Annotated in this window: 58 protein-coding genes and 1 riboswitch (2 of these 59 cut by a window edge); of the genes, 20 read left to right on the top strand and 38 right to left on the bottom strand. The window is 68.0% G+C overall.

Annotation, left to right across the window (positions count from 1 at the left end; genetic code table 11):
* The 4 genes in view from ABD301_RS24630 to ABD301_RS24615 are tightly spaced (at most 47 nt apart) and all read right to left on the bottom strand, a layout consistent with a single transcriptional unit that may run on beyond the window.
* A protein-coding gene (locus ABD301_RS24630) for an alpha/beta fold hydrolase (protein ID WP_344312845.1) crosses the window boundary here: on the bottom strand, positions 1–278 show its 5' portion. 571 nt of this gene lie to the left of the window's left edge; only the first 278 of its 849 coding nucleotides appear in the window; it begins with the start codon at positions 276–278; the stop codon falls past the left edge of the window.
* A gap of 47 nt (positions 279–325) precedes the next feature.
* Positions 326–886 (bottom strand): TetR/AcrR family transcriptional regulator, encoded by a 561-nt coding sequence (locus ABD301_RS24625; RefSeq protein ID WP_344312844.1) that lies wholly within the window; start codon positions 884–886, stop codon positions 326–328.
* Between the two features lie 37 nt (positions 887–923).
* Positions 924–2,045, bottom strand: coding sequence for an FAD-dependent oxidoreductase (locus ABD301_RS24620; RefSeq protein ID WP_344312843.1), 1,122 nt, complete (start codon positions 2,043–2,045; stop codon positions 924–926).
* A gap of 1 nt (position 2,046) precedes the next feature.
* Positions 2,047–2,709, bottom strand: coding sequence for a TetR/AcrR family transcriptional regulator (locus ABD301_RS24615; protein ID WP_344312842.1), 663 nt, complete (start codon positions 2,707–2,709; stop codon positions 2,047–2,049).
* Between the two features lie 91 nt (positions 2,710–2,800).
* Between ABD301_RS24615 and ABD301_RS24610 the strand changes: the two genes are divergently transcribed.
* Genes ABD301_RS24610 through ABD301_RS24600 form a run of 3 tightly spaced genes read left to right on the top strand, consistent with a single transcriptional unit; the run spans position 2,801 to position 6,137 of the window.
* Positions 2,801–3,244, top strand: a complete 444-nt coding sequence (locus tag ABD301_RS24610; RefSeq protein WP_344312841.1) for a helix-turn-helix transcriptional regulator — start codon at positions 2,801–2,803, stop codon at positions 3,242–3,244.
* Between the two features lie 10 nt (positions 3,245–3,254).
* Complete coding sequence (locus tag ABD301_RS24605) at positions 3,255–3,668, top strand: VOC family protein (RefSeq protein WP_163573694.1); 414 nt, start codon at positions 3,255–3,257, stop codon at positions 3,666–3,668.
* Between the two features lie 51 nt (positions 3,669–3,719).
* Complete coding sequence (locus tag ABD301_RS24600) at positions 3,720–6,137, top strand: ATP-binding cassette domain-containing protein (protein WP_344312840.1); 2,418 nt, start codon at positions 3,720–3,722, stop codon at positions 6,135–6,137.
* Between the two features lie 25 nt (positions 6,138–6,162).
* Here the strand turns inward: ABD301_RS24600 and rox are convergent, their stop codons facing one another.
* From rox to ABD301_RS24585, 3 genes are all read right to left on the bottom strand, one after another.
* On the bottom strand, positions 6,163–7,593 hold the full coding sequence (rox, locus tag ABD301_RS24595) for a rifampin monooxygenase (RefSeq protein WP_163573695.1): 1,431 nt from the start codon (positions 7,591–7,593) through the stop codon (positions 6,163–6,165).
* Positions 7,594–7,806: 213 nt separating this feature from the next.
* Positions 7,807–8,970, bottom strand: a complete 1,164-nt coding sequence (locus ABD301_RS24590) for a hypothetical protein (protein WP_163573696.1) — start codon at positions 8,968–8,970, stop codon at positions 7,807–7,809.
* Positions 8,967–9,623, bottom strand: a complete 657-nt coding sequence (locus tag ABD301_RS24585) for a maleylpyruvate isomerase N-terminal domain-containing protein (protein ID WP_344312839.1) — start codon at positions 9,621–9,623, stop codon at positions 8,967–8,969. Before ABD301_RS24585 ends, ABD301_RS24590 begins: the two co-directional genes overlap by 4 nt.
* A 69-nt stretch (positions 9,624–9,692) precedes the next feature.
* On the opposite strand from ABD301_RS24585, the gene ABD301_RS24580 reads away from it, so the two are divergent.
* A complete protein-coding gene (locus ABD301_RS24580; protein ID WP_344312837.1) occupies positions 9,693–10,082 on the top strand; it encodes a hypothetical protein in 390 nt (129 codons plus the stop codon).
* Between the two features lie 259 nt (positions 10,083–10,341).
* On the opposite strand, the gene ABD301_RS24575 is transcribed toward ABD301_RS24580, so the two are convergent.
* The 3 genes from ABD301_RS24575 to ABD301_RS24565 all read right to left on the bottom strand — a co-directional run bounded on the left by ABD301_RS24575 (position 10,342) and on the right by ABD301_RS24565 (position 12,074).
* On the bottom strand, positions 10,342–10,749 hold the full coding sequence (locus ABD301_RS24575) for a carboxymuconolactone decarboxylase family protein (protein ID WP_425551985.1): 408 nt from the start codon (positions 10,747–10,749) through the stop codon (positions 10,342–10,344).
* Positions 10,750–10,877: 128 nt separating this feature from the next.
* Positions 10,878–11,354, bottom strand: a complete 477-nt coding sequence (locus ABD301_RS24570; protein ID WP_344312835.1) for an RrF2 family transcriptional regulator — start codon at positions 11,352–11,354, stop codon at positions 10,878–10,880.
* A 78-nt stretch (positions 11,355–11,432) separates the two neighbouring features.
* Entirely contained in the window at positions 11,433–12,074 is a 642-nt protein-coding gene (locus ABD301_RS24565; RefSeq protein ID WP_163573699.1) for a CatB-related O-acetyltransferase, read from the bottom strand.
* Between the two features lie 184 nt (positions 12,075–12,258).
* Between ABD301_RS24565 and ABD301_RS24560 the strand changes: the two genes are divergently transcribed.
* Positions 12,259–12,924, top strand: coding sequence for an AAA family ATPase (locus ABD301_RS24560; RefSeq protein WP_344312834.1), 666 nt, complete (start codon positions 12,259–12,261; stop codon positions 12,922–12,924).
* Positions 12,925–12,927: 3 nt separating this feature from the next.
* On the opposite strand, the gene ABD301_RS24555 is transcribed toward ABD301_RS24560, so the two are convergent.
* Entirely contained in the window at positions 12,928–13,728 is an 801-nt protein-coding gene (locus ABD301_RS24555; RefSeq protein WP_163573702.1) for a nucleotidyltransferase domain-containing protein, read from the bottom strand.
* A 235-nt stretch (positions 13,729–13,963) separates the two neighbouring features.
* On the opposite strand from ABD301_RS24555, the gene ABD301_RS24550 reads away from it, so the two are divergent.
* The gene (locus ABD301_RS24550; protein ID WP_344312832.1) at positions 13,964–15,043 is read left to right on the top strand and encodes an FUSC family protein; all 1,080 of its coding nucleotides are present in this window, start codon (positions 13,964–13,966) and stop codon (positions 15,041–15,043) included.
* Positions 15,027–16,319, top strand: coding sequence for an alpha-amylase family glycosyl hydrolase (locus ABD301_RS24545; protein ID WP_163573705.1), 1,293 nt, complete (start codon positions 15,027–15,029; stop codon positions 16,317–16,319). Before ABD301_RS24550 ends, ABD301_RS24545 begins: the two co-directional genes overlap by 17 nt.
* Positions 16,320–16,329: 10 nt before the next feature.
* Here the strand turns inward: ABD301_RS24545 and ABD301_RS24540 are convergent, their stop codons facing one another.
* Positions 16,330–17,772: an MFS transporter gene (locus tag ABD301_RS24540; RefSeq protein WP_344312829.1), complete on the bottom strand. Its 1,443-nt coding sequence runs from the start codon at positions 17,770–17,772 to the stop codon at positions 16,330–16,332.
* Positions 17,773–17,853: 81 nt separating this feature from the next.
* Between ABD301_RS24540 and ABD301_RS24535 the strand changes: the two genes are divergently transcribed.
* The 3 genes from ABD301_RS24535 to ABD301_RS24525 all read left to right on the top strand — a co-directional run bounded on the left by ABD301_RS24535 (position 17,854) and on the right by ABD301_RS24525 (position 19,199).
* Positions 17,854–18,264: a winged helix-turn-helix transcriptional regulator gene (locus ABD301_RS24535; RefSeq protein WP_163573706.1), complete on the top strand. Its 411-nt coding sequence runs from the start codon at positions 17,854–17,856 to the stop codon at positions 18,262–18,264.
* Between the two features lie 79 nt (positions 18,265–18,343).
* On the top strand, positions 18,344–18,712 hold the full coding sequence (locus tag ABD301_RS24530; protein ID WP_163573707.1) for a VOC family protein: 369 nt from the start codon (positions 18,344–18,346) through the stop codon (positions 18,710–18,712).
* Positions 18,713–18,734: 22 nt separating this feature from the next.
* A complete protein-coding gene (locus ABD301_RS24525; protein WP_279583304.1) occupies positions 18,735–19,199 on the top strand; it encodes an NUDIX hydrolase in 465 nt (154 codons plus the stop codon).
* A 19-nt stretch (positions 19,200–19,218) separates the two neighbouring features.
* On the opposite strand, the gene ABD301_RS24520 is transcribed toward ABD301_RS24525, so the two are convergent.
* A complete protein-coding gene (locus tag ABD301_RS24520) occupies positions 19,219–19,785 on the bottom strand; it encodes a TetR/AcrR family transcriptional regulator (protein WP_344312827.1) in 567 nt (188 codons plus the stop codon).
* A gap of 85 nt (positions 19,786–19,870) precedes the next feature.
* On the opposite strand from ABD301_RS24520, the gene ABD301_RS24515 reads away from it, so the two are divergent.
* Positions 19,871–20,311 carry a nuclear transport factor 2 family protein gene (locus tag ABD301_RS24515; protein ID WP_163573708.1) on the top strand — a complete coding sequence of 147 codons (441 nt, stop codon included), beginning with the start codon at positions 19,871–19,873 and terminating at the stop codon, positions 20,309–20,311.
* 2 nt (positions 20,312–20,313) lie between these two features.
* Here ABD301_RS24515 and ABD301_RS24510 read toward each other — a convergent pair whose 3' ends face one another.
* Positions 20,314–21,816, bottom strand: coding sequence for an FAD-dependent monooxygenase (locus ABD301_RS24510; protein WP_344312826.1), 1,503 nt, complete (start codon positions 21,814–21,816; stop codon positions 20,314–20,316).
* A 92-nt stretch (positions 21,817–21,908) separates the two neighbouring features.
* Between ABD301_RS24510 and ABD301_RS24505 the strand changes: the two genes are divergently transcribed.
* Positions 21,909–22,646: a TetR/AcrR family transcriptional regulator gene (locus ABD301_RS24505; RefSeq protein ID WP_163573711.1), complete on the top strand. Its 738-nt coding sequence runs from the start codon at positions 21,909–21,911 to the stop codon at positions 22,644–22,646.
* A gap of 4 nt (positions 22,647–22,650) precedes the next feature.
* On the opposite strand, the gene ABD301_RS24500 is transcribed toward ABD301_RS24505, so the two are convergent.
* From ABD301_RS24500 to ABD301_RS24480, 5 genes are all read right to left on the bottom strand, one after another.
* Entirely contained in the window at positions 22,651–23,868 is a 1,218-nt protein-coding gene (locus tag ABD301_RS24500) for an APC family permease (RefSeq protein WP_344312824.1), read from the bottom strand.
* 4 nt (positions 23,869–23,872) lie between these two features.
* Entirely contained in the window at positions 23,873–25,369 is a 1,497-nt protein-coding gene (locus ABD301_RS24495) for a carboxylesterase/lipase family protein (protein WP_344312823.1), read from the bottom strand.
* A gap of 86 nt (positions 25,370–25,455) precedes the next feature.
* Positions 25,456–26,109 carry an alpha/beta hydrolase family protein gene (locus ABD301_RS24490; protein WP_344312821.1) on the bottom strand — a complete coding sequence of 218 codons (654 nt, stop codon included), beginning with the start codon at positions 26,107–26,109 and terminating at the stop codon, positions 25,456–25,458.
* 65 nt (positions 26,110–26,174) lie between these two features.
* Positions 26,175–27,536 (bottom strand): APC family permease, encoded by a 1,362-nt coding sequence (locus ABD301_RS24485; RefSeq protein WP_344312819.1) that lies wholly within the window; start codon positions 27,534–27,536, stop codon positions 26,175–26,177.
* 85 nt (positions 27,537–27,621) lie between these two features.
* On the bottom strand, positions 27,622–29,145 hold the full coding sequence (locus ABD301_RS24480) for a flavin-containing monooxygenase (protein ID WP_279582769.1): 1,524 nt from the start codon (positions 29,143–29,145) through the stop codon (positions 27,622–27,624).
* A 77-nt stretch (positions 29,146–29,222) separates the two neighbouring features.
* On the opposite strand from ABD301_RS24480, the gene ABD301_RS24475 reads away from it, so the two are divergent.
* The 4 genes from ABD301_RS24475 (at position 29,223) to ABD301_RS24460 (ending at position 34,822) form a co-directional block, all read left to right on the top strand.
* Positions 29,223–29,861, top strand: coding sequence for a TetR/AcrR family transcriptional regulator (locus ABD301_RS24475; protein WP_279582768.1), 639 nt, complete (start codon positions 29,223–29,225; stop codon positions 29,859–29,861).
* A 30-nt stretch (positions 29,862–29,891) separates the two neighbouring features.
* Positions 29,892–30,830, top strand: coding sequence for an SDR family oxidoreductase (locus tag ABD301_RS24470; protein ID WP_163572897.1), 939 nt, complete (start codon positions 29,892–29,894; stop codon positions 30,828–30,830).
* A 133-nt stretch (positions 30,831–30,963) separates the two neighbouring features.
* Positions 30,964–32,946: a GTP-binding protein gene (locus tag ABD301_RS24465; RefSeq protein ID WP_344312818.1), complete on the top strand. Its 1,983-nt coding sequence runs from the start codon at positions 30,964–30,966 to the stop codon at positions 32,944–32,946.
* 136 nt (positions 32,947–33,082) lie between these two features.
* Positions 33,083–34,822, top strand: coding sequence for an aminotransferase class V-fold PLP-dependent enzyme (locus ABD301_RS24460; protein ID WP_344312817.1), 1,740 nt, complete (start codon positions 33,083–33,085; stop codon positions 34,820–34,822).
* On the opposite strand, the gene ABD301_RS24455 is transcribed toward ABD301_RS24460, so the two are convergent.
* A complete protein-coding gene (locus ABD301_RS24455) occupies positions 34,811–35,293 on the bottom strand; it encodes a MarR family winged helix-turn-helix transcriptional regulator (RefSeq protein ID WP_344312814.1) in 483 nt (160 codons plus the stop codon). The two genes, ABD301_RS24460 and ABD301_RS24455, sit on opposite strands and share 12 nt — an antisense overlap.
* Before the next feature lie 64 nt (positions 35,294–35,357).
* Here ABD301_RS24455 and ABD301_RS24450 point away from each other — a divergent pair, with 64 nt between their 5' ends.
* Entirely contained in the window at positions 35,358–36,509 is a 1,152-nt protein-coding gene (locus ABD301_RS24450; RefSeq protein ID WP_344312812.1) for a cytochrome P450, read from the top strand.
* Between the two features lie 58 nt (positions 36,510–36,567).
* Here ABD301_RS24450 and ABD301_RS24445 read toward each other — a convergent pair whose 3' ends face one another.
* From ABD301_RS24445 to ABD301_RS24415, 7 genes are all read right to left on the bottom strand, one after another.
* Entirely contained in the window at positions 36,568–37,407 is an 840-nt protein-coding gene (locus tag ABD301_RS24445; protein WP_163572893.1) for a PrsW family intramembrane metalloprotease, read from the bottom strand.
* Positions 37,408–37,540: 133 nt separating this feature from the next.
* On the bottom strand, positions 37,541–37,939 hold the full coding sequence (locus tag ABD301_RS24440; protein WP_313885912.1) for a sensor histidine kinase: 399 nt from the start codon (positions 37,937–37,939) through the stop codon (positions 37,541–37,543).
* 41 nt (positions 37,940–37,980) lie between these two features.
* On the bottom strand, positions 37,981–39,480 hold the full coding sequence (locus ABD301_RS24435; RefSeq protein WP_344312811.1) for a histidine kinase: 1,500 nt from the start codon (positions 39,478–39,480) through the stop codon (positions 37,981–37,983).
* Positions 39,461–40,117 carry a response regulator gene (locus ABD301_RS24430; protein WP_425551975.1) on the bottom strand — a complete coding sequence of 219 codons (657 nt, stop codon included), beginning with the start codon at positions 40,115–40,117 and terminating at the stop codon, positions 39,461–39,463. Before ABD301_RS24430 ends, ABD301_RS24435 begins: the two co-directional genes overlap by 20 nt.
* A gap of 104 nt (positions 40,118–40,221) precedes the next feature.
* Positions 40,222–40,800: a TerD family protein gene (locus ABD301_RS24425; RefSeq protein WP_344312810.1), complete on the bottom strand. Its 579-nt coding sequence runs from the start codon at positions 40,798–40,800 to the stop codon at positions 40,222–40,224.
* A gap of 347 nt (positions 40,801–41,147) precedes the next feature.
* Positions 41,148–41,633 carry a peptide deformylase gene (gene def / locus ABD301_RS24420; protein ID WP_344312809.1) on the bottom strand — a complete coding sequence of 162 codons (486 nt, stop codon included), beginning with the start codon at positions 41,631–41,633 and terminating at the stop codon, positions 41,148–41,150.
* A gap of 24 nt (positions 41,634–41,657) precedes the next feature.
* Entirely contained in the window at positions 41,658–42,215 is a 558-nt protein-coding gene (locus ABD301_RS24415) for a flavin reductase (protein WP_344312808.1), read from the bottom strand.
* A gap of 183 nt (positions 42,216–42,398) precedes the next feature.
* Between ABD301_RS24415 and ABD301_RS24410 the strand changes: the two genes are divergently transcribed.
* Positions 42,399–44,195: a substrate-binding and VWA domain-containing protein gene (locus tag ABD301_RS24410; RefSeq protein WP_344312806.1), complete on the top strand. Its 1,797-nt coding sequence runs from the start codon at positions 42,399–42,401 to the stop codon at positions 44,193–44,195.
* A 74-nt stretch (positions 44,196–44,269) separates the two neighbouring features.
* On the opposite strand, the gene ABD301_RS24405 is transcribed toward ABD301_RS24410, so the two are convergent.
* Complete coding sequence (locus ABD301_RS24405) at positions 44,270–45,457, bottom strand: FAD-dependent monooxygenase (RefSeq protein WP_344312805.1); 1,188 nt, start codon at positions 45,455–45,457, stop codon at positions 44,270–44,272.
* Positions 45,458–45,576: 119 nt separating this feature from the next.
* Here ABD301_RS24405 and ABD301_RS24400 point away from each other — a divergent pair, with 119 nt between their 5' ends.
* Complete coding sequence (locus tag ABD301_RS24400) at positions 45,577–46,170, top strand: TetR/AcrR family transcriptional regulator (RefSeq protein WP_163572885.1); 594 nt, start codon at positions 45,577–45,579, stop codon at positions 46,168–46,170.
* Between the two features lie 227 nt (positions 46,171–46,397).
* On the top strand, positions 46,398–46,595 hold the full coding sequence (locus tag ABD301_RS24395; protein WP_344312804.1) for a DUF5999 family protein: 198 nt from the start codon (positions 46,398–46,400) through the stop codon (positions 46,593–46,595).
* Between the two features lie 87 nt (positions 46,596–46,682).
* On the opposite strand, the gene gcvP is transcribed toward ABD301_RS24395, so the two are convergent.
* The 10 genes from gcvP to ABD301_RS24345 all read right to left on the bottom strand — a co-directional run.
* Positions 46,683–49,550, bottom strand: coding sequence for an aminomethyl-transferring glycine dehydrogenase (gene gcvP, locus ABD301_RS24390; protein ID WP_344312802.1), 2,868 nt, complete (start codon positions 49,548–49,550; stop codon positions 46,683–46,685).
* A 152-nt stretch (positions 49,551–49,702) separates the two neighbouring features.
* A riboswitch (glycine riboswitch) is annotated at positions 49,703–49,798 on the bottom strand.
* 100 nt (positions 49,799–49,898) lie between these two features.
* A complete protein-coding gene (locus ABD301_RS24385; RefSeq protein ID WP_425551974.1) occupies positions 49,899–50,468 on the bottom strand; it encodes a MerR family transcriptional regulator in 570 nt (189 codons plus the stop codon).
* Positions 50,469–50,746: 278 nt separating this feature from the next.
* Positions 50,747–51,214, bottom strand: coding sequence for a bifunctional nuclease family protein (locus ABD301_RS24380; protein ID WP_163572882.1), 468 nt, complete (start codon positions 51,212–51,214; stop codon positions 50,747–50,749).
* Positions 51,211–51,426 carry a hypothetical protein gene (locus tag ABD301_RS24375; RefSeq protein ID WP_344312801.1) on the bottom strand — a complete coding sequence of 72 codons (216 nt, stop codon included), beginning with the start codon at positions 51,424–51,426 and terminating at the stop codon, positions 51,211–51,213. Before ABD301_RS24375 ends, ABD301_RS24380 begins: the two co-directional genes overlap by 4 nt.
* Before the next feature lie 4 nt (positions 51,427–51,430).
* Positions 51,431–52,243 (bottom strand): transcriptional regulator FtsR, encoded by an 813-nt coding sequence (ftsR, locus tag ABD301_RS24370; RefSeq protein ID WP_344312800.1) that lies wholly within the window; start codon positions 52,241–52,243, stop codon positions 51,431–51,433.
* Entirely contained in the window at positions 52,243–52,776 is a 534-nt protein-coding gene (gene odhI, locus ABD301_RS24365) for an oxoglutarate dehydrogenase inhibitor Odhl (protein WP_344312799.1), read from the bottom strand. Before odhI ends, ftsR begins: the two co-directional genes overlap by 1 nt.
* Positions 52,777–53,003: 227 nt before the next feature.
* A complete protein-coding gene (gcvH, locus tag ABD301_RS24360) occupies positions 53,004–53,396 on the bottom strand; it encodes a glycine cleavage system protein GcvH (RefSeq protein WP_163572881.1) in 393 nt (130 codons plus the stop codon).
* Positions 53,397–53,489: 93 nt separating this feature from the next.
* Positions 53,490–54,662 (bottom strand): DUF881 domain-containing protein, encoded by a 1,173-nt coding sequence (locus ABD301_RS24355; RefSeq protein WP_344312797.1) that lies wholly within the window; start codon positions 54,660–54,662, stop codon positions 53,490–53,492.
* A gap of 13 nt (positions 54,663–54,675) precedes the next feature.
* On the bottom strand, positions 54,676–55,008 hold the full coding sequence (locus ABD301_RS24350) for a small basic family protein (RefSeq protein ID WP_163572879.1): 333 nt from the start codon (positions 55,006–55,008) through the stop codon (positions 54,676–54,678).
* Positions 55,005–55,396: the end of a DUF881 domain-containing protein gene (locus ABD301_RS24345; RefSeq protein WP_344312796.1), read on the bottom strand. Its footprint extends 619 nt past the window's final position; the window shows 392 of its 1,011 coding nt (coding positions 620–1,011); its start codon lies beyond the right edge, outside the window; it ends in the stop codon at positions 55,005–55,007. The genes ABD301_RS24350 and ABD301_RS24345 overlap by 4 nt, the downstream gene beginning before the upstream one ends.

Raw genomic sequence — 55,396 nt, 5'->3', positions numbered from 1 at the left:
GTTCCCAAGGCATCCAGGATCCCCATCGGATCGGCGACGAGGTCACTGGACTGGTACGTCGGTGCCCCCGCTGGGTCGTGCGCGGACCGGCCGGTGTCCCGGTGGTCGTAGCGCACCACGTACCGGCCGCCCTCGGCCAGCCGGTGGCAGAAGTCCGTCAGCCACCAGTCCATCGAAGCGGTCGCGCCCATGATCAGCAGGATCGGCGGCGCGGCCGGCTCACCGAATGTCTCGACACAGAGGTCGACACCGCGGACTGGGAGGATCTGCTCCGGCATGCTGCTCCTTAGGTCGTTCTCCTACAGACCAGACGAGCATTGGAAAGTCATCGGTTGGCGGCACCGTCTCGTACCAACCGGAGCAGCCGTACGGCCCGCTCATCATCCGCGCCAGTCAACGCGATGCCGTTGGCCAGCCACAACACGTCCCGAACCGGCAGGTCGGCTCGTACGTCCCCGGCCTCCTGCGCCCGTACGAGCAGGGACCCGGCGGTCGAGAGCATGGCGTCGTGCCACTGCCCGAAGCGCTCCGAGTGCAGGCCCGCTGGGCCCGCCATGAGCGACCGCGCGAGGTCCTGCTTGGTGACGACATGTGCGATGAAAGACCGCAACCACTGGAAAAGTGCGTCGCCGGGGGAGTCCGCCACCAGCAACGCCTCGCCGCGCGCGCACAACGCCGTGACCTCGTCGGCGTAGACCGCGACCAGCAGGTCTCGCCGGGTGGGGAAGTGCCTGTACATCGTCGCGTTGCCGATGCCGGCTCGTCGCGCGACCTCGTCCAGCGGCGCGTCCGCGCCATGCTCGCCGAAGACCTCTTTGGCGGTGGCAAGCAGTAGGTCGTAGTTGCGTTGCGCATCGGCTCTGCGACGAGGGCTGGCGGTTGACATGACACTCCGAGGGTAACTGGGGTTTCCCCCAGTTACCCTACCGGGAATGGTCGGCGAACAGATCGAGCAGCTTGCCAGGCGAGCCCGGGCCAAAGCAGAGCTCCAGGTTGTTCGCGGATTCCGCGGCGGACGCCGCGCTGCGCGGGAACAGCGCTTCTTCGTACGTGGACAGCGCCTTCTCGATGTCGTCTGGGTGCGCGACGATCGCCGCCGCCAGCTCGGCGCTGTCGAACATCGCAAGATTGGCGCCCTCGCCGGCAAAAGGCGACATCAGGTGGGCGGCATCGCCCAGCAGCGTCACCCCCGGCACGCGATCCCAACGATGGCCAACCGGCAACGCGTAGATCGCCCGGGGGACTAGCGCGTCGTCTGAGTCGGCGACGAGTGCGCGCAGCTGCTCGTCCCAATCGTGAAAGGAAGCCAACACAAATGCCTTGGCCACGTCTTGATCCGTGATGCCGGCGGCCCAGTTTTCGGCCGTACGCAAGGCGCAGTAGATGTCGAGGCAGCCGTTGCTGTCGCGGTGCGCCAGAAAACCCTGGTCTTGAGCGAGTGCGAACAGCATTCCGCCGCCGACCACCGCGGCACTGCCGGGATGGCGGTCATCAGCATCGTTCAGGTGCGTTTCGACGAAAGAAATGCCGGTGTAAGTGGGCCAGGCTGCGGAAACCAGCGGGCGCACCTTGGACCAGGCGCCGTCGGCGCCGATCAGCAAGTCCGTGATGAGGGAGGATCCGTCGGCGAAAGTCACCTCGTGACGGCCGTCGGCGAGCGTACGAGCGCCGGCGACCTTGATGCCCCACCGGATCATCCCGGCGGGCAGCGAACCGATGAGAAGCTCGCGCAGCGCGCGGCGGTTGACCTCGGGCCGACCCCGGTCGCCGTCCTCTTTTTCGTCCAGCAGAACAGTTCCGTGCTTGTCGAGGACGCGCGTGGCTTCGCCGCCTTCGTGTACGAGGGCGCGGAACTCGTGGTAAAGGTCTGCCGCGCGCAACGCGATCTGACCGGTGTCGTCGTGGATGTCCAGCATGCCGCCCTGTGCCCGCGCCTGAGGCGACGGCTCCAGTTCGTACACAGTCGCTTGGATCCCGTGCAGGTGCAGGATCCGGGCCAGCGTCAGGCCGCCGAGGCCGGCGCCAATGATGGTTATCGAGGTCATGTCAGTGCTCCCTTAACGTGTGCAGTGTGCCGTCGATGACGGCCTGAAGGCCCCACGACAGTCGGGCCTGCGGCGGGCCGGACAGCAGATCCGCGCCGATCGCGGCGAGATGGGGATGAGTCGCGGGGGAGATGTCTCGTACGGCTGAGTCCAATGCACGCCAGTCTTCGTCCGGCGCCTCGATCGCGTGCTCAGCGGCCGTCGCCGTCCCGAGCTGGAGCAGCAGGTCAAGACCCCAGGCGGCCTGCCCGACAGGCACGCCACCCTGGTGCAACAGCGCGAGCAACGCCTCGCACAGGTCGAGGTAGTTCGGGCCGGATGGTCGGGCCACCAGCGCCGACTGGGCCAGACCCGGATGCTCAAGGAGCAGCGCGGTGTACGAGCGCAGGATCGTCTCCAGCCGCGTCCGCCAGTCGCCGGCCGCCTTGACCGGACTCAGATCGAGGCCACCGAGCAAGTCGTCGAGGATCGCGGCGTGCAGCTCGGCGGTGTTGCGTACGTACACGTAAAGAGACGCCGCACCGGTGTCGAGTTCCTGAGCCAGTCGCCGCATGGTGACCCGGTTCAGACCCTCAGCGCCCATCAGCATGACGGCCGTACCAACGATCGACTCACGCGTCAGCGCTGGCTTGGCCGGACGATCTCTGCGGCTCCTCGGTGGCATAGGCACACTCTGACGAACATGTTCGTAACGAACAAGTTCGTCAGCGTGTGACCTGTCATACGAACCGTGCAGATGTGGCACCATCTTGCACGTGACCAGCACCGGCGCCTCGGCGCAACACCTGCGCGACCTCGCGCGCCTTCGCCGGGTCCGAGATCGGATTGACCGGGAGTACGCACAGCCGCTGGATGTGGAGGCGCTCGCCCGGGACGCGCACATGTCGGCCGGGCACCTCAGCCGCGAGTTCCGGCAGGCGTACGGCGAGTCGCCGTACGCGTATCTGATGACGCGGCGCATCGAGCGGGCGATGGCGCTGCTGCGCCGCGGCGACCTGAGCGTCACCGATGTCTGCTTCGCGGTCGGCTGCTCGTCGCTGGGCACCTTCAGCACCCGGTTCACCGAGTTGGTCGGAGTGCCGCCGAGTGTGTATCGGCGGGACGCGGCGAGCGCGACCAGCGGGATGCCGGCGTGTGTGGCAAAACAAGTCACCAGACCGATCAGGAATCGAGAAGCGCGGTCCGCGAGCCGCAAATAGCCTGGTCGCCATGGACATCACCATTCACTCCAGCTTCCTCCCACAGGACGATCCCGACGCCGCCATCGCCTTCTACCGCGATGTGCTCGACTTCGAGATCCGCAACGACGTCGGTTTCAACGGCATGCACTGGATCACCGTCGGTCCAGCCGGCCAGCCCGGCACGAACGTCGTTCTCTACCCGCCGGCGGCGAGTCCCGGACTCACCGAGGACGAGCGGCGCACCATCACCGAGATGATGGCCAAGGGCACGTACGGCACGCTGCTGTTGGCCACCAAAGACCTCGACGGCGCTTTCGAGAAGCTCCAGGCCAGCGACGCCGACGTTGTCCAGGAGCCGACCCAGCAGCCGTACGGCGTGCGGGACTGCGCCGTCCGCGACCCCGCTGGCAACATGATCCGTATCCAGGAAACGCCCTCGTAGTGAACTGGAACCGCTAGAACCTTCGCTGGACCAAGCCACAGATGGAGAACGATGACCAGGGCAAAGACGCCGTCGCCGGGGCAGCACGCCGCTGACAGCCACGATCTGATCCGCGTCACCGGGGCGCGGGTGAACAACCTCAAGGACGTCAGCGTCGACCTCCCCAAGCGCCGGCTGACGGTGTTCACCGGCGTCTCCGGCTCGGGCAAGAGTTCGCTGGTCTTCGGTACGATCGCGGCCGAATCGCAGCGGCTGATCAACGAGACGTACAGCGCGTTCGTACAGGGATTCATGCCGACGCTGGGCCGGCCGGACGTGGACGTGCTCGACGGCCTGACCACCGCGATCATCGTCGACCAGCAGCGAATGGGCGCCGACCCGCGGTCCACCGTCGGCACCGCCACCGACGCGAACGCGATGCTGAGGATCCTGTTTAGCCGCCTCGGCAAGCCGTACATCGGCTCGCCACAGGCGTTCTCCTTCAACGTGGCCTCGATCAGCGGAGCCGGCGCGGTCACCATCCAACGCGCCGGCGCGACGGTGAAGGAACGGCGCGCCTTCAGCATCACCGGCGGCATGTGCCCGCGCTGTGAGGGCCGGGGCTCGGTCAACGACATCGACCTCACCCAGGTGTACGACGACAGCAAGTCACTCAACGAGGGCGCGCTGACGATCCCCGGCTACAGCATGGACGGCTGGTACGGGCGCATCTTCGGCGGCTGTGGCTTCTTCGACCCGGACAAGCCGATCCGCAGGTTCACCAAGCGAGAGTTGAACGACCTGCTCTACAAGGAGCCGACCAAGATCAAGGTCGAGGGCATCAACCTGACGTACGAAGGGCTGATCCCGAAGATCCAGAAGTCGATGCTGTCCAAGGAGGTCAGCTCGCTGCAGCCGCATATCCGCGCCTTTGTGGAGCGGGCGGTCACCTTCGCCACCTGCCCCGAATGCGGCGGCACCAGGCTGAGTGAGGGAGCCCGCTCGTCGAAGATCAAGGGCATCAGCATCGCCGACGCCTGCGCGATGCAGATCAGCGACCTCGCCGAGTGGGTACGCGGCCTCAAACAACCATCCGTGGCGCCCCTGTTGGTGGCGTTGGGGGAGACGCTCGACTCGTTCGTCGAGATCGGGCTGGGCTACCTCAGCCTCGATCGGCCGGCCGGCACGCTGTCGGGCGGCGAGTCGCAGCGTACGAAGATGATCCGTCACCTCGGGTCGTCGCTCACCGATGTCACCTACGTCTTCGACGAGCCGACGATCGGGCTGCACCCGCACGACATCGTACGAATGAACAACCTGCTGCTGCAGCTGCGCGACAAGGGCAACACGGTGCTGGTTGTCGAGCACAAGCCGGAGACGATCGCGATCGCCGATCACGCCGTCGACCTGGGCCCACGTGCGGGCACCGACGGTGGGCAGGTGGTCTTCGAGGGCACCGTCGAGGAGTTGCGTGCCAGCAAGACCCTCACTGGTCAGCATCTGGACGATCGCGCCTCGCTGAAGCCGTCGGTGCGTACGCCTTCGGGCGCGATGGAGGTGCGTGGCGCCAACACCCACAACCTGCGCAACGTCAACGTCGACATCCCGATGGGCGTACTGACCGTACTCACCGGCGTGGCGGGCTCGGGCAAGAGCTCGCTGATCACCGGCTCAGTGGCGGGGCGCGAGGGCGTGGTGTCGGTCGACCAGGGACCGATCCGTGGCTCGCGGCGGAGTAACCCGGCGACGTACACCGGGCTGCTGGACCCCATCCGCAAGGCGTTCGCGAAGGCGAACGGCGTCAAACCGGCGCTGTTCAGCGCCAACTCCGAGGGCGCCTGCCCGAACTGCAACGGCGCCGGCGTCGTCTACACCGACCTGGCGATGATGGCCGGGGTGGCGACCCTCTGCGAGGTGTGTGAAGGCAAGCGGTTCCAGGCCGAGGTGCTGGACTACAAACTCGGCGACAAGGACATCAGCCAGGTGCTGACCATGCCGGTGACCAAGGCCGAGGAGTTCTTCGGCGCCGGCGAGGCCCGGATCCCAGCGGCCCACAAGATCCTCGGACACCTCGCCGACGTGGGCCTGGGATACCTCAGCCTCGGCCAGCCGCTCACCACCCTGTCCGGTGGCGAGCGGCAGCGGCTCAAGCTGGCCACCCATATGTCCGAAGCCGGTGGCGTCTACGTCCTCGACGAACCAACGGCCGGCCTGCACCTGGCGGACGTCGAGCAGCTGCTCGCCCTGCTGGACCGGCTCGTCGACTCCGGTAAATCGGTCATCGTCATCGAGCACCACCAGGCCGTGATGGCGCACGCCGACTGGATCATCGACCTCGGTCCCGGCGCGGGCCACGATGGCGGCCAGATCGTCTTCGAGGGCACCCCCGCCGACCTCGTCGCGGCTCGTACGACCCTCACCGGCCAACACCTCGCCGCGTACGTGGGCGCCCCGGTGAAGAAGGCGCCGGCTCGCCGCACCGCACGCTAGAAGAATTCCGGTTATCCCAGCGAACTCAGGTCGCGGGGTTGCCGAACCAGCGGGAGAGGTGGTCGTCCAGGTCCTGCTGCTCGTCTCCGATCCAGGCAACGTGGCCGTCGGGGCGCAGCAGGATGCACGGAACGTCCAGTGCCGCTGTGGGATCCGCGAGGTAGTCGACCCGGTCTGACCAGCCGCCGACGGTCAGGCGTTCAGTGCGGTCCAGCAGCAGGCCACGGCCGCGATGCAGCAGGTCGTAGAGGTGGCCCTGTTTCACGTCGATGTCGCGCAGGCGGCGGCCGAGCAGATCGGGGCCTTCGCCGAAGTCGTAGCGGATGCCGATCGCGGTGATCTTCTCGATCAGACAGCGGTTCACCTCGTCGAAGTCCATCAGTTCGGTGAGCAGCCTGCGTACGGCCTGCGGGCCCGGTTCGGTGGACAGCAGTTCCATCTGGGCGCGGGTGTTGTCCAGCACCTCCTCGGCGACCGGATGACGTTCGGCCTGGTAGGTGTCCAGCAGGGTTTCCGGCGCCCAACCGCGGATCTGTCCGGCGAGTTTCCAGCCGAGGTTAAAGGCGTCCTGAACGCCCAGGTTGAGTCCCTGGCCGCCGGTGGGGGGATGGATGTGGGCGGCATCGCCGGCCAGCAGCACCCGGCCGAGGAGATAACGTTCGGCCAGCCGGGTGGCATCCCCGAAGCGGGACAACCAGCGCGGGGAGTGCACGCCGAAGTCGGTTCCGGCGATAGTGCGCAACTGCTGTTGGAAATCCGCGAGGGTGGGCGGTTCCGCGCGATCGCTGACTCCCGAGGCGGGGAGGACAACACTATAGATTCCGCCGCCGAAGGGCCTGAGCCAGAAGGGCTTGTGGGTCTCCTGGATCTCGGTCACCTTGGCGGTGATTTCCTCCTGCGGCACACCCACTTTCATCTCGCCCACCAGCGCGTCGGTCCGCGAGGGCTCGCCGGGGAACCCGACGCCGAGCAGTTTGCGCACCGTACTGCGCCCACCATCACAGCCGACGAGATAGCGCGTACGCAGCTGGTCGCCGTCGGCCAGCGTGACGGTGACACCCCCGTCGTCCTGCTCGAAATCGGCCATCGCGCAACCACGCCGGACCTGCGCACCCAGCTCGATCGCATGTTCTTCGAGCACGCGTTCAATGGCCGGCTGCGGGATGCCCAGCAGATAGGCGTGCGCGGAATCCAGGCCCTTGGGCGCGGGTTTGTCGATGGCGGCGAAAAATCCGCCGGCCGGACGCCGTCTTCCTCGTTCGAGAAGGCGATCCAGCAGTCCGCGCATCGCCATCAGCTCGAGACTGCGAATATGCAGACCGACGATGCGGACGTACGACTTGGGCTCGGTTTCCTTCTCCAGCACGAGTACGCGCACATCGTGCAGCCGCAGTTCGGCCGCCAGCGTCGCGCCAGTCGGCCCGCAGCCCACAATGATCACATCGAAAGAGTCCACAGGTGTTGCCTTTCAGGAATGCCTAGTTGTCGAGGCGCTCCCGGCGACACCTACGTCAATCGCCCGACCGTGCTGGGAAGAGAGAGCACCCATATCGATACAGCGTTCATGGGACTCACCTCCTGGTGCGGTGTCACGGTCCAGTGCAAGCTACAAGCCCGAGGATCACCCGTCCAATGTTTTACGCATCCCACGCTTGGTCGATAAGCAACATTATGTCAAGTAGTGGTTATCGCTCAGAGGTGACCAGCCCTGAATGACCTCCACGGCGATCTCGTCCGCGGGACGGTCGTCGGTCTCGACCCGTACGTTCCCCAGCCCGTCCAGGGCGTTCATGGTCCGTGTCGCCTGATCAGCGATCTCGCGTAGTCGCTCTGGCGGTTGTCCGATCAACTCGTCGCCGGCCAAACCCACCGTCGACGTGACGCCGTTGCCGCGCCGCACGATCCGGTCAGCCAGCGTTTGCCGGCTGGCGCCCAGCTGGCACAGCGTGATCGTGGCCGCTGGCAGCATCTCGACGTACGGCGTCACCTGTTCAGGCCGCTCAAGTGGTCCGACGGCGACCAGACACTGCGCTCCACCTGCTCGAAACCCCCGCCACACCGCAGCGAGGTTCGCCGCCTTGAGCCGGTGATTGCCGGCCGTTTCCGGGCGGCGAAAGCCAATCTGGGCGAGGTCGACGTACGCGGCGTTGACCCCGGTTTGGCGGAGTTGTTGATAAACCTGCCAACCCACGGTCGACTTGCCGACCGCGGGCGGCCCGCACAGCCAGAGAATCTCGCCAGGCGTGAAGTCCGCGACGCTCGGCCTCTCGACCGGCGTCGCCAGCCTTGGCCATCCGGTTCGCGCCCGAATCTGGTCGACGACCTCAGCCACGGCGAGCTCAGTCGTGTCGACGTACGGGTCGGTGGCGAAGGTCTGGTCCAAGGCGTCGCTGTACGCGACTTCAGCGGTGAAATCGCCCGTCTGGCCACGAGCAGCGAGCCGCCGGCGCAGTTCGGCAGGCTCGGCGCGTAGCCGGCAGGTGGTCAACCGCGCGCGTGGCAGCAGGTCAGTCTCCACTCCGCGGACCGCGTCGGTCACCCCCGGCACGATCACGCAGCGGGCTCCCGCGTCCTGGAAGTTGGCGACGACAGCGTTGAGCGTACGAGCCTTCAGCCGGTGCCGACCGGGATCATCGTGAGGCTCAGGCGCCCAGTTCCCCGGTGTCGGAGGGCCGTAACACATCCCCAGCTGATCTATATCGACATAGCCGGTGGCGATCTCATCCCTGGCCATTTGAAGGAAAAGCTCCCAGGCCACGGTGGTCTTGCCGACCCCTGGTGCCCCGTACAGCCACAGGACATCAAGCGCGGACTCCCCCATCAAATCGGTCATCCGAGGACGAACGGGAGTTTCGGTTCGAGTTCCCCCAGGGCGGTCCGCTCCGCGTCCGCCGGAGCGCGCCGCCCGGTCCCGACCATCAGCACGTCCTTGTCGGACCAGGACGCCGGGAACGGCGTTCCGGCGATCTGCTCCAGCATGGCGCGCGACCGGGCAAGGGACTCGGCGGGCGGTTCGGCCATCGCCGGCAGGTGCGTGATCAGGTCGAGGTGGTGCAGGGTCCATTCGATGACGCACGCGCCGAGGTAGTCGCCCGCAGTGAGCACCATCTCTTGAGTGCTCACCCGCAGGTTCGGGTCGGCGAGTTCGGCGGCGCGACCGGCGGCTGAGGCGACGTCGTCGAGGTGGAACTTCAGGAGCTCCGGGTCCTGGTACGCGGCGGCCAGCCGGACGATCAGCGCGTCGAGCGGATCGTCACCGGTCGGCGGCTCGCCGGAAACCGTCCAGTAGGTGATGGCGTCCCTGGTGGGTTCAGCATCCGCCGGCGTCACCAGGGTGACGAGGACGTCCTGCGCGTCGATGACGAGATGACACACCAGATCGCGTACGAGCCAGCCGGCACAGCCGGACGGTTTCGCGAAATCCTCCTCACAAAGTCCGGCAACCGCCGCACGCAACGCCATCCAGGAGCGAGAGAAGAGATCCACGGCCGCAGGCTAACAGTGGGGCGTCACACCGGTCTCCTGTTTTTCGCTGCCCCATGGCAGGATACGAAGATGTCCCGCAACGACAGGAAAATCCGCCGCTTGGTGGTCGATGGTAAGGATTTCCTCTGGTCGCTGCGGCACGCGAACCGCAGCGACGGGAACAATTTCCTGGACTGCGGCGAGATTCTCACGATTTACCGTGGCGAGCCCTCCGAACGCCTGCTGATCGTTTTCCAGCAGCGCCCTGACCGCCTGGTCGCCGATGGTCATGGCCCCTCCGCGACCGTGTACGCGCAAGGCGGCGTCGTCGTCAATCTGCACAAGCCTGGCACTGTCCGGGCCTTGATCGACGAGGCTATGCAAGACGGGTGGCCGACCACCAGGCAGATCGATGGCTGGCCGCTGGTCGACGCCATCGCCGCACGAGTCGCAGGTGAGGGCGGTGCCCAACTCGCCTGATGGAGAACTGGCGCGGCTAGCTGGGGCGATCCAACTCCCCGACGGCGGCTGGGTTCGTGGCCGCAGACTTGGCCGTCCGGCACCTGAGGGTCCGGCGCCAGACCGTGGCCTCTATCTCGGCAGTGGACGACTACGCCGCCGTCATGACGACCGACTCCGCTGGCCGCACGAGTGGCCCCCTGGTGCTTACCCGACGCCTGGCACGCCACGCCGACTCGACCTCTGCGTGAGCTCCCACTCCCGCGAGCGAGACGTACGGCTAGTTGGACTTGCGCAGGGATCCGGCGAGGTTCCGAGTTGTGACGTTGATGCGGTTCCAGGCATTGATGGCCGCGATCGCCATCACCAGATCCGCGAGGGCTCCCTCGTCGAAGTGGTCCGCGGCGGCCGCCCAGACCTCGTCCGCCACGCCGTCACCGTCAGGCAGCCGGGTGGCGGCTTCGGTCAGGGCCAGCGCGGCGCGTTCGTGGCCGGTGAAGAAAGGCGTGTCGCGCCAGGCGGCGACCGCGAATAGCCGTTCGTCGGTCTCCCCCGCCTTCTTCGCGTCATGACTGTGCATGTCGACGCAGAATCCGCAGCCGTTGATCTGACTGGCCCGCAGCTTGACCAACTCCAAGGTGGAGTGTGGCACCCGGCTCTGCGCCAGATATGCCTCCAGTTGGTACATCGCCTTGAACGCGCCGGCGGCGAGCTTGGGAAGGTTGGTCATGCGGCGTTCCATAGTGCACTCCTTCTGAAACTGGATATTTGATATCCTGATTAACGAGACAGCTTTATCCTTATGACAGTGAAAGCTCACACGCTGGCGTACCAGCGCTGCATGTTCTCGGCGATCTTCGGCACATGTCGTACGACATTGTGTCCAATGTCCGCCAAGGTGGTGGCCGCCAGTGCTCGCCGCCACTGCAGCTCCGCCTTGCGCATGGCGGTGGTGACCTGGCAGGGCATCCGCAGAATGCGTTCAGGAGTGCTGGACCCGGGCCCGCGCTTTCGGATTTCGGTGCACTCGAAGGCGTCTTCCGGTCCTTCGATCGCGGCCACGATGTCCATCAACGTGATTTTGTTCAGTGGGCGGGCAAGTTCGAAGCCGCCTCTGACGCCGGCAGTGGACACCAGAATGTCGGCGCGTACGAGCGCCTGCAGTTGTTTGTTCAGATAGGCAGGCGCCACTTCGAAAGCCGCCGCCAGCTTGCCGGTAGGCACCGGCCGACCCTCGTCGAGCCAGTCCAGCAGCAGGCAGCAGTGCGCCGCCCACTCAACTCCCTGGCTCATCCGCATTTCCAGCACCCGCCCTCATCAGCCCCAGCGGCTTAATCAGGATATTAGATGTCCAGATTGCCGAGCGCAACCCTATTCGGCTGGCGTGGCGGCTTCGAGGTCGTCGATGCCGCCGGACATGATCGCCGGCAGGTGCTGGCCGATGTGCTCGACTGGCCAGTCCCACCACGCCACCGCGAGCAGCCGGGCCACGTCCGCGGCGCTGTAGCGAGTGCTGATCAGCTTCGCCGGATTGCCGCCGACGATGCCGTAATCGGGCACGTGGTTCACGACAACCGCACCCGAAGCGATGATCGCGCCGTGCCCGATCCGCACGCCGGACATCACGGTCGTCCGATAGCCAAACCAGACGTCGTTGCCGACAACCGTGTCGCCGCGCCCAGGCAGGCCGGTGATCAGGTCGAAGTGCTCGGACCAGGAGCCGCCCATGATCGGGAACGGGAACGTCGACGGCCCGTCCATCCGATGGTTGGCGCCGTTCATGATGAACCGGACGCCCTCACCGAGCGCGCAGAACTTGCCGATAACCAGCTTCTCCGGCCCGTAGTGATACAGCACGTTGCGGGTCTCGAACGCGGTCGGCTCGTCCGGGTCGTCGTAGTACGAGAACTCCCCCACCTCGATCAAGTCGGATGTGACCAACGGCTTGAGCAGGACGACCCGCGTCTGGCCAGGCATCGGGTGCAGGACGGTGGGATCGGGCGCGGGACTCATGCGGGACGCACTCCAGGCGAGTGGGAACGGACTTAAGCCCTATTCAACCCCATCGCGGCGAGTCCGCCCGGGCAGCAAAAGGGGCATCGGGTACGTACACCGCCCACTGGAACGGCAGACCTGGGAGGGGTCGATACTTTAGCAAATTTGGAACAAATTCTAGACCATGGTTCGTTTACTCTTCATGGGAGTCACGACTGCGATGGCGCCGCTCACCGAAATCGAGCTGCGGCCGTACGGCCAGACGGACTTGCGTGGTTCCGTGGCGGTGCCCGGCCTGCGTTATCCGGCCGGGGCGGTCGTGGTGATCGCGGGAATCCCCGGAGCGGGCAAGAGCACGATGATGCACGCCCTGTTCGGTACGACCGGCGCCGAACCGGGGCCGGCCATCACGACCGGCGGAGTCCGGGTAGTCGATTCCGAGCAGGCCCGGAACTGGTGGCGGCAGCTGCTCGGCACCCGGCTGCCGTACTGGCTCTATCGGCCGCTCGTCCATCTCACCGCGCTTCTGTGGGCAAGGTCCGCGCTGCGCGGTGACGGCACCGTTGTCGTACACGATTGCGGCACCCGGCGCTGGTGGCGGGCGTTGATCGCCCGATGGTCATATCGGCGTCCGGCCGGCGTGCACTATGTCCTGCTCGACGTGCCGGTGGACGTGGCGCTGGACGGTCAGCAGGCTCGCAACCGACGGGTTCGGCGGCGGGCGTTCGGGCGGCATCTGCGGGCCTGGCGGGAGATGGTCCCGGCAAGCGGCGAGCTCACCGATCCCGACCTCGCCCATGCCACGTCGTGCCTGGTACTGGACCGGGCGGCGGCCAGCGCGATCGACCGGATCACCTTCACGGCCTGACACTCAGTCCTCCGGTGTTGGCTGGGTCAGTTCCAGCGCGGAGGTGAGCAGGGTCGAGGCCCGCTCGACAACTTCCGTCAGCCGATCCGCGGTCGCCGCCGCGAGGATGTCGTCGATGTCCCGCAACCTGGCCCGGTCGACGAGGGTCTTCTCGTTGGTGACCCATTCGCGGCGCGCCGCCATGATCGCGTGCGCGGCTTGGCAGGTGGCCACCGCGACCGCCCCCACCGATTCGGTGACATGGCCCTTCACGGCATGCGCGTTCTGTGCGTACGACAAGGTTAAACCGGCGTCAGCGGACCACCGGTCGTACGCGGATCGGCTCAGTGCACCGGGATAGCGGGGCTGCGGCAGTCGACCGCGCAGAACGCGATTGAGGGCGAGTTCGGCGACCACGATGTATGTCGGCACGCCGGCCAGATGGAACATCAGTTGCTCGACGTCGAAGACGCCGTCCTTGGCCTGTGCCAGCCGGCGCTCGACGTCGTCGAGGTCGCGGTAGTGGACATCGACGTGCCTGCCGTCCACCACCATCCAGCCACCACCGTTGAAGACTCCCCCACCCCAGCCACCGAGGTCGCTGACCTCGCCGGGCCAGCCGACCGCGCGCAGGTCGTCGGGGTTGAAACCGCCCCGGTAGTAGACGGCGAAGTCCCAGTCGCTGTCCGGCCGGTGCGTACCGGCCGCCCGGGAACCTCCCAGGGCGACCGCCCGCACCCCGGGCAGGCCTGCCAACGTCACCGCGACGTGGTCGCACAGCGCCTGGTCATCGCGCGTGCCGGGATCGAACGTGTGATCGTACATAGTGCCTTTCGGTGTACACCGTCGCCGTCAGTGCGGCCAACCGGTTTTCCGGTTACAACGCCTCTACCAGCGCGTTTGCAGTTCTTATGGACCTTCGGGAGTGATCGCGGACGCTCGCCTGACAGTCGTACGCATGGCGTAGCGACTAAGTCGACCTTTGGTCGACGTGCCGCAGCTCTCACCCGCATATTGCTAAGTGATGCGTACTATTGTGGAGGCGGCCTTGGGAGGTTGAATGCAGGTGGAGACGGGCGCTCCGGTACGGGCGTTGGTACGTGACGTCGTCAGCTGGTCCGTCACAGTGCGGGTGCCGGCGCGGCAGATGACCGCCGCCGCGCTGGGAATGGGCGGCCTGCTCGCGGTGGGCTGGTGGGTCGGGCACGTGCCGGAGAGCATGCTGGCCGCACTGGGCGCGATGTCCGTCGCGGGCCTGCCGGCGGCCGGCTGGCGGGCGGCGCCGCGGCTGGGCTGGACCGCTCTGACGGCGGTCGCCGGGTGCCTCGCCGGCTCGCTGCTGGGCGGGCACGGGTGGGTGAGCGTGCTGGCGATCCCGTTGGTCGCGATGGCGGTCACGGTCGCCGGCACTCTCAGCCGGGAAGCCGCGACCGCTACTGCCCGGCTCATCACCTTTCTGGCTATCGCTACCGGTTTCGGGTCGGCTGACCCGATCGGTTTAACCGCCCTGTTCTGCGCTGGAGCGCTGTGGGCGGTGCTCATGGCGCTCGGGGTGGACGCGGTCGCGAGCCGCCTCTCGGGACAACCCGTGCGGGTGGCGGCGAGCCCGCTTCCACCGAATCGCGCTCGCCGCCTTCGGTCGTTGTGGACGCTGGCGGCCTGGCGGTACCCGATCCGGCTCGCGGTCTGCCTGACCGTGGCCGAGGCGATCGGGGTGATCTGGGCGCAACCCAAGGCGTCCTGGATCGCCGTCACGGTGGTGATCGTGGTGGGCCGACGGTTGGAAGGCGCCCTCCGGCGACCCGCCGAGCGCATGACTGGGACCGTGCTGGGCGTCGCGCTGGGCTCCGTGGTGCTGCTGCATTCGCCGCCGGTGTGGTTTTTCCTCACGATGGTGGCCGGCCTTGCCGCCGTCCGGCCCTATCTCAAGGCCCGTAACTACACGCTCTATGCGACGATCATGACGCCTCTTGTGGTGCTGCTGTTGGATTTCGGGCACAGCGCGACCTGGCAAGCCGTTGCCGACCGGCTGCTCGACACCGCGCTGGGATGTGCGATCGCCCTGTTGATCGGCTACCTGCCGTGGACGGCCATTCCCCAGCTCGTACGAAGGAGGTCCACCCGTGCCGCACTGGACTGACCACGCGATTTGGTGGCAGGTCTATCCACTCGGATTCACCGGCGCGCCAGCTCGTGCGGTCGGTGCACCGCTTCGGCACCGGCTGCGCGCGTGCGAACCATGGTTGGACTATGCGGTGGAACTGGGCTGCTCGGGTCTGTTGCTCGGGCCGATTTTCGCCGCCGAGACGCACGGATACGACACAGTGGACTTTTTCCGGATCGACCCGCGGCTCGGCGATGACGACGATTTCGACCGGCTGATCACGGCCGCCGCCGACCGTGGTCTGCGCGTGGTGCTGGACGGCGTTTTCAACCACGTCGGCCGTACGTTCGCGAAGTTCATCGAGGCCGAGGCCGGCGACCCCGCGGCGGCCCGCTGGTTCCGCCGCGACGCTACCGGTGAATATCAGACTTTTGAGGGCCACCACCATCTTGTAGCGCTCAACCACGACGAGCCGGCGGTCGCCGACCACGTCCAGCGGGTGATGAATCACTGGTTGGACCGTGGCGCGGCAGGCTGGCGACTGGACGCCGCTTACGCGGTGCCGGCCGATTTCTGGGCACGGGTCCTGCCGGGCGTACGAGAGCGCCATCCGCAGGTCTGGATGGTCGGCGAGATGATTCACGGCGACTACGCGGGATATGCGACCGCGAGCGGGCTGGACTCGGTCACCCAGTACGAGCTGTGGAAGGCCCTGTGGAGTTCGCTGAACGACGGCAACTTCTACGAGTTGGCGTGGGCTTTGAAGCGCCACAACGACATTCTCGGCGCGGTCACTCCGTTGACCTTTGTCGGCAACCACGACGTCACCCGGATCGCCACCCGCCTCACCGATCAGCGGCACCTCGGGCACGCTCTGGCGGTCCTGTTCACGGTCGCCGGCATCCCCAGTGTCTATTCCGGTGACGAGCAGGCTTTTCAGGGAACAAAACAGGACCGGGTCGGTGGCGACGACGAGATCCGGCCGGTGTTTCCGGCCGATCCGAGCGGCCTCGCGCCGTACGGCTGGCCGACCTACCGACTGCACCAGCGGCTGATCGGCCTGCGCCGCCGCAATCCCTGGCTGGTTCGCGCCCGTACCACCGCCGACCATCTCACCAATCACGCGGTGGCGCTGCGGTCGGACGGCGACGCGGGCGAAAAGGTGCTGCTCCTGCTCAATATCGGCGACGAACCGTACCGCTTCCCGATCGACCTCACCGGTCTCAGAGTCGCCGAAACGGCAACGGAAACCGTCGATCCGGCCGTCGTCGCACCGCATAGCTGGACGGTTCTCACCACCATCGCGGATTGATTCCGTCTGTTTAGCGGGCAGCGCCGGCTGTCGCGACTGAGCCGGTGGTGGCGGTCGGCGCGGGCCGGCGGGTCAGGACGACAGCAGTGACGACGACGGCCGCGAGCACCAGTCCCGCGCCGATGCCGAAGGCCAATTGGTAGCCCGACACGAGCGCTGCGGCGGAGGGTTGCGCGCTTGGGTCGATCCCGCTCGTACGAGCCGCCGCCAGCGACACCAGCACCGCGAGGCCGAGTGCCCCGCCGACCTGCAAAGTGGTGTTCAGCAAGCCGGACACCAACCCGGAGTCCGCCGGGGTGGCGGCGGACATCGCGATGGTCGTCGTGCTGGGCAGCGTCATGCCGGCCCCGACACCGAGCAGGACCATCGATGGCAGGACATCGGTCACGTACGCGCCGCCTTCGGGCCCCCAGGCCATCAGCGCCAGCGCGACGCCGACCAGGGCCAGGCCGGCCAGCAGCACCCGCTGCGCGCCGAACCTGGTGGTCAGCCGGGCCGAGAAACCGAGCGAGAGAGTGCCGATGGCGATGGTGGTCGGCAGGAACGCGAGACCGGTCTCGACCGGTCCGTAGTGCAGCACCTGCTGCAGGTAGATCGCGCGCAGGAACTGGAAGCCGAAGAGCGCGGACGCCCACAGAGCCTGGACCAGGTTGCTGGCCCACACCACCGGGTTGGCAAGGATGCGCAGCCGCAACAGCGGCGCGGCCGCCCGGGCCTGCCGAAGCACGAAGCCGGCCAACAGTGCGACGGCGACGATTCCCAGCACGATCACCCGCACCGAGGCCCAGCCGTCCGCGGTGGCTTCGCTGATCGCGTACCCACCGAGCATCAGTCCGCCGGTGACCAGGGCGCCGCCGGCGACGTCCGCGCCAGCGGGCAGGCCGAGGCCTGACTCGCGGTCGAGTAGTCGTACGCCGGCGACTCCGATCAGTAGTCCGATCGGCAGGTTCACGAAGAAGATCCAGTGCCAGTTGGCAAACTGGGTCAGAACCCCGCCGGCGAGGATGCCGATCGACGCGCCGGCAGAGCCGACGAAACTGAAGACGCCGATCGCCTTCGCGCGCTCCCTCGGTTCCTGAAAGAGTGTCACGATCATGCCCAGCACGACGGCCGCGGTCAGCGCACCGCCGATCCCCTGCACGAGCCGCGCGGCGATCAGCAGCCCGGGCGTCCACGCGAGGCCGCAGAGCAGCGACGCGGCGGTGAACAGCGCCAGCCCGGACAGGAAGATCCGTTTGCGGCCGAGCAGGTCCCCGAGCCGGCCGGACAGCAGCAGCAGACCGCCGAACGGGATGCCGTACGCGTTGACCACCCAGGCGAGACCGGCCGGCGTGAAGCCGAGGTCCTGCTGGATCGACCGCAGCGCCACGTTCACGATGTTCTGGTCGAGGATGATCATCAGCATTCCGGCGCACAGCACGATGAGCGAGAGCCATCGCGAGCGGGACGTCATGGGTTCTACCTCCAAAGGTGCACGACTTGTAACTGCGTGCATCATCTGTCACCATCGGGCTCGGCGGAAGGAGGCAGTTTGATGTCCCAGAGGAACACCGATGTGACAGCGCAGGCCAGCTACCAGGCACTGCTGGACACCGAGGCCTGCAAGGTGCGCGAGGTGCTGGACCGGGTCGGCGGCAAGTGGAGCATTCAGATCCTGGTCGACGCCACCCGTGGACCGGTCCGGTTCACCGAACTGGAGCGCGGCATCGAGGGCATCAGCCGGCGGATGCTGACGCTGACCCTACGGAACCTGGAACGCGACGGCCTGATCACCAGGACCGTCTACCCCACCGTGCCACCCAAGGTCGAATACACGGCGACCGAGATGGCGCGCGAGCTCTACGACTCGCTGGTGACGCTGACAACTTGGGCCGAACGGCATCGGCTGCGGATCGCCGCCGCCCGGGACGCGTACGACAAGGAACATGCCGCTGCCCGTACCTGACGGAACCTGTCAGGTACGGGTGCGATGCTCGTCCTCGTCGGGCACTGGGCCCGGTCGGATCGGAAGGGTTTCACCTGACATGGCTGGTTTCGCGACAATGTGCATGGTCAACCTCGACTGCGCGGACCCCCGCGCGCTTGCCGAGTTCTATCACGAGGTCCTCGGCTGGGACATCCTCGCCAAAGAGGACGAATACGCCATGATCGGCGCCGAAGGCGTCTCGCCGATCGGCTTCGGGCGGCTCGCGGACTACCAGCCGCCGGCATGGCCGGACGCCGCGTCCCCCAAGCGCTTCCACCTCGACTTCTACGTCGACGACCTGGAGGTCGCCGCGAAGCAGATCGTCGAGCTGGGTGGGAAACTCGCCGACCCGCAGCCGGGCGAGCGCTGGCGGGTCATGCTCGACCCGGCCGGCCACCCGTTCTGCATCTGCCTGCGTTCGTCGTAGCGGCCGACATAGGCTCTCCCTGATGAAAATCTCACGGGAGACCAGGATCGCCGCGTACGCGGTGTGCATCGCCGATGGGCAAATGTTGCTGGCCCGCTGGGTTGGCCGCGGCGGCGAGAAGCTCTGGACGTTGCCGGGCGGCAAGGTCGAGCACGGCGAGCACCCGCACGACGCGGCGATCCGCGAAGTCGAAGAAGAGACCGGCTACTCGATCGCCGTCGACGAGCTGCTGGGCGTCGATTCCGCCGTCAACCAGTACGGCCGGCCAGCTGGCCGAGTAGTCGAGCTGCACCACGTACGCATCGTCTACTCCGCGCACGTCACCGGCGGCGACCTCCGGTACGAGGAGGGCGGCTCCACCGACATGGCCGCGTGGGTGCCGCTCGCCGAGATCCCCACCCTCGACCACGTCGAAGCTGTCGACACCGCCCTGGCCCTGTACGCCACCCGCCCCGCTACCGGCCTACCCGCGTCAGCCTCCCGCTGACTCCTCCTGTCACTCTCCGTCACTGAGGGTGGTGGGTGGCGAGGGCGTGGAAGGCGGGCCGGAGGAGATCGGCGATGCGGTCGGCCGGGGCGTCCCGCAGGGCGGTCAGGTCCAGGAGCTGGTGCGCGATCGTGACGCCGAGCATGGTGGTCAGCATCAGGGCGGCCCGCAGGTCCGGGTCATCGGCCGGTACGGCGGCGGCGATGTGCTCAACCTGGCCGTCCAGGGTGGCGCGAGCCCGGTCGGCCGCCTCCGGATGGGTGAGCATCGAGCGCAGCATCGCCAGCGACGCCTCCGGGATCGGTCCGATCTTCATCCCGATCCTGGCCAGCAGGTCTTCGGTGAGCTCCTTGAGGTCGCCGGTCAGCGGCGGGATCTCCGGCACTTCGACGGCGCGGCCGAAAAGCTCTTCCTTTGAGCCGAAATACTGCATGACCAGCGCCGGGTCCACCTGAGCCGCGGTTGCCACCGCGCGGATCGTGGTCCGCTCATAGCCGCGCTCGGCGAACAGACCACGGGCCTCCGCGAGGATCCGCTCCTGCGTGTTGCGGCGGCGGTCGGCGCGGGACACGCGCTGCTCAGTCACCCCCTCACTCTACCGGCGTTGACCCATCTCGGCGTTCGCTCTACACTCGTTGAGTCAACACTTGTTGAGTGAGAGGTGCACCCTCATGCCCCAGTCCTGCCGCGAAGTTCTCGCCGCCTACCACCAGGCGATGATCGACATGAACGCCGACGACCTGGCCGACCTGTACGCCGTCGACTGCCTGCACCACTTCCCGTTCGCCGCTCCTGGTCGGCCGCCGGTGTACTACGGCCGCGAGGAAGTACGGGCCGGATACCGCGCGGCGTGGCACGGCGTGCCACTCAAGCTGGCCGAGGTCACCGAGGTCATCGCGTACGACATGGCGGATCCGGACACTCTCGTCGGCGAATGGGTCGGCAGCGGCACCCTGCTGCCGACCGGCAAGCCGTTCCAAGCCCACGGTTTGCTGATCGCGACCGTCAAGAATGGCGAGATCACCGACATGCGCGACTACATGGACGTTTTCGGCACCTACCGCGCCACCGGCCGGTTGAAGGATGTGGTGGCCGCGCTCGACGAGACCTGACCTCAGCTTGCCGGGCCGAACCAGGTGGTCAAGGCCGCGCGCAGGGAGTCGAGATCACTCGAGTCCGTAGCCACCCAGGCCACGTACCCGTCTGGACGCACGAGGACACCGACGGGAGCCGGGATCTTGCCGGCGCCTGGGAGGTTCCAGACAGTGTCCGCCGCTGACACCAGGACGTGCTCGACCCGGTCGGACCAGCCGGCGGGAATGGCCGCGCCACCCGAGGTGAAGTCGAGCAGCAGCGGGCGGGCGGTTTCCAACAGCCGGAAGACCCGGGTGTCGCCAGAGTCGGTCTTGAGATCGAGGTCCGGGATTCGGCGACCGAGCAGCGGGCTGCCCTCCCCGACCGCGTACTGGATGTCCAGCTGGGTGAACATCCCGACGAAGTAGCGGTTCACCTCATCGACCTTGGTCAGCTGGGCGAAAACGTCCCGTAGGGCCTCCGAATGCGACCCAGGTCGGCCGAGCACAGTCTGCGCGCGGGTGGCTTGCAGCACGCGTTCGGCGTACGGGAAACGCTCGGTGTGGTAAGTGTCGAGCAGCTCGTCAGAGGCCTCGCGGCGGATCACGGCGGCGAGTTTCCACCCGAGGTTGACAGCGTCCTGGATGCCCAGGTTCAGCCCTTGACCGCCGGCCGGGTAGTGGATGTGTGCCGCGTCGCCGGCCAGCAGGACACGGCCGTCTCGGTACGTCTCGGCCTGCCGGGCGGCGTCCGCGTACCGGCTGACCCAGGCCGCGCTGTGCATCCCGAAGTCGTGGCCGGCCACGCGTACGCACACCGCCCGGAGGTCCTCGATCGTCACTTCCACGTCTCGGTCCACCACCTTGTCGTATTCGGTGACCATCACCATGTGCTGGCCGTCGGGGAACGGCGCGACGATGAAGTTGCCGGCGTCCGTACGCCCCTGGGGGCCCCAGATCCGGCCCGCCGGCGGGTTGTCGAGCTTCACGATGCCCTGGATGGCGGCCAGGGTGGCGTCCGTGCCCGGGAAACCGATGCCGGCGAGCTTGCGGATGATGCTTCTGCCGCCGTCACAGCCAACGACGTAGTCGGCGTGCAGCCATTCGTCCCCGTCCGGCCCGTTGACCTGTACGGATACACCGTCTTCGGTTCGCTCCAGGCCGATCACCTCGGCCGAGCGACGGATCGTCGCGCCCAACTCGATCGCCCACTCCTGCAGTACCGGCTCGATCTCGGACTGCGGGATGCCCATCACGTACGGGTGCCGGGTCGGGTAGTCGCCGATCGGCATGAAGATCCCGCTGAAATGGACGAAGTCACCGTTGCCGTGCACCTTTCCGGCGAACCGGTCGAGGATCCCGCGCTGGTCCAGCACCTCGGCGGTTCGGGCCTGGATGCCGTACGCGCGGGACTCGCCGGTCCGCCGCGCGTACCGCTCCAGCACCACCACTTCGACACCACCGAGCCGCAGCTCAGCCGCCAGCATCAAACCGGTCGGGCCGCCGCCGGCTATCACTACCTGCGCATTCGTCTTCTGTTTCATGCCGGCTCCATTAACTGTGTGCGTCATAAGCAGTTCTGTTTATGTTATACACAGTTCCCGTGCGGGGCGTCAACAGCGATGGAGGACGACGGATGGCGAAGTCGGCGGACCGCAGCATCGAGCTGTTGTGGGGAGACCGGGCCCGGCCGAGCCGCGGGCCCAAACCGGCGCTGACCGTCGAGCAGATCACCGCCGCCGGGATCGGCGTCGCCGACGCGGAGGGCCTCGCGGCGGTGTCCATGCAGCGGGTCGCCGGCGAGTTCGGGTTCACCACGATGTCGCTTTACCGTTACGTGCCGGGCAAGGCCGAGCTGGTCGCGCTGATGCTCGACACCGCGCTCGGCGAGCCGCCGGTGCTCACCGCGATAACGGGCGGGTGGCGGCCCCGGCTGACCGAGTGGGCCGAGCGGCTGTGGACCGTCACGGAGAAACACCCGTGGAGCCTGGAGGCGTCCGTGGGACTTCGGCCGATAGGACCGAACGAACTGGGCTGGACGGACAGCGCGGTCGGGACGCTGACTGCGACCGGTCTGACCGGCTCCGAGATACTGGACACGGTGGTGGTCGTGACCGGCCACGTCCGGAGCATCGCGCAGCAGACGCTGACAATCCCGGCGGCCCAGCGTGGTCTGACCGAGCATCAATGGGCCGCGACGGTGACGGACCTGCTTCGTACGCACGGCGACCGCTTCCCGTCCCTGCTGGCGGCGATGGCCTCGGCCACCGCCGCGGGGCAGGACAAGGGGCTCGCCTTCGGCCTCGAGCGGATCCTGGATGGCCTCGGCCTGCTGATCGCCGATCGCGTACGGCAGGCCGCGATCCGCCGCTGAAGGGTCAGCGCCGGACGAGATACCGCGCGCCCAGCCCGATAGCCAGAACCGCCGATCCGACCGCAATCGACAGCGGTGGCAGAGCGACCGCCAGTACGACACAGCCGATGAGGCCAAGCACGTTCAGCACGCGGGGCCAACGCCGATCCGCGGCCGGCTGGGTGTAAGCCGACGCGTTCGCGATGGCGTAGTAGATGAGCACCCCGAACGACGAGAACCCGATAACTCCGCGCAGGTCAACGGTCATCACGAGAGTGCATACGACAGCTGCCAGCGCGATCTCGGCGCGGTGTGGCACCTGGAAGCGCCCGTGGACCGCCGACAGCCAGCGCGGCAGGTCGCCGTTGCGCGCCATCGCGAGGGAGGTACGCCCGACGCCGGCGATCAGCGCCAGCAGCGCGCCGAGACTGCCGACCACCGCACCGACCCGTACGACCGGCCCCACCGCGCCGGCCGCCACCGCCAACGGTGCCGTCGTCTCGGCCAGACCGGTCGGGCCGAGCGCGACCAGAACCGTGCCACCCACCACGAAATAGACGGCGACGGTGACGAACAGCGCGATCGGGATGGCCCGCGGGATCGTCCGGGCCGGGTCCCGCACTTCCTCCCCCATCGTGGCGATCCGGGCGTAGCCGGCGAAGGCGAAGAACAGCAGCCCTGCTGCCTGTAGGACGCCGTAAACGCTGGTGGGAGGCCCTTGCCAGTGGACCGAGAGCGGGTCGCCGAGCAGGATCGCGCCGACCGCGACGGCCAGCGCGGTCAGCGTGCCGGCGACCAGGAGGCGGGTCACCACCGCGGTCTTGCGGACACCCCGGTAGTTCAAGGCGGTCAACGCCAGCACAGCGGCGACCGCGAGCAGCCGCTGCGCCCACCACGGCCCGGTGATCGCGTACGAGGCGAAAGTCAGCGCCATCGCGGCGCAGGAGGCCGTCTTGCCGATCACGAAGCTCCACCCGGCCGCAAAGCCCCAGCCGTCGCCGAGCCGTTCGCGGCCGTAGACGTACGTACCGCCGGAAACCGGGTAGGCCGCGGCCAACTGGGCGGACGAGACGGCGTTGCAGTACGCCACCACCGCCGCGAACAGGAGGCCGAGCAACAGCCAGCTGCCGGCTGCGCGGGCGGCCGGCGGGAAGGCGGCGAAGACCCCCGCACCGATCATCGAGCCGAGCCCGATGACGACCGCGTCGCCGGTGCCCAGCCGGCGCGCGAGGGCGGGAGTCACCGACTCAGACCAGGCCGTCCCAGGCCTTGCGCTCGTCGCCACGCGGGTCGTCGACGACCTCTGTGGTCGGGTCGTCGAAGACCATCACCGAGCGGCCATCGGGCGTGTACGGCTGCCAGCCAGGGTCGCCGGTCCTGCCGAAAGCGACCCAGGCCGCATGCGTACGGCCGGCCAACGCCTGCGGTGCGTCGGCGCCGGTCAGGGACTGCGCGGCGGGCAGGTCCGGAGTGTCCAGCGTGTCGAAAACGAAGCCAAGCTCGATCGCGTGGCACGCGCCGAGCTCCAGAACCGGCGTCCGCCAGCCGAACTCGTAGACGTGCGCGGGCCGGCCGATTGCCGCGCGGGCTTCGGCGAGCCGGAGGGTGGGCACTCGGAAGTAGGTGTCGGTCATGATCGCGCTCAAAACGTCACCAGACGACCCGTCCGGTCGGTTCGCCGCGTACGTCTGGCCGATGCTTTCGTCCCAGCCGCGGCCCCGGAGGTAGCCGGCGACGGCTTCCGGGGTGACCGCCGGGAGTATGCCGGTCGGGACCAGGAAGAACCGCATCTCCTCGGTCACCGTGCCGACCATCATGTCCACGTCCCGGCCGGCACCACCGGCGATCGCGTTGACGGGCAGGTCGGAGAGCAGATCGCCGTCGATGGTCGGGATGAACGGCATCGCCGCGGCCACGATCGACCGACCCCAGCGCTGCGGGTTCGGGTCAGCCGCGGACTCGAGCGCGATCTCTTGCTGGGCCGCGAACAGCGCAGTGGTGTCGACCTCGGCGAACGCGGCGGCGGTCGGTTCGACGCCGAGCTTGGTGGCCAGTTCGGCCGCGATTTTCGCGCCGTCCTCCAGCGATGCCCCGATCTGCCCGGACCCGGACTGCGCGATCGCCCGCTGGAACAGGCCGGCACTGGCTTTCGCGGCCACCAGGCTGGCCACGCTCATGCCGCCAGCGGACTCGCCGAAGATGGTCACCTGGCTGGGATCGCCGCCGAACGCGGCGATGTTGTCCTGCACCCAGGCGAGCGCGGCCAGTTGGTCGCGTAGGCCGAGGTTGGCCGGCGCGTCCGGCAACACCGGAAAACCGACTACCCCGAGCCGGTAGTTGATGCTGACCAGGACGATCCCGTCGCGGGCGAACGCGGTCCCGTCGTACGAGGGCACCGCGGACGAGCCGACCCGGAATGCGCCACCGTGGATCCAGACCATCACCGGCAACCCGGACCCGCCTGGGTCCGGAGTCCATACGTTGAGATTGAGACAGCCGTCACCTTCGATGACCGGGTCCAGCATCAGGCCGGTGAGCGGGCTGGCCGGCAGCACGGGTTTGGGTGGTGTCGGGCCGAAAGCCAGCGCGTCGCGGACGCCGTCCCAGCTGGCCACTGGGGTGGGGAGCTGGAAACGAGCCGGACCAACGGGCGGTGCCGCGTACGGGATCCCCAGGAACGCGCTCACGCCGTCGTGCGACCGGCCACGCAGTTTTCCCTGTCGTACCGTGACAACCGGATCCATGCCGCCTCCTCGAATCTCTTTGCCTGTCCTGCAAACACTAACCCGGTTTCGAACCGTCGCGGGAGTGACGTTTCTCCTGGCCGTTTTCAGAGCCGCGCTGCGAGCCAAGCGGTGGCCGTGGTGACCACATCCGGGAGCGCTGGCGGATGCGCTTTGGGCACCTTGAGGCCATGGTCGGCCGCTGCGGCGACATGCAGCCGTACGGTCGACGGCAGCTTCAGCGCGCGGAACTCGTCGGGTGCGCCAAAGGGGTCCCGCTCCCCCTGTACGACCAGCACCGGTACGTCCACGCCGAGCAGCTCCTCGGCTCGCGACTTCTCCGGCTTTCCCGGCGGATGCAACGGAAACGCGAGCGCGAGAACCCCGGCGGCGCCGACGCTCGCGGCCGTCCGGCAGGCCACCCGGGCGCCGCTGGACCGGCCACCGAGGATCAGCGGCTTCCCGCGTAGCGTCCGGTGCTTTCGTACCAGCTCGGCCACCACGGCGGCCATCGCCGCGTCCAGTTGGGCCGCCGGCGCGGGTGCCTTCCGGCCGGCCATCCGGTACGGCTGGGTGAGCCGCGCGACCGCGAATCCGGACTCCACCGCGCCCTTGGCGACCGCGACGATGTCCCGCGCGTCCACCCCGCCGCCGGCGCCGTGGCCGAGCACCAGCAGGCCGGCCGCACCACGCGGCGCCTGCCAGTGCACGCCGGCGATGCCGGACGGGGTCTCGATCTCGGTCGGCTCAGTTACGTCCACAATGCACAGACGCTAGTGGCCTCTCGGTGATTTGGCACGGCGGCTCCGGCGCGGAACCCAGGACACTAGTTCGAGGAGGGCAGGCGAACGGGGAGGCGACGGCGTACGAGAAAGTAGCCGATGAGCGAGACCAGGGCGAGGCCGAGGGCGATCGCCAGGTTCAGCGGCTTTTGTTGCGTCAGCGCGATAACGACACCGGCGATGGCGATCAGTGGGGGCAACGGCCAGAGCGGCATCCTGAACGCGCGGGCCAGGCTGCGGTCGCGGATCCGGCAGACGATCGCGGAGACGGCCACCAGCAGGTAGATCGTCACGATGACCACGCCGGTGAACGTGATCAGGTCGTTAAGGCTGCTGTAGACGCAGAGGATCGCGTTGCCCACGAACAGGAACGCGAAGGCGCGTACGGGCACCTTCGACCGCGGCGACACGGTGCCGAAGAACCGGCCGATCGGACCGGGCAGCAGACCGTCGCGGGCGGTCGAGTAGTAGATCCGGGCATAGCCCAGGTTCGCCGCGAGGCCGGTGTCGAACATCGCCACCACCACCCCGGCGATCAGTACGGTCGCGCCAACTGGGCCCATCACCTGGTGGGCGATCAGGGAGAGCGGCGACTCGTCGGCGGCCGTCTTGGCCACATCGCCGATCGCGTACGTCGCCGCCACCACGGCCAGGATTTCCACCACCACGGCGATTCCGGCACCCAGGACGACCGCTCGCGGGAGCGTACGACGGGTGCCTGTCGACTCCTCGGCGAAGTAGAGCGGCCAGTCGTACCCGTTGAAGGCGAACAGGGCCGGTACGACCGCGGCCAGCAGCCCAGCCAGGCCGACCGCGCCGAGCGCTCCCCCGTCGCCGGCAATGACGGGTGCGGTGAACGGGTGGTTGGCCGGTGCGGCGTGTACGAACGCGAAGCCGGTGAAGACCAGAATGACCGCGAGTTCCAGGCCGAGCATCGCTGCCGCGACCCAGCTCGCCGGGCTGATCCGGCCCACCGACAGTGCGGTGACCAGCACCATCATCGCCAGCGCGACCCAGCCGACCGGCAGCCCGCCAGGGATCAGTGACGACAGATAAGTCGCCGCCGCCACCAGGATCGAGGCGGTAGACGTGAGGCCCAGCACCAAAAACAGGATGCCGGTCATACCGCCCCACACCGGCCCAAGCGCTCGCCGGACGATCGTGTACGCGCCACCGGCCGACGGGAAGACCGACCCGACCTCCGCATAGCAGAGCGCCATGCCGAGCGCGATCACGCCGCCGATCAGGAAAGCCCAGACGATCCCGGTGCCAGCGGCGGACAGCCCCGAGCCGTACACCAGGAACACCGACGTGGTCGGCGAGATCGCCGAGAGTGCGATCGCCAGCACGTTCCACGGCCGCAACGCCCGCGCCTGCAGGCCATCGGCCTTCTCGTCCGCTGCCACAGCACTCCCCTGGTCCGGTGATCAGGGGATCTTAGGTCCTGTTCCGGGCAGGTTTGTCACACCCGCGGCGGCCGGAACCGGTCGGTCAGGCGTCCACCAGCGCGGGCGTCGAGCGCACCTCGTACGCCTGCGAATCGAAATGCCGCGTCTGCTGCCGGAAAACAGCGGTGAACGTCGGCCACACCGTGGTGTTCTTGCCGTTGTCGTCCAGGTACCAACTGACGCACCCGCCAGTTGTCCAGACAGTGCCCTCCAGCATTTTCTGTACGTCCACGTTGAACTGCGACTCAGCGGCCGGATTCACGTCCACATCGGACACTCCTGGCCGGCTGACGTACTTGATCGCGTCCAGGACGTAGTTCAGCTGCGACTCGATCATGTAGACCATCGAGTTGTGCCCGAGGCCGGTGTTCGGCCCGATCATCATGAACATGTTCGGGAAACCGTTCACGGACGTGCCTTTGTACGCCTGCACGCCATCTTTCCAGGCGTCCGCAAGCAGAACACCGTCACGGCCGGTGATCCACTGCGCCATCGGCATGTCGGTGACATGGAATCCGGTGCCCAGGATGAGGGTGTCGATCTCCCGTTCGGTGCCATCCGCGGTGACCACCGAATGCGGCCGGATTTCCACGATCCGGTCGGTAACCACGTCCACGTTCGGACGGCTCAGCGCCGGGTAGTAGTTGTTCGACAACAAAATGCGCTTGCAGCCCATCGTGTACGACGGGGTCAGCTTCTTCCGCAGCGCCCGGTCCGGCACCTGCTTGACCAGGTGCCGGCGAGACAGCCGCTCGGCGACCTTCATCAGCTTCGGGTTTTTCGCGAACCCCAGTACGAAAAGCTCACGGCTCCAGTAAATGCCGGCTCGAACCGCTTTCTGGGCCAGCGGAAACGTCTGGTACGTCCTGTGTTCGACCGCCGAGAGCCGGCGCTCGGAGCGCCCGATGATCCACGGCGCGGTGCGCTGGAAGAGGTGCAGTTTTCCCACCTTGTCGACGATTTGCGGGACGAACTGGATGGACGACGCGCCGGTCCCGATCACCGCGACCCGGTCGCCGGTCAGGTCGTGCTCATGGTCCCAGCGCGCCGAGTGGAACAGTTTTCCTTGGAAACTCTCGATTCCCGGGATGTCCGGCAGGGACGGCTCGGACAGCGGGCCGACCGCGCTGATCATCACCCTCGCCTCGTACTGCCCCTGCGAGGTGTCGATCCGCCAGAGCCGGCTCGTCTCGTCCCAGGCCGCACCACGCACCTCGTGGTCGAACCGGGCGAATCGGTAGAGCCCGTACCGCTGGCCGCATCGCCGCAGGTACGCGAAAATCTCCGGCTGCGGTGAGAAAGCGTGGCTCCAGTCCGGATTGGGTGCGAACGAGAACGAATAGAGCAGTGACGGCACATCGCAGGCCGCGCCCGGATAGGTGTTGTCCCGCCAGGTGCCGCCGAAGTCCGCACCCCGCTCCAGGATGACGAAGTCGTCGATGCCCGCCTCGCGCAGCTTGATCGCCACGCCCATGCCGGAGAAGCCGCTGCCGACGATCGCCACCCGCACCCGGCGCGGCCCTGTCTCGGTCGCCGCCGCGCTGGTCTCGCGCTGTGTCTGAGTCACGGTCAGGTGTCCTCTCAGAGGATGGGCCAGCTACTTCCTACCGACGGTAACCTACTATGTGTAAAGTACGCAACGTGATGTCAGCACAGCCGGGAACCACCGCCCCCAGCCCGCGCCGCCGGATGCGCCGCGCCGATCGCGAGCAGCAGCTTCTCGACGTGGCCGAGCAGATCTTTGGCGAGCGCGGCTTTGTCGCGGTGACGATGGAGGAGATCGCCGAGCAGGCTGGCGTGACCAAACCGGTGCTCTACGACCACTTCGGCTCCAAAGACGGGCTGGCGGTCGCCTGCATCGCCCGGGCCCGCTCCGAGCTGCTCCGGCTGACCGTCCAGGCCCAGGCCCAGGTTGGTACGCCAGAAGACATCCTGCTCACCGGTTTCCGAGTGTTCTTCGACTTCATCGAGTCACACGAACGCGCTTGGGCGATGTTGGTGGCCGAGGGCTCGCTGGCCAGTGCCCCGGCCGCCGAGGAGCTCGAGCGCGTACGACAACAGCAAGCCGACTACACCGCCGCTGTGCTGGCCGCTGGCATGCCGGGCGTACCCGAGGAGGTCATTGGCACGTACGCACAAGCCATCATCGGCGCCTGCGAGCGGCTCGCGGTCCGCCGTCGGCACGACCCCGAACTGTCCCCCGAGACCGTCGCCCGGTCCCTGGCCGAACTCGTCTGGTTCGGCATCTCCGGGATCCGCGACGGCGCCCGTTGGCCGTCTTAGAACCCCTTCACCTCATCGGAAGGACCCGCAATGACCAGTCCCTTGGTCGGCAAGACCGTCTTGATCACCGGCGCCGCCCGCGGCATCGGCGCGGCCACCGCCCGACTCGCCGCCGAGCGGGGTGCCCGGGTCGCGCTGGTCGGCCTGGAGCCGGACCTGCTCACCCGGCTCGCCGAAGAACTCGGCCCTGAGCACGCCTGGTACGCCGCCGACGTGACCAACCAGGCGGAGATGGAGAAAATGGCCATCGACGTCGTACGCGACTTCGGCGGCATCGACGTGGTGGTCGCGAACGCGGGTGTCGCCAACAACGGCACCGTCGCGGTGAACCCGGTGGACGCGATCGTACGGACCATCGACGTGAACCTGATCGGCGTGATCCGTACGGTCAAGGCCACCCTGCCGATGGTGACCGCCCGGCGCGGCTATTTCACGTTGATCTCGTCGGCCGCCGCCTTCACCGTGATGCCGGGCATGGCCGCGTACTGCGCGTCCAAGGCCGGCGTCGAGCAGTTCGGCAACGCGCTGCGGTTCGAACTGGCCTATCGGCACGTTGGCGTCGGCACCGTGCACCCCAGCTGGATCGACACCGACATGGTCCGCGACCAAAAAGAGGACTTCCCCACTTTCAACGAGACACTGAAGAAGCTGCCGTGGCCGTTGAACGTGACCACCTCGGTCGACGCATGCGCGCTGGCGATCGTGGATGGCATCGAGCGTCGCCGCCGCCGGGTGTACGTGCCGCGCGCGGTCGGCTTGATCGAGAAGCTCAGGCCGATCACCCTCGGCCCGATCGGCGCCGCGCCGATCATGGCGCAGGCCCGCAAGCTGGTGCCGCAGATCGAGCGGGAGATGGCCAAGCTCGGCCGCTCGTTCGGTCGCAGCAGCGCCGGGCTCGGCGCCGAACCCAAGCCCGCCACCCCGGCGGCGAGCCGCAACGGGCGTACCCGCGCGGCCGCCAAGTCCTAATTCGGTTGTGGTCCGGGGAGGGCTCTGGTTCACTCCCCGGCAACAGCTGATCTATCCAAGGAGAGCGGAATGCGTCCTGCCGTTGTGTCCACCCAGAAAGGAACTGACACCTATCTAGAGGACATGACGCGTAGTGAGCACGCTGAACTTGGGGATTCTGGCACACATTGACGCTGGTAAGACCAGCCTGACCGAGCGGTTGCTCTATGCCGCCGGCGTCATCGACGAGATCGGCCGCGTCGACGACGGCAACACCCAGACCGACTCGCTCGCGCTGGAACGCCAGCGCGGGATCACGATCAAGTCGGCGGTGGTGTCCTTCGCCATCGACGACGTCACGGTTAACCTGATCGACACTCCCGGGCACCCGGATTTCATCGCCGAGGTGGAGCGGGTCTTGAGCGTGCTCGACGGCGCGGTGCTGGTGATCTCGGCCGTTGAGGGCGTCCAGGCGCAGACGCGGGTGCTGATGCGTACGCTGCGGCGGCTGCGGATACCGACGCTCATCTTCGTCAACAAAGTAGACCGCCGAGGTGCCGCGTACGACGACACTTTGCTGGCCATCGCGACGAAACTGGCACCTTCTGTGGTGCCGATGGGATCGGTACGGTGCATCGGTACGGCGGCTGCCGACTTCCAGCCGTACACCGCCGAAGACGCTGATTTTCGGTCCCAGGTGGTCGAGGTGCTCGCGGACCACGACGAAGACTTCCTTGCTGCCTATATCAACGACGAAAAGGCGGTGTCGTACGACAGTCTGCACCGCGCACTGGCGGCACAGACCCAGCGGGCGCTGGTGCATCCGGTGTTTTTCGGCTCCGCCATCACCGGTTCTGGTGTGACTGACCTCGCCGAAGGCATCAAGAAGTTGTTGCCAGCGGCCGAAAGTAACACCTGCGGGCCGGTGTCCGGCACGGTTTTCAAGGTCGAACGCGGGACCGCCGGCGAGAAGGTCGCATACGTCCGGATGTTCTCCGGGGTGGTACGCACCCGGGACAAGATGCGATTTGGCCCTCAGCGAGCGGGAAAGGTCACCGCGGTCAGCGTTTTCGATGGCGGGTCGTTGATCCCCACCGGCCGGGTGGCGGCCGGGCAGATCGGCAAACTCTGGGGCCCTACGGAGATCCGGATCGGGGATTCGGTTGGGGACACGCGTACGACCTCTGAGCACTATTTCGCGCCGCCGACCTTGGAAACGGTGGTGGTTCCCAGCCGTCGGGCCCAGAAAGGCGCACTACATGTTGCGCTCGCCCAGCTGGCCGAACAGGATCCGCTGATCGACCTGCGACAGGACGATCTCCGGCAGGAAATCTTCGTCTCGCTCTACGGCGAGGTGCAGAAGGAGGTCATTCAGGCGACGCTGGCCAGCGACTACGGCATCGAGGTGGCTTTCCAGGAAACCACCACGATTTGTATCGAGCGACCCGCCGGCAGTGGCGGAGCCGTCGAGTTTATCAACAAGGAAGCCAATCCATTCCTGGCCACCGTCGGACTCCGGGTCGACCCCGCCCCGATCGGCGGCGGTGTGAGCTTTCGACTGGGAGTCGAGCTCGGCTCGATGCCCTACTCGTTTTTCAAGGCCGTCGAGGAGACCGTGCACAAAACGCTGCTACAGGGGCTGTACGGATGGCAGGTCACCGACTGCATGGTGACCATGACCCACTCCGGCTATTTGGCACGGCAAAGCCATTCGCACGGCACCTTCGACAAGTCCATGTCCAGCACCGCAGGTGATTTCCGCAATCTGACTCCGTTGGTTCTGCTGACCGCGCTGGAAAACGCCAGCAGCACGGTGTACGAGCCGATGCACTCGTTCCGGCTCGAGCTGCCGGCCGACACCGTCGGACCGATCCTGCCAGCTCTCGCCCGGCTCCGCGCCGTCCCGAGACTGCCGGCGGCGGTCGGCCAGTCGGGCGTACTGGAGGGCGAGATCCCCGCTGCCCAGGTGCACGAGCTGCAGCAACAACTGCCCGCCCTGACCCGCGGCGAGGGCGTCCTGGAAAGCGCGTTCGAGCGATACCAGCCGGTCAGTGGTCAGGTCCCGCGTCGGTCCCGCTCGGACCACAACCCACTCAACCGCAAGGAGTATCTGCTGCATGTCGTACGACGGGTCTAGCCAGACCGCATCGACGCGATGCGTGCGCCAAACGCACGCATCGCGTCGATGCGGTAAGTACGGGGAAGGCGGTGACCTGAGGCACCCGGATTCCGAGCCGATCCGCGGTGCCAGGCGTACGTGCGATGCTGTCGGCATGGGAACTGGGGGCAGGGACACTGGGGACACCGGCAACGCGACCGCACCGGACCCGGCCGCTGTCCTGGAGCGGATCCGGGCGGCGGTGATCGGCGACGACGAGGTCATGGACGGCCCGTACGGGCCACGCCGGGTCACGTACGCCGACTACACCGCGTCGGGGCGGGCACTGGGTTTCGTCGAGGACTTCATCCGCGACGAAGTGTTGCCGCGGTACGCCAACACCCACACCGAGTCCTCCGGCACCGGGTTGCAGACCACCCGACTGCGCGAGGATGCCCGGCAGGTCATCGCGGACGCGGTGGGCGGCGACGGGGAGACCGTGGTGATGTTCTGCGGCTCCGGGTCGACGGCGGCGATCGACAAGCTGATCGGCGTGCTGGGGCTGCGGATCCCGGCCGAGCTGGACGACCGCTATCACCTGATCGACCAGATTCCGCCGCAGGAACGGCCGGTGGTGTTCATCGGGCCGTTCGAACACCACTCCAACGAGCTGCCCTGGCGGGAGTCGATCGCGGACGTCGTACAGATCCGTGAGGACAGCGACGGCCACATCGACCTCGAGCACCTGGACGCCGAGCTGTCCCGCTATGCCGAGCGGCCGCTCAAGATCGGGTCGTTCTCGGCCGCCAGCAACGTCACCGGCATCGTGTCGAACACCTGCGCGGTCGCCGACATCCTGCACCGGCACGGCGCGCTGTCCTTCTGGGACTTCGCGGCCGCCGCGCCCTACATCGAGATCGAGATGTATCCGTGCTGCCCCACCCACCCGGCCGCGCGCAAAGACGCCGTGTTCATCTCGCCGCACAAGTTCATCGGCGGGCCGGGCACTCCCGGAGTTCTGGTCGTACGCAAGGAACTGCTGCGCAACCGCGTGCCGGACGTGCCTGGCGGCGGCACGGTGGCGTACGTGAACCCGCAGGAACACCGCTATCTCGACGACCCAGTGCAGCGCGAGGAGGGCGGCACACCGGCGATCGTCGAATCGATCAGGGCCGGCCTGGTATTCGGCCTCAAACAGGCGGTCGGGACCAAACTCATCCGCGCCCACGAGGACGACTTCCTGCGCCGCGCGGTGGCGTCCTGGCAGCAGAACCCGAGCCTGGAGATCCTCGGCAACACCGAGGCGGAGCGGCTGTCCATCGTCTCGTTCATCGTGGAGCGCCCGAGCGGCCGGTTCGTCCACCACAACTTCGTGGTCGCGCTGCTGAACGACCTTTTCGGCATCCAGTCCCGCGGCGGCTGCTCCTGCGCCGGCCCGTACGGTCACCGGCTGCTCGGCATCGACCTGGCCCGATCTCACGAGTTCGAGCGGGAGATCACCATTGGCTGCGAGGGCATCAAACCCGGTTGGGTACGGGTCAACTTCAACTACTTCATCTCGGACGTCGTCTTCGACTACATCGTGCAGGCCGTCCACCTGGTCGCGAGCGACGGTTGGCGGCTGCTGCCGGACTACCTCTTCGATCCGGAGACCGGCCTTTGGCGGCACCGGAACGGACCGGTCGACCCGCCGTTGCGGCTGTCGATGCTGCACTACGACGAGTCAGGGGCGCTGCGGTATCCAGCCCAGCGCCGCAGCGCGCCCGAGTCAGCGCTCGGGGGTTATCTCGAGGATGCCCGCAGCATCCTTGATGCGGCCGGTGAGCCGGACTGCGATCTCCCCACCGGCAGTCTCTCCGAGGACTTCGAACATCTGCGCTGGTTCGAACTACCAGCCAGCTGCCTACGCCCCTAAAGAGCGGGCGACGACCGTACGCAGGCGCTCCAGCACGCCGTCGAGGGTCCCGAGGAATGCCTCCAGCTCGGCACCGGACAGGTGCCCGAAGAGCTGACCGGCGAACTCGTGCCAGCCCGTTTCCATCGAGGCGGCGGTTTGGGCGCCGTGATCCGTCAGCTTCACCAGGATCGCGCGACGGTCGGTCGGATGTGGGGTCCGTACGACGAAGTTGCCCCCCTCGAGAGCGTCCACCAGCCCGGTGATGTTGCGCGGGGTCACCTTCAACGCGTCACTCAACGCCCGCTGTGTGGTCGGGCCGCTGTGGTGCAGCTGCCACATGATCGTGGCCCTCGCCCGGGTCAGCCCCAGCTTCGCCTGACCCGCGTCCATGTCGGCCGCCATCAGGAACGACAGCTCCATGACGCGGCCGAGTGCCGCTTCCGGGCTGACCGACTCTTCGGATGCTTCTTCATTGTGTATATCATTCACTATGTTGCTGCCTCCGCAGTCATCGTAGCGACGCGTACGCCCAACAGCCGCCCCAGGAGGAACCGTGTCCGCGCCTTCGTACCCGTTCCCGACCGCCAACCCCGTCGAGCCGCCAGCCGAGTTCGCGAAACTTCGCGAGCAGGCGCCGGTCAGCCGCGTCACCACCAGCCAGGGAGCGCCGGCCTGGCTGGTCACGAGATATGACGACGTACGGTCCGTGCTCGCCGACCCGCGGATGAGCGTCGGGATCCCCGGCGCGCCGGCCGGCACCGAGAACGGCACCCTGTTCCAGGACCCGCCCGCACACACTCGACTGCGCCGGCTGGTCGCGAAGGCCTTCACCGTCCGCCGGGTCGAGGAGCTACGGCCGCGAACCGTACGGCTGGCCCACCAGCTCCTTGACGAGATGGATTCCCCCACCGACCTCCGGGAATCGTTCGCGTTTCCGCTACCCGGCAGCGTGATCGGCGCCCTGCTCGGGGTGCCGGACGACGAGCTGGCGACCTTCCGGACGTGGTCGGACAAGCTCATCACGCTCGCCGATTTCGAGGCGGCCGGCGCTGGCGAGGTGTACGGGCAGCTGATGGGCTACTTCAGCGACCTGGTCGATCGCAAGCGCAGGGCACCTACCGAGGACGTGCTCAGCGACCTGATCGCGGTTCGAGACGAGGACACCGGGCGGCTCAGCCAGCACGAGCTGGAGATGATGGGGCTGATCCTGCTGCTGGCCGGCTACCTCGGCACCGCCAACGCGCTGTCCATCGGCACCATCAAGCTGATCGAGGACGGCCGGCTGGCCCTGCTGCGCGATCACCCGGACAAGGTGCCGGCGGCGGTCGAGGAGGTGCTGCGCTTCCAGTCCGGCGCGGCCGAGTTGCCCCGGTACGCGGCAGCCGACCTGGAGATCGCCGGTACGGCCATTCAGGCCGGCGACATGATCGTGCCGTCGCTGCAGGCCGCCAACCACGACCCCGGCCAGTTCGCCGACCCGGGCAGCTTCGACCTTGACCGTACGGGCCGGCAGCACCTCGCCTTCGGCCACGGCATCCACCACTGCCTCGGCGCGGCGCTGGCCCGGATGCAGCTGCAGGTCGCCTTCACCGCGCTGTCCACGCGACTGCCCGGACTCCAGCTGGCGGTCGACCTCGGCGACCTGCGATGGCGTACCAACATGTTCGGCGACCGGCTGCTCGAGGCACTTCCCGTTCGCTGGTAGCCGCACGACGATGGCCTGGCTCGCCGAACCGGGCCGGGCCGCTCGTACGTGCTGGAATCTAGGCGGTCTCGACGAGCGGGGGCAGCTCCGCCGCGAGGGTTTTGGCCTGCCGACGCCGGGCGATGACGACAACCACGACCATTGTCACGAACAACGGGACCATGAGGCACAGGTAGAGCGGCACCGTGAGTGCGGCGGTCTGTTTGGTCAGGGCCGTCCAGTCCCACACTCCGTGACACAGACTGGCCGCCAGATAGCCCAGCACCACCCACGAAATCCGCGCCACCGGGTTCCGGCGGGTAATGGCGATCGTGACGCCGACCGCAACCAGGCTGGTGAACAGTGGATGGATGAACGGCAGAAAGACCATCCGCAGGACGAGCGGAATGACCAAGGGCCCGACCGTCGCCGCGGTCATCGGTCCGGCCAGGAACTTTCCGACCGGCCCGCCGAGATAGAGGATGTTCTCGGTGGCCGCGAAGCCGACGGCGGCCACTCCGACGTACGTGATGCAGTCGACCAGGTCGGTGATGCGGCGCCGGCAGAACATCAGCAGCCCGACCAGGAACAGGCCTTTCAGTCCTTCCTCGGTCAGCGGCGCGATGAGCAGCGGATACGCCGTGTCGGCGGCCGCTTGGCCGAGAGTCATCCTGACCATCCACTGCGCGCCGGACTCGATCGGGATGGACGCGAGCGCGCCGAAACCGGCGCCCCAGAGCAGGGCCGCCAGCAGCCAGCGCCGGGGCTCCCGCGCCCATCGGCTGACCCAGCCGAAGGCGGCGAGGACGCCGGTGAGCTCGACTCCCGAGAGCACGATGCCGGACAACACACCGATCGGTCCGACCTGCGGCCAGACCCAGCCGACCGCGGCCAGCCAGCACAGTACGGACGCGACCACGCCGATGATCGCAAGGCGCCTACCGCGTCCCGAAATTATGGGTTTGACCTGCTGATTCTCACTGATTGGCATGCATCGGACGCTACGGTCAGCAGCTTGCTCGCCGCGTCGTCGGCGCGACCCACATCGGCGCCTAAGCCGGGTCCTTCGCAGGGAGGACGGCCGGACGCGGGAGGTCGGCGCGGACCGTCCAGCCAGCGCCTTCGACACCGGCACGCAGACTGCCGCCCAACAGTTCGGCCCGCTCCCGCATGCCCACGATCCCGAGCCCGGCGCCGCCACCGGCCAACCGCTGCCCGGCGCCTGGACCATCGTCGCTGACCTGCACAGACACCGTTCCAGCAGTGTGTTCCACGCGTACCCGGGTGGGCGACGGTCCAGCGTAGCGCAGGGCGTTCGTGAGCGCCTCCGTGATGATCCGCTGCGCGAACAGCTCGGCGTCGCCCGGGATCGCCGCCGGCTTGCCGACGACCTCCGCCTCGACCGGCAGGCCGGCGGACCGGATCGGATCGAGCAGCTGGTCCAGGCCCACCTCATCCAACGTGACGCCGTGCTGCTCAGGCGTCAGGCCAGTCAGCTCGGGCAGCGCTTGCGCGATCCGCCGACGGAGTCGGCGATGTGCGCCAATGCCTCGGCTCGCCCGTCCGGATCGGGCGCCATCCGCGCCGCGCCGGCCTGCACGGCGACCGCGGAGACGTGATGGGCGACGACATCGTGCAGGTCGCGGGCGACCCGCAGCCGCTCCTGGGCGACCGCCTCCCGATCCCGCGCCTCGGCCCGTTCGTGCTGGTCGCGCTCGACCTGCAGCCGGTGCCGTCGGATGAGTACGCCGGCTAGCCAGAGCGGCACGACGCCGACGTACGCGAGGACCGCGCTGGGGGTACCGCCGAGCGGAAACCAGGCCAGGTCGACCGGCGCGGTGATCGCGACGACCACCGCCGATCGCAGGACACGCTCGTACGAGGCCGCGCCGCACACCAGGACGAGCCAGCCGGCCAGTGCCACCAGGTTCGTGGCGTTCAGGGCTCCGGCGGCCAACGCGCCCGTGGCCCAGACCAGCAGTGCGGGCAGCGGCGCGGTTCGCCACCAACCGATGACGGCGAACTGCACAGCCACAGCCAGCAGCGCGAGTGGCGATCGCAGCGGCAGGTCGAGCAGCGCGAGCAAATGGTCCAGCGACGGTACGCCCAGGTGCGGGATCGGCAGCGTACCCAGCAGGACCGCCGGCACCACGAACGCGGCCAACGCGACCAGCCCGGCCCGGTCGGGAAGCGGCACCCGCCAGCGGTCCGCGGACTCCTCGACTGGCCTGCTTTCGGGGTCAGCACGCAGAATGCCTAAGACGCGACGCATGGCGGCCAGCACGGCCCGAGCCTGCGCGCTCAGCCGGCGCAAGTCGTCGTCCGCGGCATCCGCGAGCCGCTCGCACTGCTCGACCAGCCGGCGAAGGCCAGTGAGCACACCGCTGCCGATTTCCTCGGCGATCCGGGCCCGTTCGGCCGTCAGCGCCGCGGTTCGCCGAGCCTGGTCGCGGTGCTGCCGCTCCCAGTCCGCTCGTCCGGCCGCGGCCCTCGCGAAACGCCCCGCGAGGGCGCCGACGAGCACGAACACGGCGAGCGTGAGGGCAAGCGCGACCGCGGTTGCCGCGCGGGTCAGCAGGTCGCCGGGAGCGATCGGGACCAGCGCCGCACCAGCGACGACCGCCGCCAGAAGCGGACCGGCGAGCCAGCCCAACGCACGGCCCGGCGCCCGCGCGACCGCGAACGCGAGCACGGCCCACGCATAAGTCGGGTAGGCCCCGATCGCGACGAACTGCACAGCCGCGACCAGCGCCAGCAGCGCGTACGCGCGCCGTGGCCATCGACGTCGGAACAGCACGGTCCCAGCCTGCGCGGACGTGGTCACCACTCCGGCGGCGATCGCGGCCGTGCCGTCGAACAGGCCAGGAAGGCCCGGTAGCGACGGGTCGACCGAGGCCGCTACGTCGATCAGGCCGAGCAGCAGGACGACCGCGGCCAGCGCCCCGTCGCCGGCCCGCGTCCCGGGTAAAGCGTCAGCCGCCGTTCTCGCCACTCAGCAGGCCGTTCTCGTAGGCGAAGATGACCAGCTGGACGCGGTCCCGCAGCGCCAGCTTGCCCAGCAGCCGGGAGACGTGTGTCTTGACCGTCGTCTCGCTCAGGAACAGCCAGTTGGCAATCTCGGCGTTGGACATTCCGGTCGCGACCAGGCCGAGAACCTCGCGCTCGCGGGCGGTGAGCGTGCCGGCAGGGCCGCTGTCTGGACCGAGGTCGGTCGGTACGAACGAGCCGACCAGGCGCCTGGTCACGGACGGCGAGAACAACGAGTGCCCGGCGTGCACCGTACGGACCGCGGTCTGCAGGTCTTCGGGCTCCACATCCTTCAGGATGAAGCCGGACGCGCCAGCGCGCAGCGCGTCATAGACATGCCGGTCCAGGTCAAATGTGGTCACGACGAGGACGCGGATGGCCGGATCGCCGAGCGCCAGAATCAGGCGCGTCCCTTCGATGCCGTCCGTGCCTGGCATTCGCACGTCCATGAGCACGACATCCGGCCGCAGTTTCCCGGCTAGCTTCGCGGCTTGCACGCCGTCCGCAGCCTCTCCCACGACCTCGATGTCGGGCGCGGCGTTCAGGACGGTTCGCAGCCCGGCGCGTACGACGGCCTGGTCGTCGGCCACCACAACACGCACGATCTGCTCCTTGGTCCGGGTCCGCCCAGTGCCCAAATCCTGGCACAGCGAATGGCCCGGCTCACCGAGGTGGGCCGGGCCATTCGTACGTGCTGAGAGAAAGACTAGACGTTGACGCCGAAGTCCTTCGCGATGCCGGACAGGCCGGACTGGTAGCCCTGGCCGACTGCCCGGAACTTCCACTCGGCACCGGCCCGGTAGAGCTCACCAAAGACCAACGCGGTCTCGGTGGAGGCGTCCTCGGTGAGGTCATAGCGGGCGATCTCGGCGTTGTCCGCCTGGTTCACCACCCGGATGAAGGCGTTCCGGACCTGGCCGAAGTTCTGCTTGCGGGCTTCCGCGTCGTAGACCGACACCGGGAAGACGATCTTCTCGATCTCGGCCGGCAGGCCGGCCAGGTTGACCTTGATCGACTCGTCGTCGCCCTCGCCCTCACCGGTGGTGTTGTCACCGGTGTGCTCGATGGTGCCGTCGGGGCTGGTCTTGTTGTTGAAGAAGATGAAGTGCTTGTCGGAAACGACCTTGGCGTCGGCGCCCAGCGCGATGGCGCTGGCGTCGAGGTCGAAGGCGTCACCGGTGGTGGTGCGCAGGTCCCAACCCAGGCCGACGATGACGGCGGTCAGGGTGCCGCCGGCTTCCTTGGTCAGCGAGACGTTCCCGCCCTTGGACAGGCTAACGGCCATGACTACGTGTCCCCTTCGTTCCTCTTTTTACCGGCGCTTTACCGGATGGTCAGATCCGTGGATGCTACCGGCCGAAGCTGAGAAGGGGCTGACAACCGTACGCACCGTCACCAGCCGCGCCCCCACACCGGCCGGCCCTGACGCTAGTGCACGACAGCAGGACACGCCTCGCTGGGCTGGACCGTCAAGCCCTATGGGCTGCCCGTTCGGGCACCTGCGCGAGCGGTCGGTTCGACTGGTCCGCACCCGCATTTCGTACGATCGACCGGATTACCCGGCGCCACCGCGACGGTCCCGCGCGCGGGGTCGGATCCGACCTGCTCGCCATCCAGTCAGTAAAGCGATTTTTACTCGGCGGCCTCGCGGATCGCCCGGAGTGCTGACTTGCGCGTACGACCCTTGAGACGGTCGATGTAGACGATGCCGTCCAGGTGATCGGTCTCGTGTTGCAGGCATCGGGCCATCAGGCCGTCGCCTTCCACAGTGATCGGCTTCCCGTCCGCGTCCACGCCGGTGACGGTGGCCTCGCTGCCCCGTTCGGTCGGGAACCAGAGGCCCGGCAGCGACAGGCAGCCCTCGTCGCCGTCCTGGAGGCCTTCGGTCCGGACCAGTCGCGGGTTGACCACATATCCGAGGTCGCCGTCGACGCTGTACGAGAACACCCGCAGCGACACCCCGATCTGCGGCGCGGCCACCCCGGCCCGGCCGTCCATGTCGGTCGTCTCCAGCAGGTCGTCGATCAGCCGCCGCAGGTTCGCGTCGAAAGAGGTCACCGGGTCCGCCGGAGTCCGCAACACCGGGTCCCCGAGCAGCCGGATCGGCCGTACTGTCACTCTCTCGTCCTTCTTTCCCAGGGCTCAACCACCGCGGACCGCCGTGATCGTTCGATAACGACCGCGTACGTACGCCAGCAGATCGTCGTCGTCGCTGTCCAGCAGCTGGATGTCGTCCACGGTCGCGGTGACCAGCGAGCTCCAGCCCATCGGCCGCTGCTCCACCACAGTGACGATCGCGACCGCCGCCGCGTCGGCCAGCACCGGCCCGACCGGCCCAGCGGACCACTCCCCGGTCCGGAACGGCCCACCCGGAGACGGATGGAGCCCGGCGAAGACATCGGCAATCGTACGGTGCGGCCACCGCAGCACGTTGATCACCGCCTGCCCGCTGTCGCCGACCGCCTCGGCCAAATCACTGTCCGGGTCCAGCAGCCCGCACACCGTCGGCGGCTCGCCGCCGGCCATCAGCATCGACGACACCGTCAGGCCGGCCGCCGCCGAACCGCTACCGGCGGTCCACACCGTCACCGGCGCGACCAGCCGCCCACGCAGCTGGCGAGCCGGGTCCCGGGCGTCCGCCGGCGCGGCGAAGGGATGCTCCGGGTGGATGGCGGCGCCGGGTTCGGGTGACTCGTTCACCCATTCAACGTAGAGCCTGTCCGCTCAACTGCACCCTGTGACGGCCCGCTGCCAGCCTGTCTCGGTCTCGCGTCGGCCGTCCCGATTGACCCTGTGCGGCCAGTAAAGGGCGCAACCGCACGGCGTACACTCCGCCAACGTGAGCACCTTCCCACCGCTCCCGCGTTAGTCCGGCGAGGCTGTATGCCCGGACGCCGCCAGGCCTCCTCGGTGCAATCGCACCGCCGCCGCAAGGCTCGCCGTTATCGGTTGGCCATCGCTCCGTGGATCGTCATCTCCGCGGTAGCCGTCCTTTTGCTGTCCGGAGTCACCGCCGGGTACGCGTGGCTGGCCCAACAGGGCTGCAAGGGTGCGCCGACCACGTTAAGCGTGGTCGCGGACCCGGACCACGCCAAGATCCTGTCGTCGCTGGCCCAGCAGTGGACCCAGAAGAACCCGGAGATCGGTGGTTCTTGCGCGGCCGTCTCGGTGGCCTCCACCAAGTCCGGGGACGTGGCTGGCACGCTCAGTCCGACCTGGGATCCCAAGCGGGACGGCCCTCGCCCGGACGTGTGGGCGCCGGACTCCTCGACCTGGATCCGGGTCGCGCAGGCCCGCCCCGAGGCGTACTCGATGTTTCCCACTCTGCAGCCGAGCATCGCCCGGTCGCCGGTGGTCATCGCGATGCCCCGGCCGATGGCGCTGTCGCTGGGCTGGCCAAACGCGCCGATCGACTGGCGCAGCCTGGTCACCACCTTCACCGGCAGCCACAGCTGGAAAGACTTCAAGCACCCGGAGTGGGGCAACTTCCAGATCGGCATGACCGACCCGACCAAGTCGACCGCCGGGCTGGAGGCACTGCTCGCGATCACCGACTACAACGACGACGAGCAGATCAGCCAGGACGAGCTGAACCACACCAGCGACCTCGCCAAGGAGGTCACCCGCTACACCCCGGACAGCGACTCGATGTTCGGTGCGCTGCAGATGGCCGACACGCAGGGCAAGGCGCTGCAATACGTGTCAGCGTTTCCGGCGCTGGAGCGGGACGTCTCGGACTACAACCAGACCAGCCCGCAGGTCCCGTTGGTCGCGGTCTACCCCAAGAGCGGCACGGCTGACGCGGACTTTCCCTATCTGGTCCTGAACGCGCCCTGGGTGGGTGCGAAGCAGAAGCAGATTGCCGCCGCGTTCCTGAGCTTCGTGCAGGGCCCGGTCGGCCACAAGGCGTACGCCGACGCGGCCTTTCGCGGGCCAGACCGGTCCGCCAGCCCGCAGCTGACCGAGGCCCGCGGCTTTCAGCCCAAGATCGCGGTGTCCGCCCGGATGGCGTTGCTGCCGGACTCGATCACCCGGACCGTGGTCACCTGGACGGCGCTGCGACGAACGGTCAACGCGCTGGCGGTGGTCGACGCGTCCGGCTCGATGGCGGACAACGCGCCCGGCGGGCAGGGCAGCAAGCTCCAGCTCGCCGAACAGGCGGCCGAGCACGCGGTCGGCCTCTTCAACGACCAGAGCGAGCTCGGGCTCTGGGAGTTCTCCACGCAACGTACGGACAGCACCGATTACAAGGAGCTCGTACCGATCGGCCCGATCACCGCCAGCGTCGGCGGCGACACCCGCCGGGCGGCGGTCACCACCGCTCTGAAAGGCCTCACCGCCAAGGGTGGGACGGGTCTCTACAACACCGCGCTGGCCGCTTACAAAGCCGCCCAGGCCGCGTACCAGCCGAACCGCGTCAACCTGGTGCTGCTGCTGACCGACGGCAAGAACGAGGCGACCACCAGCGACCTCACCAAGTCCCAGCTGCTGACCCAACTGCGGTCCGTCGCGGACTCCTCGCGGCCGGTCGAGATCATCACCATCGCGTACGGCCGGGACGCGGACTCGACTGCGTTGAAGGACATCTCGACCGCGACCGGTGGCCGCGAATACACCTCGCTGGATCCCAACTCCATCGACACGGTGTTGCTGACCGCTCTGTTCGGCAGCAGCACCTAACAGCAATCCTCTGGCGGCACGACGTTTCCGCCGCTGGCAACCTGCCCGCGGCGGAAACGTCGAACTCCTGAAGGTCATGCGGCGGCCGAGACCGAGTAGTCCTTCAGGTCGCCGGTGTCAGCGTTCTTCTTCGCCATCTTGGTGAAGACGCCGGTCATCAGCTTCGAGGACAGGATCCGGTACGTGCGGTTGCGCGAGCGGATCTTGCCGTCGGTGGGCGGCACCAGGAACTTGCCGGCGCCGGCCGCGAACTTCTGGGACTTGTCCATGATCGGCCGCATGATCTCCTCGTAGCGGGCGAATCCCGCCTGGAAGTCACCGCCGGCCGCGGCCAGCTCGCCGGCCAGCGTGTACGCGCCGAGCATCGCGTGACCGGTGCCGTTACCGCCGGGGCCGGCGGACCAGGCGGCGTCACCCAGCACGGCCACCCGGCCACGGGACCAGCTCTCCAGCTTGATCTGGCTGAGCGAGTCGAAGTAGAGGTCGGTCGCGTTGCCCATCGCCGCCAGCAGCTGCGGAACCATCCAGCCGGCCCCGCTGTAGTGCTCGGCCACGATCCGCATCTGCTGCTGAGGGTCGCGCCGGTTGTACGCGACCGGCTCGGTGCCGAACACGAAGGTGGCGATCGCCCGGCGGGTGTCCCGGCCACTACTGAGGTTCACGTAGCGGTTCGGCTCGTTGTAGATCCAGCCACTGTGGTCAAGGCCGAAGGTGTTCGGGACCGAGAACGAGGCCGCGTAGTAGCCGAGGTCGGTCTTGAACTGCGCCTCGTCGCCGAACGCCAGCCGGCGTACCGCCGAGTGCAGCCCGTCCGCGCCGATGACCAGCCCGAACGTCCGCGGTGCCGACCGCTCGAAGGTCACGTCCACGCCGTGCTCGTGCTGGGTCAGTGCGGTGATCCGGTCACCGAAGACGTATTCGGTGTGGTCCTTGGTGTGGTGGTAGAGGATCTGCGCGAGGTCGCCGCGGTCGATCTCCAGCTCACCGCTGAAGAGCATCGCCGGCAGCGTTGAGACGTGCTTGCCGGTGCCGTCGACGATCTTCAGGTCGCCCATGTGGCTCTCGCAGGCACGCAGGTCGTCGAGGATCCCCATCCGCTCCAGCAGGGCCAGCTGGTCGCCGCGGAAGTCGACCGCGGAGCCGCTGGCCCGCAGCTGGGAGGCCTGCTCGACGACGGTGACGGCGTAGCCGTACCGGGCCAGCCAGAACGCGAGGGTGGGGCCGCCGATGCCAGCGCCGGAGATCAGGACGGAACGGTTCATGACTACTCCTTGAGGAGGTGGTGGTTTTCGGTGCTGGGGTAACCGTACAAGACGTTCATCCATCTGGTCAATCCATTTGGATAAACCATTTGGAGCAAACATCGGGTAGGCTCCTGAGCATGGGAAACAGAGAAGATTTGCTCGCCGGTGCGCTGGCGTGCCTCAAAGACAGAGGGTGGGCTCGTACGACAGTGCGGGACATCGCCACCGCCGCCGGCGTCAACCACGCGGCCATCGGATACCACTTCGGATCCCGCGACGCGCTGCTGACCGAGGCGTTCATGCTGGCCATGGAGGAATGGGGCGACGAGGTCGAGAAGGCCACCGCGGCCGGCGTCGATCCGGACGCGAGCCCCCGTGAGCGGTACGAGGCGTTCTGGCGAGAAGCGATCGCGTCCTTCGGCCGCAGTCGGGAGCTCTGGCTGGCGACCATCGAGGCCGGTGTCCAGGCCGAGCACACCCCGAAGATCAAGGAGCTGGTTCAGATGGGTATGCAGATGAGCCGCACCGGCTTCGCGTCCAAGTTGCTCGGCGTTCCGGAGGAGACACTGGACGGGCAGACCGCGCGTACGGTCGGCAGCATCCAGCTGGCTCTGATGTCCGGGTTGTTGATGCAGTGGTTGATCGACCCGGAGAACGCGCCGTCCGAACAGGACATCGCGGACGGCCTGGTCGCTCTCGCGGCGCATATCACGAACTCGCCACGCGCATGAGGGGAACGAATCAGTTGCCCGGGAGCGCAACTGCTGGTCCGACCCCGTGCAACCTGTTATGGATCTGTCACCGCTGGTAGGCCGGATGGGCGGCAGATAACGTTTAGATGCCCAATCGCGAAATTTTTATCCACAGGGTGTGCCGAAGTCGCCTGCAAGGGCTTGCAGCGTGGGATCATAATGTGAGCACAACCACACACCGGAATACTCGCCAGCGGAGACACACCATGTGTTTGCACCAACCCACCTGCCCCGACGCTCAGGCTTCGGACCACGACGCGGCCCACGTTGTCGCCGCGCATCCCGAGCAGGGCTGGAGTCTTCTGTGCAACGGCGTGATCCTGTTCGCTGACTGCGGTGAGATCCTGCCGGACGGAAGCGCGATTGCCCCGTGCCCCCGCCCGGCGATGCACTCCGCGGCCTGACCGAGCACCACGCCGTACCCGTCGATCGCCTGTCCCCAAAGCAGGACAGGCAGTCGACCGGCCGCCGCTTTGGCTAGTGCTACCGAGCTAGGCGAAGTCCTCCGGCGGCGGGCATGAGCAAACCAGGTTTCGATCTCCGTAGGCACCATCGATCCGGCGCACCGGCGGCCAGTACTTCGTCGCCGCGGTGACCCCGGGCGGGAAGACCGCTCGCTGCCGGTCGTACGGGTGGGTCCAGTCCTCAGCCAGCGTCGCGGCCGTGTGTGGCGCGTTCCCCAGCGGGTTGTCGTCCGCCGGCCAGTGGCCCGCGCCGACCCGGTCGATCTCCGCACGGATCGCGATCATCGCCGCCACGAACCGATCCAGCTCGCCCAGGTTCTCCGACTCGGTGGGCTCCACCATCAGCGTGCCGGCCACCGGGAACGACATCGTCGGCGCGTGGAAGCCGTAGTCGATCAGCCGCTTCGCCACGTCGTCCACGGTCACGCCGGTCGTCTTCGTGATCGGCCGCAGGTCCAGGATGCACTCGTGCGCCACCAGCCCGCCCGCGCCGGTGTAGAGCACCGGGTAGTGCGCGGAGAGCCGGCGGGCCAGGTAGTTGGCCGCGAGCACCGCGCTGCCGGTCGCGTTGCGCAGGCCGTCCGGGCCCATCAGCCGCAAATAGGCCCAGGAAATCGGCAAAATGCCCGCCGACCCGTACGGTGCCGCCGCCACCGGACCGACCGTGTCGGCACCCGGCCGCGGCTCGATCGGGTGGCCCGGCAGATACGGCGCCAGGTGCTCGCGGGCCGCCACCGGACCGACGCCGGGACCGCCGCCGCCGTGCGGGATGCAGAAGGTCTTATGCAGGTTCAGGTGCGAGACGTCGCCGCCGAACCGGCCGGGCTTGGCCACCCCGAGCAACGCGTTCAGGTTCGCTCCGTCGACGTACACCTGCCCGCCGGCATCGTGCACCGCCGCACACACGTCCGCGACGGTCGCCTCGTACACGCCGTGGGTCGACGGGTAGGTGATCATCAGCGCCGCGACATCGTCCCGGTGCTGGTCCAACGTCGTACGAAGGTGGTCCAGGTCGACGTTGCCGTCATCGTCGCAGCGGACCACCACGACCTTCATGCCGGCCATCACCGCACTCGCCGCGTTGGTTCCGTGCGCGGAGGACGGGATCAGGCACACATCGCGATGGGTGCCGCCGTTGGCGTCATGGTACGCGCGAATCGCCAGCAGACCAGCCAACTCACCTTGGGCGCCGGCGTTTGGTTGCAGGCTGACCGCGTCGTACCCGGTCGCCTCCGCCAGCCACGTTTCCAGGTCGTCGATCAGCGCCGCGTACCCGCGGGCCTGCTCCGGCGGCACGAACGGGTGGATGCCGGCGAACTCCGGCCAACTGATCGGCTCCATCTCGGCCGCCGCGTTCAACTTCATCGTGCAGGAACCGAGCGGGATCATGCCACGGTCGAGGCCGTAGTCCTTGGCGGCGAGTCCCCGCAGGTAGCGCATCATCGACGTTTCCGAGCGGTGCTGGTGGAAAACGTCGTGCCGCAGGTACGACGACGTGCGCAGCAGGTGCTCTGGCAGGCCGTCCGCGGTCGCGGTGTCCAGCGCCTCGATGTCCACATCGGACACTCCGAACGCCGCCCACACCTCCCGGAGCCGGTCGGCGGTGGTCGTCTCGTCGCAGGCGATGCCGATGAGGTCGTCGCCGGCGAGTCGCAGGTTGATGCCCCGGTCGGCCGCCGCGGCCACGATCCGGGCGGCCTCGGGCGTACGCACCTGGATGGTGTCGAAGAAGGACTCGTGAACGACGGTGAACCCGGCGGCCCGCAGTCCGGCCGCGAGGACCGCCGCGTACCGGTGGGTGCGCTCGGCGATCAGCCGCAGCCCCTCCGGTCCGTGCCAGGTCGCGTAGAACGCGGCGATCACCGCCAGCAGGACCTGGGCCGTGCAAATGTTGCTGGTCGCCTTTTCCCGGCGAATGTGCTGCTCACGGGTCTGCAACGCGAGCCGGTAGGCGGGGCCGCCATCCACGTCCTTGCTCACTCCGACCAGCCGGCCAGGCAGCATCCGCTGCAGACCGTCCCGCACAGACATGTAGCCGGCGTGCGGGCCGCCGTACATCAGTGGCACCCCGAACCGCTGGGACGTACCGACCGCTATGTCCGCGCCGGTCTCCCCCGGCGACCGCAGCAGCGTCAGCCCGAGCAGGTCGGCGGCCATCGCCACCAACGCGCCACGCTCGTGCGCTGTGGCCGTGATGGCCTCGAAGTCGCGGACGACCCCGGAGGCGCCCGGATACTGCAGGAGGACACCGAAGAAATGGCCGTCCGGCAGGCCCTGGCTCAGGTCGGCGTCCACCACCGAGATGCCAAGGCCGTCAGCGCGAGTGCCGACCACTGCCCGCGTCTGCGGCAGAACATCTTTGTCGACAAGGAAAGCCGCCTCTTTGGGTGCCTTCGAGGCGCGCCGGCACAGCGTCATCGCCTCGGCCGCCGCGGTCGACTCGTCCAGCAGGCTGGCGTTCGCGATGGGAAGCCCGGTCAGGTCCTCGATCATGGTCTGGAAGGTCAGCAGCGCCTCGAGGCGACCTTGGCTGATCTCCGGCTGGTACGGCGTGTACGCCGTGTACCAGGACGGGTTTTCCAGCACGTTCCGGCGGATCACCGGCGGTGTCACGGTGTCGTAGTAGCCGAGGCCGATCATCTGCGCCATCGGCCGGTTCCGCGCCGCGTACTCCCGCAGCTCAGCGGTGACGCCGGCCTCGGTGCCGGCGGCCGGCAGGTTCAACGCCTCGTCCAGCCAGATGCTGGCCGGCACGGCCGCGGACAGCAGCGCGTCCACCGACGCGTACCCGAGAGTGGACAGCATCTTGGCCTGATCCACAGCAGCGAGGCCGATGTGCCGGTTGGCGAACGGAACGCCCGCGGACAGGTCGTCGAGAGTGGGGCGGTCGGTCATCGTCGACTCCGGAGGTGGGACGGGCGGGCAGCGGTCTTGCTGGCCCGCGGGCCTTCCTCCCCCTCTGTCATGGAGACCTGAGAGCTTCGCCCGTACGCGCACGGACTTGCACCGTCGGTGAGACGCGCGAGGCGCCTGCTTTCCAGAGGTGTCTCACCCACACGGTCCGTTGGCCTGAGAGGTTCCGGGGAGAATTGCTCCTTCGGCGCCCCGAACTGGCTGTTCGAGGACTCTCCCGCATGGGGTCGGCAACAAGCGCAACGCTACCAGCGCCACCTCGCCGTCGCGTGCTGGCCACACGCACGTCACATGCTCACCGTCGCGAACGTCAGTAAGCCCCGCGCCCGGCTAGCCGATGCGGCGGGCGCGCCGCGCCGAAAGCTCATCAGGCACAGCGGGCTCGACCTCGACGCCGCCGTCGGCGCGTTCGCCGGGCAGGTGGGCGAGCTCGCCCTCGACTTCGCGGAAGGCGCCGGAGACGGCGATGCCGAAGACGCCTTGGCCGCCCTGCAGGAGGTCGACGACCTCTTCGGGTGAGCGGCACTCGTACACGGTGGTGCCGTCCGAGATCAGGGTGATCTTGGCGAGGTCACCGGTTCCGCGCGAGCGCAGCTGGTCGACCGCGAGCCGAATGTTCTGCAACGAGACGCCGGCGTCCAGGAGGCGCTTGACGATCTTGAGGACCAGGATGTCTCGGAAGCCGTACAAACGCTGGGATCCAGAGCCGGCGGCCGATCGGATGCTCGGCTGCACCAAGCCGGTGCGGGCCCAGTAGTCGAGCTGTCGGTACGTGATGTGGGCGGCCGAGCAGGCGGTCGGGCCGCGATAGCCGATCTGCTCCTTGTCGGAGGTGTCGGCGGGCTCCGCGACGAACAGCACCCCTTGCCCGTCATCTACCGGGCCGGCGCTGACCGGCACTGGTCCGGAAGTCCATCCCGGGCGGGCGTCTGACGGTCGATCCGATCCGCCCGTGCTGCCCTGCTCGTCCACTGACGACCTCCGCTGGTGGGACCGTGCCTTGCCCCGAGCCAATCCCGGAGCGAAGCGCCCGAAGTGCCGAAGCTCTTCGACTCCCCTGACCGTATGAGGCGGGACACGCCGGGTCAACGCACGGCCTCGGCGTGTCGAAGTCTCTACCTCAACTTCACCCTGAATCTCGTCCAGGGTGACCGATTAGCGGCTTTTGAGACTACGCCCTATGAGCCGGCGAAGTCATCCGGGGAGATGTTGTCCAGGAACTCCCGGAACTTCTCCACCTCGTCCTCCTGCTCATCCGGGATGATGATCCCGGCCGAGTCCAGCACCTCGGCGGCACACGAGATCGGCGCGCTGACCCGCAGCGCCAGCGCGATCGCATCCGAGGGCCGCGCGCTCACCCGGATGTTGTCGCGCAACACCAGGTCCGCGTAGAAGATGTTCTCCTTGACCTCGGTGATCTCCACCCGCTGCAGCGGCGAGTCCAGGGCCACCAGGACATCGCGCAACAGGTCGTGGGTCAGCGGTCGGGAGAGCTTGACGCCCTGCTGTTCGAAGGCGATCGCGGTGGCTTCCACGGCGCCGATCCAAATCGGCAGATACCGCTCGCCACTGGTCTCCTTGAGCAGCAGAATCGGCGTGTTGTTCGGAAGTTCCACCCGCACGCCGACTACGTGCAACTCGTTCACCAGTCGCCTCCGTCTGACGCGTACGGCCGCAGGCCTTCTTGGGCACACCGATCGTCGGCGGCCATCATCATGCTGCCATCTTCGAACCTACACGCCTGTGGCACCGATGCGTACCGTAACCACGTGTTGGCCGCGGCGGAATGCGCGAGGCCCGCCGCAGCCGCGGCACTGTGCAGAGATTTTGCTTTGTCCACGGTGACAAATCTGCTCATCGGGTCAGGGTCCGAAGGTCGCCCTGAGTGCGGTCTGGACCAACGCCGCGTGCAGTCGGATGGACAGCGCCGCAAGCTCGCGAAGAGTCTCTTCGGCCCGCCCTCGGGACTCGGCGCCACGCTGCTGGCCCATCGGCCTGACGACCTGTTCGAACAGGCCCACCTCGCGTTGCGCCGAGGTGGCGAACGCTCGCAGGTGCCGGGGCTCCAGGCCGTACCCGGTCATCTCCACGATCGTCCGGGCGATCATCAGGGTGTCGTCGTCGTAGTAGCCGTTGCGGACCGAGATCAGCCCGAACTGCTCCAACTCCTTGAGCATCTCCTCGGACAGCCCAGCGGCTTCCCGCAGCTCGGTACGCGACATCCGCAGCTCCCCAGGTGCGGCCGACCAGGCCTGATCGTCCCGGTCCCGGCCGGGGTCCGGCTCCCGGGTCGGGCCGGCCGGCCTCGCCATCTGGTCGACCGCCGACAACGCGCGCGGCACCCGCAGCACCGGCGTGCCGGGGCCTGGCCCAGCCGGCTGCTCGCCGCGGTCGAGGGCGTCCAACTGTTCGCGGATCACCTTCAGCGGCATGTAGTAGTCGCGCTGGGCCAGCAACACGTACCGCAGCCGCGCGAGGTCGGCGTGCGTGTACTTCCGGTAGCCGGCGGCCGTACGCTCCGGCTCGACCAGCCCCTCGGACTCCAGGTAACGCAGCTTGGAGATGGTGATGTCGGGGAACTCCGAGCGAAGCCGTTCCAGCACCTCGCCGATGCTCATCGACGGCCGGGGCTGGTCCGCTGACGCGGCTGACGCAGCGGCCCCGGGCCGGTTCATTAGCCGATCCCCTCCGTCGCCCCGCTCGCCGGTCCGAGCAGGAAGATCAGCCGGAACTTGCCGATCTGCACCTCGTCGGAGTTGGCCAGGGTGGCCTGCTCGACCCGCTCACGGTTCACGTACGTCCCGTTCAGACTGCCCACGTCGCGGACGCTGAAAGTGCCCTGCTCGCGCCGGAACTCGGCGTGCCGCCGGGACACCGTCACGTCATCCAGGAAGATGTCGCTCTCCGGATGCCGGCCGGCGGTGGTGACGTCGGTGTCCAAAAGGAAGCGGCTGCCCGCGTTCGGGCCGCGGCGCACGACCAGCAGAGCCGATCCGGGCGGCAACTGCTCGGCGAGCCGGGCGCCCAGGTCACCGGTCGACTCGACCGCTTCGGCGTCCGGCACATCCTCGATGGCGCCGAAAATCTGGGTCGAGGAAAGGTCGCGCTCGGCACGATCGCTCATCGGGTCACCAGGCCCATCTTGTCGCTTGCCACGATCGCCCTCACGGTCACCGGGCCCCTCTTCCTGCTTGTCGTCATCGCTCATCGGGTCACCAACCCTGCGGTCGGTGCCAAGCGTCCCGCGGAGCCGACTGAGCGGTGCCCGTCAAGACGATCGCCTCCCCGATTCGAGCGTCGGTCGTGTTTCCAGAATTCCACAGCTGCGATTTCGCAGTTATACCGCGTTATGCCAGTGGCCGGGGACCACGCAGCGCGGTCGGCCCGACCGGCACCGAGCGTAGCCATCGCCCCGATCGGGGTTCAACGCAGGGATCACTTTGACTCGATGAGCTGCTGGTACGCGGCCGCGTCCAGCAGGCTGTCACCGGCGGCCGGATCGGACGGGGTGATCTGCAGGATCCAGCCCTGCCCGTATGGGTCGGTGTTGATCAGTTCCGGCTGCTCGTCAAGTGCGTCGTTGCGAGCCGCCACAGTGCCGGCGATCGGCGCGTACAGCTCCGACACGCTCTTGGTGGACTCGATCTCGCCGATCGAGTCACCGGCCTGCACAGTCGCGCCGACCTCGGGCAGCTGCACGAAGACGATGTCACCCAGCGAATCCTGCGCGTACGCGGTGATGCCGACCTTCCAGTCGGCGCTCGCCGCCACCCACTCGTGCTCGGACGTATACCGCAGTTCTTCCGGCGTGTCAGCGGACGTGCTCACCGCGCTCCCCTCAGCGATCCATCAGTCAAGTCACATCAAGTTCAGTCGTACCGGCACCATCACCCAGTCATGCCGCCGACTTGTGCCGCCGACCTATGACGTTGGGCGAGCGTACTGAGGGCTGGTGGCGGGCCGCAACGCGGAGACGGTAACCGACCCGCGCTGCTCGATGGCGATCTTCGCACCCTGCTGGGTCACCGTGTCGACCACCCCACCGGGGATCCGCAGGGCCGCGTCCAGGGTGGCCGAGTCGCCGATCACCAGCAGTTGGTACGGCGCGGACAGGGTCTTTCCGGACACGTTGATGGTGCCCTGGCCGTTCAGGAAGTACGTCGACACCACGATCCGTACGGACTGGCCTCCGGTGCCGTTGATCTGCATTGCCTCAGCCCCGGCGCCGCGCAGCTCTTCGACCGCGTCTAGGACCACCTCGGCGGACAGTAGGCCGCGCGGATCGGTGATGGTGATGAGCAGGCCAGGGCCGGTGGCCGGGACGGTTCCGGCCAGCAGGCCCAGGGTCTGGGTGCGCCGGCGGGCCTCGGCCAGCGCCGCGTCGCTGCCGGCCGTGCCGGACGACAGCTGCGTACGGGTGGTCTGCAGTTGTCCGATCTCGCCACGCAGCCGGTCCTGCTGGGCGTCCAGGTCGTCCAGGATCCGCACCAGGTCCTCCTGGCGGGCGGCCGGCAGCGCGGTGTTGGTCTCGGTGCTGTGGGCCTGTACGACGATGCCGAAGCCGAGCAAGGCGGCCAGCACGCCGATGACGGCACCCGCGCGTGATCGCCGCAACCGGCTGAGCCGCTCTCTCGCGGACGCGGGCGCGCCGGCCCGCTTGGGCGCGTCCAACAGCTCGGTCGGCTCGTCGGTAGGCGCCACTGTCTGCGTACTGGCCGCCGGCTGGGATTCCTCTTTCGCAGGCTCTGCGGCTGTTTCGGTGGCTGTTTGCGCAGCGTCGACAGGCAGCGCGATCCGCTCGGTGAGATCGCTGTCGGTCGTCGTACGCTCCGCGGTGCTCGCCGGCGAGACCGGGGCGGCCGTAGGCCTGGCCGGTGACACCTGCGCCGCGGCCGGCAGGTCGATGCGCTCGGTCAGGTCTGGATCGACGGATTCCCGCGGCAGCTCCGGCCGTGCCTCGTGATAGCCGCTGAGATGGCTGCTGGTGGGCAGGTCGATCCGCATGGTGGGTTCGTCGGGCGCGACGGGCTTGTCGGGGACAGCGGTCCCGTCTGCTTTCCCGGGCTCTGGGGTGCCGGATGCGGGGTCGGTCATCGTCGCGGTGTCCTCACGCCCGGAACAGGTGCCGGCGGATCGCCGCCGCGTTGCCGAAGATGCGGATCCCCAGCACGACCACCACGCCAGTGGAGAGCTGGCCGCCCACCCCGAGCTTGTCGCCGAGGTAGACGATGAGCGCCGCGACCAGCACATTCGACACGAAGGACACCACGAAGACCTTGTCGTCGAAGATGCCGTCCAGCCGGGCCCGGATGCCGCCGAAGACCGCGTCCAGCGCGGCCACCACCGCGATCGGCAAGTACGGCTGGAGCGGCGCCGGCACGGTGGGATGCAGAACCACCCCGAGCACGATGCCGATCACCAGACCAATCGCGGCAATCACCTGTCGCCACCTCCTGACCGGGAGCCTACGGGCTTGCTCGGATGCGGCTTCGGAGTCCCAGTGGTCTCACTGGTACCAGACCCGGAGCTGGCGTCGCTGGGTTGAGGGCTCGCTGGCCCGCTCAGGGTGCTGCCCGGCGGCTTGGCGAACCGCAGGTTCGGGGTGGCGGCGGCCGGCAGCGCCATCGAATCCGCCGCGGTGATCGTCAGCTTGATGCCGTAGTCCTTGTTGTACGCCCGCAGCTGCACCGCCGACAGGCTCTGCGCGTACGCCGTCGGCAGTGCTTTCGGGTCACCGATGGCCTTCACCTCGTACGGACTGCTGACCGGCTCGAAGTCGACCAGGATCGCGCCGCCCGCGGATCGGATGGTGGACAACGGCGACAGTC

Source organism: Fodinicola feengrottensis (assembly GCF_039530045.1).
In the GTDB taxonomy this organism is placed as follows: Bacteria; Actinomycetota; Actinomycetes; order Mycobacteriales; family HKI-0501; genus Fodinicola; species Fodinicola feengrottensis.
The sequence above is the reverse complement of the archived record's forward strand: the minus strand, read 5'-3'. Positions and strand labels throughout refer to the sequence as shown.

What these genes read in the sequence shown, in the direction of transcription:
- ABD301_RS24625 (WP_344312844.1), bottom strand. Translation starts at nt 886, where the DNA reads ATGTCAACCGCCAGCCCTCGTCGCAGAGCCGATGCGCAACGCAACTAC.
- ABD301_RS24620 (WP_344312843.1), bottom strand. Translation starts at nt 2,045, where the DNA reads ATGACCTCGATAACCATCATTGGCGCCGGCCTCGGCGGCCTGACGCTG.
- ABD301_RS24615 (WP_344312842.1), bottom strand. Translation starts at nt 2,709, where the DNA reads ATGCCACCGAGGAGCCGCAGAGATCGTCCGGCCAAGCCAGCGCTGACG.
- ABD301_RS24605 (WP_163573694.1), top strand. Translation starts at nt 3,255, where the DNA reads ATGGACATCACCATTCACTCCAGCTTCCTCCCACAGGACGATCCCGAC.
- ABD301_RS24600 (WP_344312840.1), top strand. Translation starts at nt 3,720, where the DNA reads ATGACCAGGGCAAAGACGCCGTCGCCGGGGCAGCACGCCGCTGACAGC.
- ABD301_RS24590 (WP_163573696.1), bottom strand. Translation starts at nt 8,970, where the DNA reads ATGACCGATTTGATGGGGGAGTCCGCGCTTGATGTCCTGTGGCTGTAC.
- ABD301_RS24580 (WP_344312837.1), top strand. Translation starts at nt 9,693, where the DNA reads ATGTCCCGCAACGACAGGAAAATCCGCCGCTTGGTGGTCGATGGTAAG.
- ABD301_RS24575 (WP_425551985.1), bottom strand. Translation starts at nt 10,749, where the DNA reads ATGTACCAACTGGAGGCATATCTGGCGCAGAGCCGGGTGCCACACTCC.
- ABD301_RS24570 (WP_344312835.1), bottom strand. Translation starts at nt 11,354, where the DNA reads ATGAGCCAGGGAGTTGAGTGGGCGGCGCACTGCTGCCTGCTGCTGGAC.
- ABD301_RS24565 (WP_163573699.1), bottom strand. Translation starts at nt 12,074, where the DNA reads ATGAGTCCCGCGCCCGATCCCACCGTCCTGCACCCGATGCCTGGCCAG.
- ABD301_RS24560 (WP_344312834.1), top strand. Translation starts at nt 12,259, where the DNA reads ATGGGAGTCACGACTGCGATGGCGCCGCTCACCGAAATCGAGCTGCGG.
- ABD301_RS24555 (WP_163573702.1), bottom strand. Translation starts at nt 13,728, where the DNA reads ATGTACGATCACACGTTCGATCCCGGCACGCGCGATGACCAGGCGCTG.
- ABD301_RS24550 (WP_344312832.1), top strand. Translation starts at nt 13,964, where the DNA reads ATGCAGGTGGAGACGGGCGCTCCGGTACGGGCGTTGGTACGTGACGTC.
- ABD301_RS24540 (WP_344312829.1), bottom strand. Translation starts at nt 17,772, where the DNA reads ATGACGTCCCGCTCGCGATGGCTCTCGCTCATCGTGCTGTGCGCCGGA.
- ABD301_RS24535 (WP_163573706.1), top strand. Translation starts at nt 17,854, where the DNA reads ATGTCCCAGAGGAACACCGATGTGACAGCGCAGGCCAGCTACCAGGCA.
- ABD301_RS24530 (WP_163573707.1), top strand. Translation starts at nt 18,344, where the DNA reads ATGGCTGGTTTCGCGACAATGTGCATGGTCAACCTCGACTGCGCGGAC.
- ABD301_RS24525 (WP_279583304.1), top strand. Translation starts at nt 18,735, where the DNA reads ATGAAAATCTCACGGGAGACCAGGATCGCCGCGTACGCGGTGTGCATC.
- ABD301_RS24515 (WP_163573708.1), top strand. Translation starts at nt 19,871, where the DNA reads ATGCCCCAGTCCTGCCGCGAAGTTCTCGCCGCCTACCACCAGGCGATG.
- ABD301_RS24510 (WP_344312826.1), bottom strand. Translation starts at nt 21,816, where the DNA reads ATGAAACAGAAGACGAATGCGCAGGTAGTGATAGCCGGCGGCGGCCCG.
- ABD301_RS24505 (WP_163573711.1), top strand. Translation starts at nt 21,909, where the DNA reads ATGGCGAAGTCGGCGGACCGCAGCATCGAGCTGTTGTGGGGAGACCGG.
- ABD301_RS24495 (WP_344312823.1), bottom strand. Translation starts at nt 25,369, where the DNA reads ATGGATCCGGTTGTCACGGTACGACAGGGAAAACTGCGTGGCCGGTCG.
- ABD301_RS24475 (WP_279582768.1), top strand. Translation starts at nt 29,223, where the DNA reads ATGTCAGCACAGCCGGGAACCACCGCCCCCAGCCCGCGCCGCCGGATG.
- ABD301_RS24470 (WP_163572897.1), top strand. Translation starts at nt 29,892, where the DNA reads ATGACCAGTCCCTTGGTCGGCAAGACCGTCTTGATCACCGGCGCCGCC.
- ABD301_RS24460 (WP_344312817.1), top strand. Translation starts at nt 33,083, where the DNA reads ATGGGAACTGGGGGCAGGGACACTGGGGACACCGGCAACGCGACCGCA.
- ABD301_RS24425 (WP_344312810.1), bottom strand. Translation starts at nt 40,800, where the DNA reads ATGGCCGTTAGCCTGTCCAAGGGCGGGAACGTCTCGCTGACCAAGGAA.
- ABD301_RS24410 (WP_344312806.1), top strand. Translation starts at nt 42,399, where the DNA reads ATGCCCGGACGCCGCCAGGCCTCCTCGGTGCAATCGCACCGCCGCCGC.
- ABD301_RS24405 (WP_344312805.1), bottom strand. Translation starts at nt 45,457, where the DNA reads ATGAACCGTTCCGTCCTGATCTCCGGCGCTGGCATCGGCGGCCCCACC.
- ABD301_RS24400 (WP_163572885.1), top strand. Translation starts at nt 45,577, where the DNA reads ATGGGAAACAGAGAAGATTTGCTCGCCGGTGCGCTGGCGTGCCTCAAA.
- ABD301_RS24395 (WP_344312804.1), top strand. Translation starts at nt 46,398, where the DNA reads ATGTGTTTGCACCAACCCACCTGCCCCGACGCTCAGGCTTCGGACCAC.
- gcvP (WP_344312802.1), bottom strand. Translation starts at nt 49,550, where the DNA reads ATGACCGACCGCCCCACTCTCGACGACCTGTCCGCGGGCGTTCCGTTC.
- ABD301_RS24375 (WP_344312801.1), bottom strand. Translation starts at nt 51,426, where the DNA reads ATGAGCAGATTTGTCACCGTGGACAAAGCAAAATCTCTGCACAGTGCC.
- ftsR (WP_344312800.1), bottom strand. Translation starts at nt 52,243, where the DNA reads ATGAACCGGCCCGGGGCCGCTGCGTCAGCCGCGTCAGCGGACCAGCCC.
- odhI (WP_344312799.1), bottom strand. Translation starts at nt 52,776, where the DNA reads ATGAGCGATGACGACAAGCAGGAAGAGGGGCCCGGTGACCGTGAGGGC.
- ABD301_RS24355 (WP_344312797.1), bottom strand. Translation starts at nt 54,662, where the DNA reads ATGACCGACCCCGCATCCGGCACCCCAGAGCCCGGGAAAGCAGACGGG.